General features: G+C 53.9%; 35 protein-coding genes, 1 tRNA gene and 1 other RNA gene (2 of these 37 cut by a window edge). 14 read left to right on the top strand and 23 right to left on the bottom strand.

Features of this window, described 5'->3' with window-relative positions; genetic code table 11:
• From radA to B2310_RS11275, 5 genes are all read right to left on the bottom strand, one after another.
• Nucleotides 1–94, bottom strand: partial view of a DNA repair protein RadA gene (gene radA / locus B2310_RS11295; protein ID WP_290723728.1) — the 5' end (the start) only. Its footprint begins 1,298 nt before the window's first position; only the first 94 of its 1,392 coding nucleotides appear in the window; it begins with the start codon at nt 92–94; the stop codon falls past the left edge of the window.
• A gap of 98 nt (nt 95–192) precedes the next feature.
• Complete coding sequence (locus B2310_RS11290) at nt 193–1,020, bottom strand: fibrobacter succinogenes major paralogous domain-containing protein (RefSeq protein WP_173382430.1); 828 nt, start codon at nt 1,018–1,020, stop codon at nt 193–195.
• 16 nt (nt 1,021–1,036) lie between these two features.
• A complete protein-coding gene (locus B2310_RS11285; RefSeq protein WP_290731607.1) occupies nt 1,037–1,942 on the bottom strand; it encodes an FISUMP domain-containing protein in 906 nt (301 codons plus the stop codon).
• Nucleotides 1,943–1,975: 33 nt separating this feature from the next.
• The gene (locus tag B2310_RS11280) at nt 1,976–2,539 is read right to left on the bottom strand and encodes a deoxycytidylate deaminase (RefSeq protein ID WP_290731604.1); all 564 of its coding nucleotides are present in this window, start codon (nt 2,537–2,539) and stop codon (nt 1,976–1,978) included.
• 97 nt (nt 2,540–2,636) lie between these two features.
• Entirely contained in the window at nt 2,637–3,374 is a 738-nt protein-coding gene (locus B2310_RS11275) for an SDR family NAD(P)-dependent oxidoreductase (protein WP_290731601.1), read from the bottom strand.
• Nucleotides 3,375–3,709: 335 nt separating this feature from the next.
• On the opposite strand from B2310_RS11275, the gene B2310_RS11270 reads away from it, so the two are divergent.
• From B2310_RS11270 to B2310_RS11245, 6 genes are all read left to right on the top strand, one after another.
• Nucleotides 3,710–4,531 carry a hypothetical protein gene (locus B2310_RS11270; RefSeq protein WP_290731598.1) on the top strand — a complete coding sequence of 274 codons (822 nt, stop codon included), beginning with the start codon at nt 3,710–3,712 and terminating at the stop codon, nt 4,529–4,531.
• Nucleotides 4,532–4,621: 90 nt separating this feature from the next.
• Complete coding sequence (locus tag B2310_RS11265; protein ID WP_173366226.1) at nt 4,622–5,074, top strand: zinc ribbon domain-containing protein; 453 nt, start codon at nt 4,622–4,624, stop codon at nt 5,072–5,074.
• A gap of 32 nt (nt 5,075–5,106) precedes the next feature.
• The gene (locus B2310_RS11260) at nt 5,107–8,010 is read left to right on the top strand and encodes a DNA topoisomerase (RefSeq protein WP_290731593.1); all 2,904 of its coding nucleotides are present in this window, start codon (nt 5,107–5,109) and stop codon (nt 8,008–8,010) included.
• A 69-nt stretch (nt 8,011–8,079) separates the two neighbouring features.
• Nucleotides 8,080–9,090: a YihY/virulence factor BrkB family protein gene (locus B2310_RS11255; RefSeq protein WP_173366228.1), complete on the top strand. Its 1,011-nt coding sequence runs from the start codon at nt 8,080–8,082 to the stop codon at nt 9,088–9,090.
• Complete coding sequence (locus B2310_RS11250; RefSeq protein ID WP_290731590.1) at nt 9,065–9,691, top strand: hypothetical protein; 627 nt, start codon at nt 9,065–9,067, stop codon at nt 9,689–9,691. Before B2310_RS11255 ends, B2310_RS11250 begins: the two co-directional genes overlap by 26 nt.
• A 61-nt stretch (nt 9,692–9,752) precedes the next feature.
• Nucleotides 9,753–12,065, top strand: a complete 2,313-nt coding sequence (locus tag B2310_RS11245; protein ID WP_290731587.1) for an ABC transporter — start codon at nt 9,753–9,755, stop codon at nt 12,063–12,065.
• Nucleotides 12,066–12,074: 9 nt separating this feature from the next.
• Here the strand turns inward: B2310_RS11245 and B2310_RS11240 are convergent, their stop codons facing one another.
• Both B2310_RS11240 and B2310_RS11235 read right to left on the bottom strand, forming a co-directional pair.
• Complete coding sequence (locus B2310_RS11240; protein ID WP_173382422.1) at nt 12,075–14,531, bottom strand: SpoIIE family protein phosphatase; 2,457 nt, start codon at nt 14,529–14,531, stop codon at nt 12,075–12,077.
• A gap of 51 nt (nt 14,532–14,582) precedes the next feature.
• Nucleotides 14,583–15,104, bottom strand: a complete 522-nt coding sequence (locus B2310_RS11235; protein ID WP_173382421.1) for a nitroreductase family protein — start codon at nt 15,102–15,104, stop codon at nt 14,583–14,585.
• 48 nt (nt 15,105–15,152) lie between these two features.
• On the opposite strand from B2310_RS11235, the gene metG reads away from it, so the two are divergent.
• Together metG and B2310_RS11225 are read left to right on the top strand one after the other, a co-directional pair.
• Nucleotides 15,153–17,222 (top strand): methionine--tRNA ligase, encoded by a 2,070-nt coding sequence (gene metG, locus B2310_RS11230; protein ID WP_290731584.1) that lies wholly within the window; start codon nt 15,153–15,155, stop codon nt 17,220–17,222.
• A 136-nt stretch (nt 17,223–17,358) separates the two neighbouring features.
• Nucleotides 17,359–18,129, top strand: a complete 771-nt coding sequence (locus B2310_RS11225; RefSeq protein ID WP_173366233.1) for a hypothetical protein — start codon at nt 17,359–17,361, stop codon at nt 18,127–18,129.
• Nucleotides 18,130–18,136: 7 nt separating this feature from the next.
• Here the strand turns inward: B2310_RS11225 and B2310_RS11220 are convergent, their stop codons facing one another.
• Complete coding sequence (locus B2310_RS11220) at nt 18,137–18,871, bottom strand: glutaminyl-peptide cyclotransferase (RefSeq protein WP_290723757.1); 735 nt, start codon at nt 18,869–18,871, stop codon at nt 18,137–18,139.
• 52 nt (nt 18,872–18,923) lie between these two features.
• Between B2310_RS11220 and B2310_RS11215 the strand changes: the two genes are divergently transcribed.
• From B2310_RS11215 to B2310_RS11205, 3 genes are read left to right on the top strand one after another with little or no spacing between them, the layout of a single operon-like run.
• Complete coding sequence (locus B2310_RS11215; RefSeq protein WP_290731581.1) at nt 18,924–19,490, top strand: DUF4416 family protein; 567 nt, start codon at nt 18,924–18,926, stop codon at nt 19,488–19,490.
• Nucleotides 19,491–19,535: 45 nt separating this feature from the next.
• The gene (locus B2310_RS11210; protein ID WP_290731579.1) at nt 19,536–19,907 is read left to right on the top strand and encodes a DMT family protein; all 372 of its coding nucleotides are present in this window, start codon (nt 19,536–19,538) and stop codon (nt 19,905–19,907) included.
• A 13-nt stretch (nt 19,908–19,920) separates the two neighbouring features.
• Nucleotides 19,921–20,676 carry a M23 family metallopeptidase gene (locus B2310_RS11205; RefSeq protein WP_290731575.1) on the top strand — a complete coding sequence of 252 codons (756 nt, stop codon included), beginning with the start codon at nt 19,921–19,923 and terminating at the stop codon, nt 20,674–20,676.
• A gap of 11 nt (nt 20,677–20,687) precedes the next feature.
• Here the strand turns inward: B2310_RS11205 and thiE are convergent, their stop codons facing one another.
• Nucleotides 20,688–21,320 (bottom strand): thiamine phosphate synthase, encoded by a 633-nt coding sequence (gene thiE / locus B2310_RS11200; protein ID WP_290723765.1) that lies wholly within the window; start codon nt 21,318–21,320, stop codon nt 20,688–20,690.
• Nucleotides 21,321–21,463: 143 nt separating this feature from the next.
• Here thiE and B2310_RS11195 point away from each other — a divergent pair, with 143 nt between their 5' ends.
• The gene (locus tag B2310_RS11195) at nt 21,464–22,288 is read left to right on the top strand and encodes a type II secretion system protein (protein ID WP_290731571.1); all 825 of its coding nucleotides are present in this window, start codon (nt 21,464–21,466) and stop codon (nt 22,286–22,288) included.
• Between the two features lie 3 nt (nt 22,289–22,291).
• Here B2310_RS11195 and thiH read toward each other — a convergent pair whose 3' ends face one another.
• The 14 genes from thiH to B2310_RS11125 form a co-directional block, all read right to left on the bottom strand.
• On the bottom strand, nt 22,292–23,560 hold the full coding sequence (gene thiH / locus B2310_RS11190) for a 2-iminoacetate synthase ThiH (protein ID WP_290731568.1): 1,269 nt from the start codon (nt 23,558–23,560) through the stop codon (nt 22,292–22,294).
• A 20-nt stretch (nt 23,561–23,580) separates the two neighbouring features.
• Nucleotides 23,581–24,090 carry a hypothetical protein gene (locus B2310_RS11185; protein ID WP_290731565.1) on the bottom strand — a complete coding sequence of 170 codons (510 nt, stop codon included), beginning with the start codon at nt 24,088–24,090 and terminating at the stop codon, nt 23,581–23,583.
• Between the two features lie 46 nt (nt 24,091–24,136).
• Nucleotides 24,137–26,749, bottom strand: coding sequence for a DNA mismatch repair protein MutS (mutS, locus tag B2310_RS11180; protein ID WP_290731562.1), 2,613 nt, complete (start codon nt 26,747–26,749; stop codon nt 24,137–24,139).
• Complete coding sequence (gene scpB / locus B2310_RS11175; RefSeq protein WP_073113677.1) at nt 26,749–27,456, bottom strand: SMC-Scp complex subunit ScpB; 708 nt, start codon at nt 27,454–27,456, stop codon at nt 26,749–26,751. The genes mutS and scpB overlap by 1 nt, the downstream gene beginning before the upstream one ends.
• A 464-nt stretch (nt 27,457–27,920) precedes the next feature.
• Nucleotides 27,921–29,090 (bottom strand): FISUMP domain-containing protein, encoded by a 1,170-nt coding sequence (locus B2310_RS11170; RefSeq protein WP_290731559.1) that lies wholly within the window; start codon nt 29,088–29,090, stop codon nt 27,921–27,923.
• A gap of 91 nt (nt 29,091–29,181) precedes the next feature.
• Nucleotides 29,182–30,552: an MBOAT family O-acyltransferase gene (locus tag B2310_RS11165; protein WP_290731556.1), complete on the bottom strand. Its 1,371-nt coding sequence runs from the start codon at nt 30,550–30,552 to the stop codon at nt 29,182–29,184.
• 51 nt (nt 30,553–30,603) lie between these two features.
• Nucleotides 30,604–31,005, bottom strand: coding sequence for a hypothetical protein (locus B2310_RS11160; RefSeq protein WP_290731553.1), 402 nt, complete (start codon nt 31,003–31,005; stop codon nt 30,604–30,606).
• A 143-nt stretch (nt 31,006–31,148) separates the two neighbouring features.
• Nucleotides 31,149–31,221: transfer RNA gene (locus B2310_RS11155), tRNA-Asn, on the bottom strand.
• A gap of 67 nt (nt 31,222–31,288) precedes the next feature.
• Nucleotides 31,289–32,128, bottom strand: coding sequence for a deoxyribonuclease IV (locus B2310_RS11150; RefSeq protein WP_290731550.1), 840 nt, complete (start codon nt 32,126–32,128; stop codon nt 31,289–31,291).
• The gene (locus tag B2310_RS11145) at nt 32,125–35,997 is read right to left on the bottom strand and encodes a hypothetical protein (protein WP_290731546.1); all 3,873 of its coding nucleotides are present in this window, start codon (nt 35,995–35,997) and stop codon (nt 32,125–32,127) included. Before B2310_RS11145 ends, B2310_RS11150 begins: the two co-directional genes overlap by 4 nt.
• Before the next feature lie 122 nt (nt 35,998–36,119).
• Nucleotides 36,120–39,167: a right-handed parallel beta-helix repeat-containing protein gene (locus B2310_RS11140; RefSeq protein WP_290731543.1), complete on the bottom strand. Its 3,048-nt coding sequence runs from the start codon at nt 39,165–39,167 to the stop codon at nt 36,120–36,122.
• Nucleotides 39,167–40,759: a FecR family protein gene (locus B2310_RS11135; RefSeq protein ID WP_290731540.1), complete on the bottom strand. Its 1,593-nt coding sequence runs from the start codon at nt 40,757–40,759 to the stop codon at nt 39,167–39,169. The genes B2310_RS11140 and B2310_RS11135 overlap by 1 nt, the downstream gene beginning before the upstream one ends.
• A 219-nt stretch (nt 40,760–40,978) precedes the next feature.
• A complete protein-coding gene (locus B2310_RS11130; RefSeq protein ID WP_290731537.1) occupies nt 40,979–49,474 on the bottom strand; it encodes a cadherin repeat domain-containing protein in 8,496 nt (2,831 codons plus the stop codon).
• Nucleotides 49,475–50,662: 1,188 nt separating this feature from the next.
• The gene (locus B2310_RS11125; protein WP_290731534.1) at nt 50,663–56,671 is read right to left on the bottom strand and encodes a cadherin domain-containing protein; all 6,009 of its coding nucleotides are present in this window, start codon (nt 56,669–56,671) and stop codon (nt 50,663–50,665) included.
• A 237-nt stretch (nt 56,672–56,908) separates the two neighbouring features.
• On the opposite strand from B2310_RS11125, the gene ffs reads away from it, so the two are divergent.
• An RNA gene (gene ffs / locus B2310_RS11120) (signal recognition particle sRNA small type) lies at nt 56,909–57,005 on the top strand.
• 71 nt (nt 57,006–57,076) lie between these two features.
• Nucleotides 57,077–57,671 carry the 5' portion of a histidine phosphatase family protein gene (locus B2310_RS11115; RefSeq protein ID WP_290731531.1) on the top strand. It continues 26 nt past the right edge of the window, so the window shows 595 of its 621 coding nt (coding positions 1–595); it begins with the start codon at nt 57,077–57,079; its stop codon lies beyond the right edge, outside the window.

Below are 57,671 nucleotides of genomic sequence, written 5' to 3'. Positions count from 1 at the left end.
AGAACGGGCACTTCCCGACCCACTTGGGCGTCGTGTTACCGCAGTCCGTGCAGAGGTATTCAATTTCTTTCTTCGACTTGTTTACTGCTACCATGTGCACTAATATAATAAATGCGAACGACAGAAAGTGTCATTCGCATAAATAATGCACAAAAAAGCAGTCTTTTTTTTAGGGACACCGAGTCCAACTTATCAGTAATCCTTGAGGCAACGGACAGAGAAAGCCTGATGCTTGCCCGTAGAGTATAAAACAATGCTTTCTCTCTCGCTCTTGTATTCCAAAGACAAGAAAAACGCGTTATAACTGGCCTTATTTTCTTTTTTGCCTATACCATAGGCTTCAGTCGAACTCCAGAACAACGCGCGGGTGTGCAAGAAATTATAGGTTCCATTAACAGCGAGACCTGCCGGCAAAGCCGTAAAAGAAAAATCATCCGTCCCGTTCGAATATTCCCAGTCATACGTAGACCTCAAAGCAACACCCACATTCACCTTGGATTTCAGTTCATTCCATTCATACTCACTGGGCAGATGCCACCCCTCCGGACAAATTCCCTGTATAGGGTAAACCGAGAAGCAGAGCGTGCCAACACCATTGCCGATAGATTCCGAAGTGTACACCCCTGCACTATCCATTGCTGCACTCCATATGTATAGCCTTCCGTATTTTTCACAATTTTCGGCGGAGTTATCATAGCAAAAACTGCTGGAATCCAGCGAATCTGTCGGTTGCAAATAACGAAGGTTGAGGTTTTCCGCCATCCATTCGCGATTGCCTATTTTCACCGTCTTGTAGACCTGGTCATCACGTTCATCCGTCATGCGCCCAAACGAAAGTTCAACATTGGATGCATTCTCTTTGGAAGACGAAGAAGATTTCGCCTTTTGCGAATTTGATGATTCCCAATCTTCGCCGTATGCAATGAAATTGCTCTCGTCATCGCCACACGCGGTAACGCATGCCATTCCCCAAGCAAAAGCTGTCAAACCTAGAATCTTACAAAACATAGAGCCTTTCATGTTACCCCCTAAGCCCCTAATAATCCTTTACGCAGCGTACACTGATATAAAGTTCATCATGGTACATCTCACTAGCAGCCCTATTGGTGCGCCCATTAATAAGTGCATAGAACACGTATTCAGATTGCCAATTAGAGGTAGTCGTATACCAGAAGAAATCAGATTCCCCTATATGTTCGAAACCTTCGTTAGATTGTGCGAACCCAGCGCAATAGGCACCAGAACCAATGGACGAAAAGCCGTAGGTATCATGTCCCGGCGAGATATAGGCATCGGTGCCCCTCCACCCCTTTGCCGACCTTAATTCAATCGCTAGGTCGTCCAATGACGCAAGTTCCTCTCCAGTCGGTATATGCCATCCGTCCGGGCAGATTCCCTGGTGTACCGCACCCCTTTCATAGAAGCAGGAATCCCCCCAGGCGCACCGGACTGAATTCATTGCCGCCCTGCGGTTGTAGAGGCGTCCATACACATCGCAATTAGCCTCCTCGTCGTTGAAACAGAGCGTTCCCTCCTCTAAGAGTGGGTATTCGACAGAATCGGCGAAGTTAAGGTTTTCTGCCATCCATGTCAGCCCGTCGATTTCAACAGTCCTATAGGTCTGGCCATCGCGCTTGTCTGTCATGGTGCCGTAGTCGATATCCGAATTGAACTGAATTCCCTTTTCTGTCAAGGGTGGCGATAAAGGATAAAGAGTCCGCGTAGTCGAAAGGTGAAACTCCGAAGAACTACTCTCCAAATTTCCGTCAACAGAACTCGATGACGAACTCTGCTTAATCGAACTGCTTGATTTGGCCGAAGAGCTCGAAGATTCCCCGCTCAGTCCGGCATCGTCGTTTTTCCTGACCGGGCTAAAATCGTCATCGGAGCCACAACCCACCATGAACAACAAGACAAGAGCCATAAGATATAGCATTTTCATCACCGTTCCTTCCTATTTTCCTTGCAAAAAATACTACTTCGCCGCGGGCTTGGAGACCACGGGGCGGATACGCTTGCCGCAGAGGGTCACCACGATGTGGGCCTGAGCGAACATGTAGTAGGCGGTATCGCGGCTGTTGTTGAGCGTCGACTTCGGGTCGTAATCGTCCTTGGTCACGAACACTTCGGCAACACCGGAAAGGCTAACGTCAAGCGCGCAGCGTTCGCACGGGAAACCGATAACATACAGCTTGGAGCCAGGGGGCACCTTCCCGCGGGCATAGTGCAGCGCGTTGATTTCGGCATGCACCATGAAGGGGTACTTGTTCGCCTCGAACTCGTGATGGCTCAAAAGTTCGCCCGTATCGGCATCGAGCAGGTCGTAGGCCAGCAGCTGCTTTTCGCGGGTGTAGGGCACAGTCTCGTCGTCGAAACCAGCCGGGGCACCGTTATAACCGGTACTGATGACGCGGCCCTCGGCACTCACGAGCACTGCCCCCATCTGGGTATTCTGGTCTTTACTGAGGCGCGCCTGGGCGCACATCATCTGGGTATATACTTCGTCACGAAGCTTGCTGCGGGATTCTGAGTTGTTCATGCCTAGAAATATAAATAGACAGGGAAAACAGGTCAACCGAACACGAAAAAAAGCCCGTCGACATAGCGACAGGCTCTCTCCAAAGCGGAATTCCTTATTAAGCCTCTACGGACTTGCCCTTCTCGACAGCGTCGGCGAGGGTCATTCCGGTGAATTCCTGGGCGCTGAACCAGCGGCCGCTCTTCTTGTCATCCAAGAGCACGGAGACCATGGAACCCGGAATAACGGTTTCGGGGGCGTTGGGGGCGTTCGGGCCGCCAAGGTCCGTACGGAGCCAGCCCGGGTCCATCACGTTCATCATCACGTCGGTGCCGTTCAGCTTGCAGGCGAAATCCTTCACGAACTTGGTGAGGGCGGCCTTCGCGCAGGCGTAGCCCATGAGTTCCGGCTCGTTCGCGATGCCGCTCGTGGTGAGCTGCATGCGGCCAAAACCGCGCTGGATCATGCCCGGCAAGAAATGGTAGGCAATCTTGATCGGGGCGAAGAAGTTCACGGCCATCGCGTGGTGGAAATCGTCCATCGTGTTGGTGAGGTAGTCGGTGAAGTAGTGGCTCATGAGGCCCGCGTTGTTGAACACGAGGTCCACCTGCACGCCCCAGCTGTCGATTTCTGCGAGGGCGGCATCGATTTCGGCTTCGCTCTCAAGGTTGCAGCCCACAGCACGCACCTCGACGCCGTACTTCTTGAGTTCTTCCATCACGGGTTCGGCATGCGCCTTGTCGCGGCCCTGCAAGATGATGTTTGCACCGAGTTTCGCCATTTCGATGGCGGTGAGACGGCCTACCCCACGGCAGCCGCCGGTAATCAAGGTCCACTTGCCCTTCACGTCAATCATTTTCAATCCCTTTGCGCATTTGCGCGGTTTTCTAAAAAATAGACTTTTAAGGCCTGAATCGGGGAGTTTTTGTGCGGAAAAACGTTTACAGGTGTAAAAAGACGCAGGAACAACGCCGGAATGTATAGAAAAAGCCCCTGCCGGGGTGACAGGGGCTAATTTCGTAGGCGCTTGACCCGAGGTCCTCACGCTTACAAATATAATTTTAGCATTTTTTTCGGCAAAGCGGTTGTAAAATCTTACTTTACACGAAAATTTGTTCTCACGGTGTTCCCCGCCGCATAAAAAAAGACCGAAGCAACGACTATCCGTTTTATTATCTTTGAAAATGCTGTATGAAAAAATTTTTTCTTTTTGCAATCATTGGCATTCTTGCGGGAGCGTGCTCGACACCAAAAGAACAGTCGAACGCTAGCGCCGACGGCATGTTCGAGGATTTCCCTGTTCCTTTTGAAGCAGACGATCCTTCCCTACTGAATTTGGCCGTCGCCGTCACCGACAGCTATTTCGTGATTGGAGCACGGCGCGGGTTCCAGCCGAACACCTATTACACCGTTTTGACGGAACTCATCAATCCCTCATCAGAAGATTATCAAAAGAGAAAACCGGAAGTCCTATACGTCGCCATCCAGAAGGAAGCGGAATACGACCCCGGTAAAAAGATATGGGCGCTACATTCCGATTCCAGCAAAGCCTACATCACCGATTCTACCGGAGCGTTCATCGCAATGACCGGCGACGGATTTTCGGGAGAGCGACCTCCGAATTCACTGGAAACTATCCGCAACCGGGACTTTCCACACGCAGAAATCAAGCCGTTGTCCCCGTTCAATTTAATCGCCAAGGACCTGGCTATGGTGCGTCAAGCTAGACGGTTCAACGATTTTCCCGATAGCGACTGGATTGTCCTGATACTGGAAAGCGGCAACAACAAGCGAATTCTACGCGAACTTCTCCCCCTTATGCGGGCAATCAATATTGTCGGTTTCAAGCATATCCAGGTCGGGAGGAATCTCGGCAACCTCGATACCGCAAGAAGCGTCATTGGAACTTTCCGCCTTTACGATTTCGAACCGAAACAGCTCCAACAGATATACGACGAGCTTTACCGCCCCCTGAACCTGAAGATGCCGAGACAAGTCCCATCAAAAGACTAGTTTATCTTTTACACAACGCAACAGCCTGTTTCTTGCATTTGCGCCAGGCCGTAGGTATATTTGACTCCGTAATCGAACAAAGGAGATTTCATGACGACCCAAGAGATTTTGAAGAACATCCGCGAAAAGCACAACCTCACGCAAGACCAGATGGCAGAACGCATTCACGTGACCAGGCAGGCCGTGAGCCGCTGGGAAACCGGCGAGACTCAGCCGAACACCGAAATGCTCAAGGTGCTTTCAAAGGAATTTAATGTTTCCATCAATACGCTGCTCGGCGCGCCGCGCCAGCTCTTTTGCCAATGTTGCGGCATGCCTCTCGGTGACGATGCGATGATCAGCCGCGAAGTCGACGGCAACTTCAACGAGGATTACTGCAAGTGGTGCTATGCCGACGGCAAGTTCGCCTACACCGACAAGAATACACTGCTGGACTTTTTGCTTTCGCACATGCCTAACCCAGAAAACATGCCGGAAGCAGAAAGACGCAAGTTCTTCGACTCGCACCTTTCGCAACTAAAACACTGGAAACAGCAGGCCTAGACGCACATCAATTTTATATCTTTTCGGCAACCATGATTCTTCTCGTCGCCGAAAAGCCCTCTGTCGCCAACCAGCACTACCGCCCGATGCTAGAACGCATCGAAGGCGAGAAGTTTACGCAGGGCGACGGATGCCTTATCGGCAAGAACCACTGCATCACCTGGTGCGTGGGCCACCTGATAACGCTCGCGCCGCTCGACGCCTACCCCGGTTACGAGGGAGGCTGGCGGCTTTCGAACCTGCCGCTTTTGCCGGAAAAGTTCCGCCTCATGGAAATCGAGAGCACCCGAAAGCAGCTCGCGGTGGTACGCCAGATGATGGAACAGGCCGACGTGCTCGTGAACGGCGCGGATGCCGGCCGCGAAGGAAACCTGATTTTCGATTTGGTGCTCGACTTTACGCCCGCATTCAAGCAGAAGACCATCAAGCGCCTGTGGGTAAACAGCTACGTGGCGAAGGATTTGGACAAGGCGTGGAAGAACCTGGAAGACGCCACGCAGCGCGTAAACCTGAGCTACGCCGCCCGCCTTAGGCAACGTGCCGACTGGATGGTAGGGCTCAACGCGACGCGCGCCTACACGCTCACCGCCGGGCGCGGGAAAATGATTTCGGTGGGGCGCGTGCAGACGCCGACCTTGAACCTGGTCGTGGAACGCGACACCATCGTGGAGCAGTTCAAGGAACTGTACTACTACAGCGTCGTCGGCACATGGAAAGGGTACCAGGCGCAATACGTCAAGCAGGAAACAAAAGAGGATGGAAGATCCCCGACCAAGCCGGGGATGACAAATGACGGTTTAAAAGTCGCGGTTTTCGAGAAGGAAGCGGAAGCGAACGCGGTCGTGGAGCGCTGCAAGCCGCCCGCACCGGCGACCATCGCGAAAATCGACACGCAGCAGAAGAAGCAGTTCCCGCAAAAGCCCTTCGACCTCACGGAACTGCAGAAAGAAGGCAACAAACGCTTCAAGTTCAGCGCCCAGCAGGTATTGGACTGCGCGCAGAACCTCTACGAAAAAAAGCTGCTCACCTACCCGCGTACCGACTCGCAATACCTGCCCGACACCATGAAGCAGGAGGCCTACGCGCTCGCCCAGAGGCTCGCCAGCCCCGAACAGAAGGGCGTAATGCGCAGCGAAAGCGAGAATTTCGTCTTCATCAACTCGAGCAAGGTCACCGACCACTTCGCCATCATCCCGACCGGCGAAACACCGAACGGGCTACCTGAAATGGAGCAGAAGATTTACGATTTGGCGAAGGAACGCTTTGTGCAGGCATGGCTCAAGCCGTACGTGTGGAGCGAGATGGACGTCATCCTGAGCGAAGCGTCAGCGGAGTCGAAGGATCCAGACCCGAAATCAAAAAATCTAGACCTGTTTAGACTGAAGCTGAAGCGGAACGAGGATTTGGGATTCCGCGCGCTGGTAAAAGAGACGAAAGACGAGAGACGAAAGACGAAAGGAAAGAAGGGCGATGCCGGCGCGGAGGCCGGAAAAGCTGACGGAGGCGCCGAGGGCAAGGGCGACAGCGACGAAATCACGAACCTGGTCGAAGCCTTCCCGGAATGGAACGTGGGCGACACCTCCCCCTTCGACAGCGTAGAACTGCAGAAGAAAAAGAAGAGCAAGCCCAAGTACTACACCGAGGCAACCCTCCTTGCCGCGATGAAGACTGCGGGAAAGCAAATCGAGAACGAGGAACTCGCCGAGGCCATGAAGGACCGCGGGCTCGGAACGCCGGCCACGCAGGCGGGCATCATCGAGACGCTCAAGAAGCGCGGGTTCATCGAGGCGCAGAAAAATTACCTGGTGAGTACCGCCCGAGGCCGCGAAGTCATCGCGCTCATGGACGAGAAGGTGAAATCGCCCGAGATGACGGGTGAATGGGAGTACAAGCTCTCCCAGGTCGAGAAAGGGCAGCTCACGCCCGTGGAATTCCGCGACGGCATCGTGAAGTACGTGAAGCAGCTCTTTGCAGACTTGCATGCCCGCTATGCCTGCCAGTTCGAGCGCGAGGCCGCGACCGAAAAGCTGAACTGCCCCAAGTGCGGCGGAGCGCTCGACACCGCCCCGTGGGGCTACGTGTGCCCCAATGCAGAATGCGGCTTCAGGTTCGGGCACACCGTGGCAGGCAAGATGCTCGCCCATTCCGAAGTCAAGGCGCTCCTCGCCGGCGAAACCGTCGGCCCGCTTTCCGGATTCAAGAGCAAGAAGGGCAGCGAATTCTCGGCAAAGCTCACGCTCGACAAAGACTTCAATATCAATTTCGCCTTCGAAAGCGACGGCAAGTTCCACGGGCAAAAGACGGATTACAAGTGCCCGCTGTGCGGAAACCCGCTCGAAGAGAACAAGAACGCGATATTCTGCACGGGAACTACACAATCCAAAGATCCCCGGCCGGAGCCGGGGATGACAAATGGAAAAGAGCCGGGGATGACAAACGACTGCAACTTCACGCTTTTCAAAACCATCGCAGGCCATACGCTTACCGCAAAGGAAATCGCGGCACTGTTCGGGAGCGGGCACACGCCGCTCATTCAAGGATTCAAGAGCAAGAAGGGCTCCGAATTCGCGGCCGCCCTCAAGTGGGGCGAAGGCGCCGACAAGGGCCGCGCCGTGTTCGAGTTCCAGCACAGGGACCTCCCCTGCCCCGTCTGCGGCGACAGCCTGCGCTTCCGCGGCAGCACTTCCCAGCAAAGCGGCCCGCAAGGCACAACCGAAAGCGGCGCCTACGTGTGCCCGCAATGTGGCTACGGCATCCCGCAGGTGTTCTACCAGCGCAAATTCAGCGACGAAGAAGTCGAAGGCCTACTCAAAAACAAGTTCACGCCCGTCCTCGAGCCGTTCAAGAAGAACGAGACCACCTTCCGCGCTGCACTCGAACTCCGCGATGGCGGCAAGCTCGCATTCAACAAATTAACCGTCGAAGTCATCAAATAAGCCCCTCTTGCCGGCCTTAAAAAGCATTTACACCCGTTTCAGCCATATTTATTCTATATTTGGACTCGTATGCCCAATTGGTGGAAGAATTTCTCCTGGGAATGGCTTTTCGACTCCATTGCCGAAAGGTCACCTTCGTTTGTGAAGGTCATTGTCGTTACGGGAAAATCATTCCTGTACTATCACGGAATGACCCGAGCGGCAAGTCTTACCTACACCACTCTCGTGGCGGTTGTCCCGCTTCTCATTTTGCTCACCTCAATAACGCTCGCGGTGGGGTTTGGCGGGTTCATGTCCGACTACCTGCCCATCATCATCGATGTTCTTAACCTGGACTGGCCTACCGAACAAATCATCGACATCGTGCAAAACGCCGAGCACATTCCTATCGGCAAACTCGGATTCATCGGTGCCCTTGGCCTTTTCGTCACCTTCATTCTCGCTTTCGGCAGTTTGGAAACAAACTTCAATGTCGTATGGGAAGTCAAGACCTCGAGAACGCTGTTTAGGCAGATCCAGGTCTACACGCCCTTCCTGCTCATATTCGCCGGTTTCATCGGAATGTTCGCAGGATTCGTGAACCATGTGCAAGACGTCCTCACCATGATAGTCGTCGACGGCTTCCACTTCTCGCCGGAACTGCTCAAGGTCCTCATTACCGCATTCTGGTATATCGCGTTTCATTTTGCGGCAATGCTCCTCATTTTCCTGATGCTCTACGCGCTCCCGGCCAGAAGCCTCAGACAAAGGGAAACCGGAGTCAAGCCGCCCTATCGCAAAAGCAAGCTCTTCGCCGTTTCGCTCATGGCAACCATCATTGCATGGATCGCCATCAACATTTACGTGAAGATTCTCATGCTCATCCAGACAGCGATGGTAACACGCATGTCCATTTTCTACGGCTCTCTCGCCTTTATCCCGTTGGTGCTGTTCCTCTTTTTCGGAGTCTGGTCCATTATCCTATGCGGCAACAGCCTCGTGTGGACCATCTGCTACTGGCCGGAATCTTCACAAAAGAAGTGGAACTGGACCGCAACCCTGGAGGATGTCCACAATGCAAAGTCAGACCAAGAAAAATAGGCTTTCCACGAAGGCCATCGCCATTTGCCTTCTGCTTTTCTTCTGCGTCGGCTCGAGCTACGCCGAACTGGCAGGCATGGGCGACACGCCCGTCACCGAGGAAAAATCCGAAGGCGGACTCAAGGCCCTTATCGGAGTAAGCGGCGGCAACGTGCTTGTGGCCGACGACGGAGCCATCTTCGCAAATCTCCGCATCGGTCTCGACATTGCGCCCATCTTCTCGACGGGCATGTGGGTCGACAGGCTCCTAAGCGATGTCCACAACCACAATGTCAAAGAAAAGCAGATGATCAAGTACATGTCGTTCGGCGGCTTCATCGAGCTTTTCCCGCTCCGATTCGACAAGATTGCAATTTCTGTCCCCATCAACGTGGGCGGCGGAGCCCTCTACGTGATGGAACCCGACGATGAAGCTTTCGAATCCGAAGACTACTTCTTCACGGCGGATATTTCGGCCCACTTCAACTACCGCATCACCAAGATGCTCGAAATTTCCATCGGCGGCGGATACCGCATGTTCGCAGGAATCGAAACGAACAACCTCGACAACATGGACCTCTGCACCCCGTTCGGCGAACTGCGATTCACGGTAAGGGAATAAGCTCTATTCCATGCCCGAATTTATTTCGATACGTGGCTGCAGACTGCACAATCTAAAAAATGTGGACGCCCAATTTCCATTGGGCAAGATTACCGTTGTCTGCGGTCCTTCGGGTTGCGGAAAATCGACACTCGTTCTCGACACCCTGCATGGAGAATCCAAGCGTCGCTATCTCGAGACTCTATCGCCTTTTGCCGCTGAACTTCTGGGCGGGAGGCGCATTATCCCCCTCGACAGTGCCGACGGCCTGCCAGCAAGTCTTGCCGTAGGACCAAGCCACGGGGAAGCCCCAGCCAAGGCATACGCGTTGAGCATCTCGGAATGCGACAACACCTTGCGGGCGCTTTTTGCCGCCTACGCAAGGCCCGCCTGCCCCGTATGCGGGAAACCCATGGAAAGCCAGAGTCGCGAGAACATCATCCGAGAAATCGCAGGATTACCGCAGGGGACCAAGCTGCAATTTTTGGCGAAAGTCGAATCCGCCTCCAACCTCGACAAGCTCTCGGCAGTATTCCTGGCCCAGGGCTTTACGCGAGCCATGGCCGATGGAGTCAGCTACTCGCTAGCCGACCTGACCGACAGCGAACGCAGGATTGTTCCCGAAGAATTTTTCATTGTCGTGGACCGCGTGATTGTTCGCGAAAACACCCGCACCCGCATCGCCGAAGCTGTAGACGGCGCACTGAAACTCACCCACGGCGGAATCACGCTTGACATCGATGGGACCCGCAAGGTTTACAGCACCGTGCCACGCTGCCCGGACCACGGAGAGCAGCTTTCAAGGCCACTTGCCGCAGAAGACCTCTCGCCCTACACCCGCGAGAGCGTTTGTCCTGAATGTGCAGGGACCGGCATCATCGAATCAGAAAACGGCGACGAGGGTTCCGAATGTCCTCGCTGCAAGGGACTCCGGCTGAACGGGAGCATCCTAAGCGCAACCGTCGAGGGCCAGGGAGATGGCGCTCCCAGCAAGAGTCCAACCACCTGGAAAAACGTTCTGGACACGCCGTTCGCAAAGCTCGAAAGCCTGCTGCACACCCTTTTCGACAAGCGCCTTACAGCAAAACAGCTTCCCGCATTCAACACTCTCGTCGACCGCATCCGAGCCATCAACGAACTGGGAATCGGCTACCTGACGGGAGGACGGAGCGCCACGACCCTTTCAGGGGGTGAAATCCAGCGCCTAAGGCTATCGAGCCTTTCCACCGGACTCCTGAACAACCTGCTCATCGTCCTTGACGAGCCCGCAAGCGGACTGCATGAGTGCGATGTCGACGCCCTCTGGAAAGTCCTCAAGAAGGTCCAATCCCGCGGAAACACCCTCGTGCTTATCGAGCACAATCCAGGCATCATCAGGCGTGCAGACTGGATTATCGAAATGGGACCCGGAGCGGGAGAAAAGGGCGGAGAAATCCTATTCCAGGGAAAAGCGAAAGAGGTGCTGCAGAACCCCAATTCGCCCACCGGCAACTGGTTAAGAGAACTCGGAATTCGGAAGCAGGCAAGCACAAGGGTCAAGCCCTCAAAGACGAACGCCATCGCAATCGAGAATTTCGCCATGTTCGACATGAAGCCTGTTTCGGCGTGGTTCCCGGTGCAAAAATTCAGCGTCATCACAGGCCAGAGCGGCAGCGGAAAGTCGACCCTTCTCTTCCGTAACCTCGCCTACCGCGGAACCCGAGGAGAATTCAGTCCTCTCGGCATCCAGGCGCTATCCATCCTATCGACAGGCGATTTCCACGGCAACCGCCGGAGCACCGTAGCCTCCGCAATCAACCTGAACATGATTCTTCGCGAACTGTTCGCGAAGCTTCCCGAAAGCAAAGTCCGGGGCTACACCGCATCCAAATTTGCGACCCATGCCCCCGGCGGCCGCTGCGAAAACTGCAAGGGCGAGGGAGTCATCCTCGACCCCGCAGGCTACGAAGAGTCCGAATGTCCTGTCTGCCTCGGCAAACGCTTTAAAGACGAAATCCTGGAAGTCCGGTTCAAGTCGCTCTCCATCGCCGACATCTACGATTTGGAAGTCGGCAGTGCATACAAGCTATTTTCCAACCTCAAGCCGTTTGCAGACAAACTCAAGCCACTCGTGGATACCGGGCTCGAATACCTGAAGCTTGGGCAAACGACAGCACACCTGTCCGGTGGCGAGCGCGCAAGGTTGCGACTGTCTATCGCGCTTGCACGCGCGAAGGCCCCCAACACGCTATTCCTCTTCGACGAACCCGCGCGAGGGCTCCATCAAAAGGATATCCAGCATCTGCTAAAACTCATCCACGGGCTTACCGATGCCGGCCACACCGTCATTGCAATCGAACACGCCCAGGATTTTGTGAACGCAGCAGACTACGTACTCGAACTCAGCCGAAAATAGCCGTTATTCTTAGCTGAGCCTCTTTGTAATCGCAAGTTCGTTCTGGTCGCCGTTTCTGCGGTAACTGACGCTATCCATCGTCTTCTTGACAATAAATATTCCAAGGCCACCGATTTCGCGTTCTTCGGCAGAAGACGTCACGTCCGGATCTGCCTGCTTGAGCGGGTCGAAAGCAGCCCCATTATCGATAAAGGTCAACCGCGCATCGAGTGTCGCCTTGCGGATTTCGACAATCAGCGTCACGCTTGTGGCTCCGGAGAACTTGACGATATTGCTGTAGATTTCATCGATTGCAATATTGATTTGCATCTGGGACTTCATCGACGCCTCCATCGGCGCCAGAATCCCCTCGACAAAGGCAGTAAGAATGTCCTGGTTTTCAGGAATGACGTCCACGATTTTTTCATAACGTTGCCAAGCATCCTGCATCTGCATTTTCTTCGCCCCATCCATCGGAGTGAGGATATTTTCAACAAACGATTTGAGGGCGCCCTGATTGTCCTTCGCGACATCTACGGTCTTTTCGTAACGTTCCCACACCGGTTCGTCATTGCCAATAAACTTCACGGTCAACATGGTAATATCGTCGAACTGCGGGGCGTCCTGCACAAAATCGTCAATACTCTTCTTGACAAAGGCGCATGTTTCGGCAGGTTTCAAATCACCGCCCCTTTCAAGCGTCTCAAGCAACCTCTTGTCGCCAAAAAGTTCATCCCGGGAATTAGTCGCTTCTGTTACGCCGTCGGTAAAAAGGAACAGCGAATCGCCAGTCTTGAGATCAAAAGACTGCGACTGGTAAAGCGTATCCTCCATTGCCGCCAGAACAAGTCCCGACTTGCTATTTACAAATTCGACAGTGCCATCGCTATGACGGACCGCAGGCGGGTTATGGCCAGCCGAGGCGAATTCCACATGGCCGGTGCGCAAGTCGATGATTCCGGCCCACACGGTCACGAACATGTTCAGCCTGTTGCGTTTCGCAAGCGCGAAGTTCGTGCTGTTAAACGCATTCACGACGGATTTCATGTTCTTGGTCATCGTCCGCAGGATAATTCGGGAAATCATCATGAACAGCGCGGCCGGGACACCCTTGCCCGAGACATCGCCCACCATGACGCACAAGTGATCGTTATCTATCTTGAAGAAATCATAAAAGTCGCCGCCCACTTCCTTCGCCGGAAGCAGGAACTGCGAAAGTTCGTGGCGGTCGTCATCGGAATTTTCTTCGCATTCTTCTCTCGGAAGCGTCGACAGCTGGATATTGCGGGCCAGGTCGAGTTCGCGCTCGATGCGCTTCATGTCCTTCTGCCTTTCGACATGATCCTTGAGCGAAGAAAGCATGTTCGAGAAAGCCCAGGCGAACTCCGCCACCTCGTCGTGCCCCTTCATCTGCGGAATCGCCACGTCGAAATCGCCATTGCCAAGTTTCTTTGCGGCAGCGGAAAGTTCCTTGAGCGGCTTCGCGACCCTGAACGAAATCAACAACATGATAACCAGCAAGACCGCATAGCCGCAGGCCGCAAGCACCACAAAAAGTCTAACCGAAGATTGTCTTTGTTCAAGGAATTTCTGCGCAGGCCAGACAACCATGAAAGTCCAGTTGTTGGATTTCATCGTCGTATAGTAAATGGCAGCCTCTTCGTCACCGACAACAGAACCAAGAATCAAGCCCTTGTCCTTTTTGCCTCGCCTGTCGAACGGCACCAAGTTCTTATTGTTAAATTCCTTGACCGCTATTTCCTTTTCCCCTCTCCCTTCTGCAATGTATTTAGGGAATGCAACCGGGACATTCTTTTCGGAGAGGACCATGGCAAAGCCAGAATTGGGAACCTGGGCCGCCGCCACCGTTTCCTTGAGGAATTCGATGGACATATCCACGGCCAGGACTCCAGCAAGCACTTCATTTCCCTTCTTATCCTTATGGAATATGGGAACCGTATAGACCGCAATGGGTTCATCCACAAATTCACCGATAAAGGGTTCCTGCCAGCGGCTAGAGTGGGCATCCCTTGTGCTTGCATACCATTCCTTATCCTGGTAGTTGGCGCCCGTAATCAACTTTGTTTCGTTGTCCACAAACCGCGCAAGCCGCATGAATTCGCCCTTGGGAGTCTCCGGCCCCATTCCCTGTTCGAACGCAACCACAACCGCCACAATATGGGGGACGAGATTGCGGGCAGTCGCAAGCGTATGCGTCAGGAACTCGTCGAGTTCGGCTTTTGTCATGCGACTATTGCTCAAAGTCGACGCGGCATCTTCGCCGACATGCTTTCCGGCATCGAATAGCTTGTCGATGTAGGTCACGTTCGCAAGGCTAATCTGCTCGCCATTCTCAATGGTCATCTCTTCTAGTTGCGAACTCATTTTCGAAGTCATGATTCCGAAAATCAGGCCGACAATGACCGTGACGGCAACAAGAATCATCAGTGATTGCTTGAAAGCAAGTCCGCGGAAGTTGAATCCCATATACTACCTCTTTTTTAAAAGCCTTTTCAGGCAGGTTCCCCGAATTAAAGTTTACACCTCGCTCATAAATTCTTCCATACTCTTGCGCACGGGGTGCCTGGGCGAAGGACCACCGTTCTCAGGGTCGGCGTAACCGATATCCAGAAGGCAGGCTAGCTTTAAGTTGTCCGGAAACTCGAACGCGCTTTCGATGTACGATGCGTTGAATCCGCGGGCCCAGAGCGTCGCAAGGCCGAGGTCGGTGGCCTGCATCATCATGGAGGTGGTGACGATGCTTGCATCCATCACGCCGCTGTTGAAGTTGTCGTTGTACTTTTCGGCGGTATAGCACTTGGGTTCGTCGTAGCAAACCATGAGCACCACGGGGGCGTTGTAGGCCATGCGGGTAATGCCGCGAATCTTTTCCAGAGCCTCGGGGGACTTGATGACCTTCACGGTTACAGGCTGAGCGTTAATTGCCGTCGGGCTCAGGCGGCCCGCCTCGAGCACCTGGGCAAGTTTTTCGGGTTCTACGGCCTGGGCGGTAAATGCTCGGCAACTGTAGCGATTCTTGGCCAAATCCATGAAAGACATAAATACCTCTTGTTTTTCCCTTAATATAATTTTTCTATCTTTGGGCACATGAAAAATTTTTACGTTACCACCCCGATTTATTACGTGAATGACGCCCCGCATATCGGGCACTCCTACACCACCGTCCTCGCGGACATCCTTACCCGCTTCCACAAGATTCTCGGCTACCAGACCTTCTTCTTGACCGGTACCGACGAACACGGCCAGAAGGTTCAGCGCGCCGCCGAAAAGCGCGGAGTGACCCCGCAGGAACACGTGGACGAATACTACCATCGCTTCGAAGACCTGTGGAAGAAGATGGGTATCGGCAACGACTTCTTTATCCGCACCACGATGCCCGAACACAAGGCCTTTGTGCAGGAATGCCTCCAGAAGCTCTGGGACAAGGGCGAAATCTACTCGAAGGAATACGAGGGCTGGTACTCCGTGGGCGAAGAACGCTTTTTTGGCGAAGACGAACTCGACGAGAACAAGTGCGACCCCATCAGCCACCGCCCGGTGGAATGGCTCAAGGAGAAGAACTACTTCTTCAAGATGGGTTCCTACCAGCAAAAGCTCATTGACTTTTTGGAAAGCCACAAGGACTGGATCGTGCCGGACTACCGCTGGAACGAAATCCGCGGGTTCCTGCGCCAGCCGCTGAACGACCTGTGCATCAGCCGCCCGAAGGCCCGCCTAAGCTGGGGCATTCCGCTGCCATTCGACACCGATTACGTGACCTACGTGTGGTTCGACGCCCTCCTGAACTACGTGAGCGCCTCCACCGCCTTCCACAAGACTTATGCCGACGGCACGCCGATTTGGCCTGCCACTTACCACCTCATCGGCAAGGACATTCTCACCACGCATAGCGTGTACTGGCCGACGATGCTCATGGCCCTCGACATTCCACTTCCGCAGCACATCCTCGCCCACGGCTGGTGGCTCGTGAACGGTGGCGAAAAGATGAGCAAGTCCGCAGGTAACGTGGTGAACCCGATGGACTATATGGAAAAATACGGCATCGACGCGTTCCGCTATTTTCTCGCCCGCGAAATGGTCGTCGGTCAGGATGCGAACTTCACGCACGACGCCTTTGTGCGCCGCATCAACAGTGACCTCGCGAACGACCTCGGTAACGTGCTGAACCGCGTGCACCGCCTGGTGCTCAACAATTTTGAAGGCAAGCTCCCTGCCGCCACCTCCATCGGTGACGCCGAAAAGGAAGTCATCGACCTCGCGAACAAGGTGATTGCCGAAATCAAGGAAGGCCTGCCGCAAGCCCGCCTCTCGCAGTCTATCGAGACCATCATGCAACTCGTGCGCAGCATCAACCGTTACCTCGAAGTCAAGGCCCCGTGGAAGCTTGCGAAAGACCCGGCCCTCAAGGACGAACTCGCGACTGTTCTCTACGTTTCTGCCGAAGCCGTGCGCCTCTCGCTTTGCCTGCTGTGGCCGGTAATCCCCGCCAAGGCAGAAGAAGGCCTCGCCATGATCGGCTGCAAGTTCCAGAGCGCAGACGACCTCGCCTGGGGAATCCTCAAGGGCGGCGAAACGTTCGGCGAAGGCAAGCCGCTCTTCCCGCGTATCGAAGAAGAAGTCAAGAAGCAGGAAGCTCAGAGCAAGCCCAAGCAGAACAAGCCGCTGATGGCTGCCGACGTGCCCGCCGCTATGGACATGCGCGTGGCCCAAATCAAGGAAGTGGCCGACCATCCGGACGCCACAAGCCTCTACGTGCTCAAGGTAGACGCCGGCGAAGGCGAACTCCGCACCATCTGCAGCGGCCTCAAGAACAGCTACAAGGCCGAGGAACTGAAGGACAGGAAGATTCTGTTGTTCGCAAACCTGAAGCCCAGCGCTCTCCGCGGTATCATGAGCCAGGGAATGCTCTTTGCAGGCGACCTCGACAACGAGGCCCACACTTGCAGACTCGTCTCCGTACCCGAAGACGCCAAGCCAGGTGACCGCGCCCTCTTCAAGGGTGTCGCTCCCAGCGAACCGCGTGAACTGAAGGTCAAGGACTTCGAGAAGATTGCGCTCTCCGTGAAGGGTGGCGCGGTGTTCTGCGACGCCCTCGCGCTCGAAGTGAACGGCAAGCCCGTGACCTGCGACGTGGCCGACGGCAACGGAGTACATTAAAAATTCTCCATATTTCTCACAAGGGTATTCCGACCTGGAATACCCTTGCGTGTATTTCATCACTACATTATTCCCATTTGTCAATTTTTCAGCACTGCATTATCCGTTTTGTTCAGGCTCGCAGTATATTTAAGGCATGAGATTCTTCTATCTGACAGTCCTCGCATTCCTTATCGCGCTCAGCGGATGCACCATGCACCCGCCTTCAGCGTCTGGATTCATGGAATCGCTTGAACTATCACGCGAAGGCGAAAACAACAGGGTCTACACCGCGCGCCTCGAAAAAATCAACTTCAGCATGCAAGGCAACGAATGGGAAATCCCGCTCGGCCTCGAAACGACCAAGGGCTACGCCAACGGTTTCGTGACAGGCTGGGGTCTCCTCCCCTCTCCCTACTTCATGTTTGGCCAAGGCAACAAGTATTTCGCCTGGCGCACTTGGGTCTCGGCCATCTGGCTCGGAATTACCGTCGCGCTGGTCTGCGAAACTGGAGCTTGCGACGACGATGGCGACAGCGACTCCTACAGCTACTACGACGACGAATATGACGACTACGACTATGTCGCAATCAATTCCCTTCTTGACGCATGGATGGAACTTTTTAGCGGCGGATTCTCGGTCATCGAGCAAATTCCCATCGGCGACTTTATCCGCATCGGTTTCGAGCAATACATATGCCGTAACTTCTGGCTCAACCTCGGCTGGATCGACGACCAGCTCGACTTCGGCAACGTAGAAGTCGGCGTCGGCAGCTACGTGAGCTTCAGGCTAGGAGCACACAGGATATCCCTGGATGCACGCTACGGCATCCTCGACTTCAACCCCAAGAAGCCACGTCTCTCGATCGGCCTCAGCTACAGCAATTCCATTCTCTTTGGTTCTGCCCCGGCGACAGCGCCAAGGTAAATCTCACCTACGGCTGGATTTTATAAATCTGCGGCCAGTATTTGCCCGTCACCCAAAGGAACTTACCGTCGAAGGCAATCCCGTTCAACACGTCAATGTTGCGGTGGTTCCGGTAGATTTCTTTCCACTTCTGCGTAAGGTCAAGGTATTTTTTGACCCTCCCGCTCGGCAAGTCGATTACTGCAATCAACCCCGTCTGCCAGACATTTGCGTACAAAGTATTCCCGACAATTTCAAGTTCGTTTAGATTTTTCACGGGACGCCCTTCGTCGGTTACGCGGATGACGCCCACCACGTTGAAACTCCCGAGCGCAATTTGCAGAAGCTCTTCGGAGCCGTTGCTCATGAGGAGCGCGTTTCGCCAATACGTGAGTCCCCAGCCCTCCGTCGGGATGCGGAATTCGCCCTTCGCTCGGAACGGCTTGCGGTTATAGATGAACGCCTTTTTCGCTTTCCAGGTGAGGTAGAAGATGTCTTCGCCTACAGCGATCGAGCCTTCCCCGAAATAGCGGTCCGCAATCCGCGCTGAATCGAGAATTTTACCGTCGAGAGTCCGGCGGTAAAGTCCGGATTGCCCATATTGCCCTGTTGTTTCGACAATTTCCTTTCCGTCAAAGAAAATTCCCTGCGTAAAGTGCGTCGGTTCGTGCGACACGGAATCAAGTATTGCGGGCACCTCGCGCAGCGTCTCGGCAAGGGCGACAGACATAAGGGCAAACACGGTCAACAAACAAAAGCGCATATCTAAAAAATACTAAAAGCCGCGCTTTTCGCCTTTTACTAAATTGTAATTTATGGGCGAACTCAGGACTCCAGCCAAGGTCAAGATTGTCGTAGGTATCCTCGCAAGGGACACCTCCGCCGTCGAATCCGTCCGGGAAACCCTGGTTAAGCGCTTCGGCACCGAGGACCTGAACCTCGAACCGTTCCCCTTCACGTTTACCAACTACTATGTCGACGAAATCGGATCCTCGCCCGTCCGTGCCTTCTTCAGCTATGAGCCCCTCGTGGAACGCGAGACCATCGTCGACATCAAGCTTTGGTCAAACGAGGTGGAACTCGAAATCGCAAGGCAAAACGGAACGCCAGGGCTAAGACCCGTAAACCTCGACCCGGGCTACATGACCCTCGGCCAGTTTTTCCTTGCAACGACCAAGGACCAGCGCCAGCGCGTCTACATGCAGCGAGGCATTTTCGTGGAACCCACGCTATACTTTCAGGACGGACATTTCCACGCCTTCGACTGGACATACCGCGACTACCAAAACGAAAAGTACATCCAATACCTGGAACAAGTCCGCGCCCGTCTCGCCTACCAGATGAGCACCGGAAAGCCCTACCGTTTGCGAGCGAATCACTAACCACCAACCACTGACTACTGTCTACTTCCTACTGTCTACTACATCATGAAAGCCGGCATTTTCACCATTCTTCTCCTTTGCTGTTCCAACGTATTCATGACTTTCGCCTGGTACGGGAACCTCAAGCTCAAGGAAATGCACATCAGCACCGACTGGCCGCTATTTCTCGTAATCGTGGCCTCTTGGGGAATCGCCTTCTTTGAATACTGCATCGCCGTTCCGGCAAACGTCATCGGTAGCCGCATCAATGGCGGTCCCTTCACCTTGATGCAGCTTAAAATCATCCAGGAAGCCATTTCGCTTACGGTATTCACCGTCATCGCGACAACAGTCTTCAACAACGAAGCTTTGCACTGGAACCACATCGTCGCTTTCGCGCTCATCATCGGCGCCGTATTTTTCGCATTCCTCAAGTAAAAGGTTCATGGGAATGAGACTCTTTATCCTGGCATTTCTCTGCATCGCGGCGGCCCACGCGGCCGAAACCGCCGATACGAGCGCAGTCCAGGAAAGCAGCGCTTCAACTACGAACAAGGTAGCAGCCGTCGCCGTCGACCGCGACTACCTCGACTTTTCGAACATGCTCATTCCCGTCACACACGAGGCTAGGCTCGGCTCCCCCTATGGAATCCGCAACCACCGTCTGCACCGGGGTGTCGATGTCAAGATTATCCGCGACGAGCCTATCGTCGCCGCACTGCCCGGCGTGGTCATCATGTCCAAGTACAACCCCGGCGGCTACGGCCACTACGTACTGGTCCAGCACGACAACGACATCCAGACCCTCTACGGGCACCTCTCCAAGCGCGAAGTCAAGGTCGGCGACAAGCTGCTTCCCGGCGACATCGTCGGATTGGGAGGCAACTCCGGACGCTCTTCCGGAGCGCACCTCCATTTCGAAATCAGGTACGGGAACTACAACATCGACCCCGAAACCGTCATCGACTTTCCGCACTGGTCCCTGACAGAAGACGCAAGCCATATTTCCAAGAGCGATGTCATCACCGCACACCGCAAGATGCAGTGGCGCCTGAAGAAAGAAGAATACGTTGTCAAGAAGGGCGACACCCTCGAAAGCATCGCCGCATGGTTCAACATCTCGGTAAAGGCGTTGTGCCGCATCAACAACATCTCGCCAGAATCGCCGCTCAGGATCGGACAACGGCTTCGCGGCAGCGGCCAGTAATACAGCCCAAGTTATGCGTTCAGGTCCAAAAAGGCCTGTTTAAGTTCTCGGGTCGCAAGTTCCGGGTCGGCAGCCTTCATGATTGCGGAAACGACACAAATGCCAGCAATGCCGGAACCCTTGAGAACAAAGATGTTATCCTTGTTGAGACCACCAATCGCGTTCACAGGAACCGGGACAGCCTTCACGATTTCTTTGAGAGTTTCGACAGGAGTAATCACCGTTTTCACATGCGTCGTGGTCGGGTAAATCGCACCGCAGCCCAGGTAATCTGCACCCTGCTCATAAGCCTCGAGCGCCTGCGGGATAGTCTTTGTCGTCGCCCCTATGATCTTGTCCGGCCCCATGATTTTCCGGGCGATACCTACAGGCATATCGCTCTGCCCCACATGAACTCCCTCGGCACCAATAGCGAGGGCCACATCAACGCGGTCATCGATAATCAGCGGAATCCCGTATCGGGCCGTAATCTCGTGCGTTGCCACCGCCAAGTCCATATACTCGCGGGTAGACTTGTCCTTTTCTCGCAACTGGACGATGGTCGCCCCGCCCTTGCAGGCGGCCTCAACAACTGGCAAAAAACGCTCTTCGGGAACGCTCGTGCTGTCGGTAATGAAGTAAAGGGTCGTATCGAGGGTCTTCATGCTCCTAAAAATAGCAAAAACAGGCCTTATATTGTGATTTTGCTTAAATTTCGCCCAAAAATCAAAAAAATTTTGTTTACAGGGCTCCGAAAAAGTTATTTTCTTAATGTAAATGATTCATTATTTGCAAGGGATGTAGCACGATGCACATGCAAGCGCAAAATAAGGGTCGCAGGGGCTTTACCCTGATCGAAGTCATGGTGGTGACCGTTGTCATGGGGATACTTGCTGCAGTGGCCGTACCGAGTATATTCGGGCTGGTCGAAAGATCAAAAGAAAAAATTGATTTGTTGAAACTGTTCTATCTGAGGGACGCGCTGAACAGGGCACTGATTGAAGATGAAGAAGCTTTGTTCAAAGGTGATTTTGCTTCCCAGAATCGCAGCAAGTTGAGTACTAAATTGGCTAGTTCAACCGGTGTAGACTTGTTCGTTATTGAAATGCATCCAAACCATCCCAACAATATACAGAGTGCCCACACCAGCATCAACAAAGGCTCAGAATTCAGCAAACTGGTCGGAAACAGTGGAATATGGTATGAAGCTCTGAATGAGGCTGGTTTTTATGGCGTCGCAGATATTCTCGATGCACGAAATAGTGGCAAAGACTTAAAAAAAGGTGGTGATACATATATCACGTACAAGTATAAAGACGTTAATGGTAAAGATCAATATCGGTCCTATCCCAAAGAACCTTTGTTCATCAGCAAGCTGTTGAATCACGGAAAAGAGGCTGGTCTGGATGCAATACAACACCAGGGCGGAAACAACACTAATTATCGTGTGACAGTGAGTTTCCAGTGGACAGGGATGGAGCCGACAAGTCGCTCCGTAGAGGTCGCCTTGCTTCCTGCTTCAATGAAAATGCGCGAATCAAAAACAAACCCAAAAGGCGGAGCTCTTCTCTCCGACCACGGTGTCTGCTTCTCGACCTATGGAGACATAGGCTGCGCGAATTTCAGTTACTAACCGCTACACGTACAAGTAATCGTTCAGCACGGGCTGCAAGCCTTCGCCCGAAATGTCGCCGTACATATCGTTGAAGCTGCGCGAGTCGTTGATTTCGAACTGTTCGTCGCCGCCTTCCCCGTCGTCGTGACCGCTGTACTTGCTTTCGTGGTCGCCGATGCCCGTAGATACGCCGGCAGAGACCTTCGTCGCGCAGATTTTCACGATGCCGTTGCGGAATTCCTTACTTTCGCGGCTCGAAACCGTAATGCCCACGTACGGCAAGAAGATACGGTAGGCGCAGAGCACCTGGCAGAGTTCCTTTTCGTGAACGTCGAGCGGGTCAATCTTGTCGTTATTGATAATCGGGCGCAGTCTCGGGCAACTCAAGCTCATCTCAGCATGCGGATACTTCTTTTGTAAGTAATACACATGGAGTGCCGATGCGAGCGCATCGCGGCGGAAGTCCGAAAGGCCAAGGAGTGCAGAGAATGCCACCCCGCGCATGCCCGCCATGAGGGCGCGTTCCTGGGAATCAAAACGGTAGGGGAATACGCGCTTATGGCCCATCAGGTGAAGTTGTTCGAAACGAACCTTGTCGTAAGTTTCCTGGAAAACCGTCACGTAGTCCACGCCGCATTCGTGCAGGTAGCGGTATTCGTCCGTATTCACCGGATAAACTTCAATGCCTACCATGCGGAAATACTTGCGGGCCAGCTTGCAGGCCTCGCCGATGTATTCCACACTGCTTTTCGCGCGGCTTTCGCCGGTGAGAATCAGGATTTCTTCCATGCCGCTGTCGGCGATGACCTTCATCTCGTGCTCGATCTGCTCCATGGAAAGTTGCATGCGCTTGATATGGTTGTAGCAGTTGAACCCGCAATAGACGCAGTAGTTCTCGCAGTAGTTCGCGATGTAGAGCGGCGTGAAGAAGTACACGTTGTTGCCGAAGTGCTTGCTGGTCTCGATTTTCGCCTTCGCGGCCATCTGCTCGAGATACGGGGCGGCCGCCGGAGAAAGGAGCGCCTTGAAGTCTTCCAGTGTGCAGCGTTCGTGTTCCAGAGCGCGCTTTACGTCCTTGCCGGTGTATTTAGAATAATCGAAATTTTCGGACTCGGAGAGAACCTTATCGGCAATGTCCGACTGGATCACTTCCATGCCGGGCAGATAATCCATTATATTAGTACGGGAACTCGGATCGTTTTCAAGGCGGTGCTTTTTTGCAAGAGCCCCTTCCGAGAGATTCCCGGAATCGAACAAGTAATTGTTGTCTTTTCTTTCTTGATTTTCCATTTCAAAACACCATCCGAAACCTATTTCAATTCCAGATTCTTCAGCCACTGGCGCATGGCAAATACCGACACGCTTTCTTTCCGGGACTGTTTCGCAATCCTGCTCCCGAAACTGGTCGCCATCTTTTCAGGGTCGAGCGGGATCCCTACCCTGCCCAGGTCGAGCCTGTCGGCATCGTAGCAGCAGTCTATGGTCGGGTCGCCGTTTTTCGGTTCGTGCGTGTGGAACTTGCAGGCATGGCAAAGCTTGTCGAAGCGCTCGTCTTCTATCTCAAAGAGCTTAGCCTCGCGGCATTCCTTCGCGAATTCGGCACCGCGTGCGCCGTGCTCAGGGTCGTGACCATCGTCAAAGCGCTTGCTGTCGTGGAATATGGCAAAGAGACGAACGACGTCGACATCCACGCCGGCAACGCGGCCAGCAAGCAGGAGCCCGTTGGCCTCCACCTGGTGCCAATGCTCGATGCCGTGAACGTCCGAAAGGTACGGACGGTTCGCGAAGGCATGTTCCATTATGGCAGCAAAGTCTATCATACAACATCGTCATCCCCGCGAAGGCGGGGATCTCCTTGCATAGCAGTTATTTCCCGTACGCTTCCTTCAGTTCCATCAAGCGCTGGAGCGCCTGCATCGGGGTCATTTCCTCGGGCTTGAGCCTGCGGATTTCGTCCTTCAACAGCTGCGTGTTCTCGTCGGGCGGTGCAAACATGTCCAGCTGCGGGTGTTCCTTCTGCTTCTTCTTCACGGCGCCATCACTCGGGTCAATCTTTTCCTTCTCAAGCCGGAGAAGTATCTTCCTCGCCCTGCGGACAACGTTGTTCGGGAGGCCCGCCATCTCGGCCACATGGATGCCGTAGCTCGAGTCGCAGGCGCCCGCGAGAATCTTGTGGAGGAACACCAGCTTGTCGCCCTTTTCCTGCACGGCCACCTGGAAGTTGCCCGCATGCTCGAGGCTTTCCACGAGCCCGGTGAGTTCGTGGTAGTGCGTCGCAAAGAGGGTCAGCGCCTGCCGTGCGGGCTCGTCGTGGAGGGTCTCCACAATCGCCCAGGCGATGGAAAGCCCGTCGAAAGTGCTCGTGCCGCGCCCGATTTCATCGAGCAGCACAAGGCTGTGCGGAGTCGCGTTCCGCAATATATTTGCGGTCTCTATCATCTCGACCATGAAGGTACTGAGCCCGCGACTCAGGCGGTCACTCGCCCCCACGCGGGTGAATATGCGGTCCACTACCCCAATGCGGGCAGATTCCGCCGGCACGAAGCAGCCGATTTGCGCCATCAATACGATGAGTCCGGTCTGGCGCAGGTAAGTCGACTTACCCGCCATGTTCGGGCCCGTGATGAGCATCAGGCGCGTGCCATCGGGCGAAAGCGAAACATCGTTCGGGATAAAGTCCAGGTCGGGGTTCACGGCGACAATCACCGGATGGAAACCGCCGCGGATTTCTATACCCGAGCCCTCGAAAACCTCGGGGCACGCGTAGTTGTACTTGCGGGCCGCCCGCGCGAAACTGTAGAGCGTATCGACCTTCGCCACCGCGTCGGCAATCTCCTGGAGTTCGGCACGCCAGCCGTCCACGCGGTCGCGCAGGCTACAGAATATGCGGTATTCCAGCTCGTGGATGTTCACCTCGGCGTTGCTGATGATGGATTCGCATTCCTTCATCTCGGGCGTAATGTAGCGTTCGCCGTTCACCGTCGTCTGCTTGCGGATATATTCCTCGGGGATGGGGCTTGTCGCCTTCGCCATCTGCGCCTTGGTAATCTCGATGTAGTAGCCGAACACGCGGTTGTAACCGACCTTCAGGCTCGGGATTCCGAGGCGTTCGCGCTCGCGGCCTTCCAGCGAGGCAATCCATTCGCGCTTTTCCTTGATGTCGGCGTTCATTGCGTCGAGTTCGGCATTCGCGCCAGGGCGTATCATACCGCCCTCGCGCACCGTGAGAGGCAAGTCCTCGTTGAATTGCGCCAACAGTTCCTCGCCGCGGCCGCGCGCGTGTTCGAGCGTCTCGCGCAGGCCTTCAAAAATCGGGGCCCGCAGACCCTCGAGCACGTCGGCCACCTTAGATGCCTGCGAAAGCGAACGGCCCATGCCCGCGAGGTCGCGCGCGTTGGCACGCCCACTCCCCACACGCCCCATCAGGCGTTCCATGTCGAGGATGCTCGTGAGCGATTCCTTCAGTTCGTCAAGCGCCACCGGGTTCTGTACCAGTTCGGCGACAGCCTCCTCGCGTTCCTGGATGCGCGAAACAGAAATCAGCGGGTGGCTCACCCAGTCCTTGAGCGTGCGCCCGCCCATCGCAGTCACCGTGTGGTCCAGCACCGAACAGAGCGTGCTCGAGTAGTCGTCCGCATTCAGCGGGCGCGTAAGTTCCAGGTTCCTGAGCGTACTCGGGTCGAGCGTCATGTAGTCGTCGAGATTCAAGATCTCGAGCGTCGTAAAGTGCGAAAGTTCGGACTTCTTCTGGTCCATCAGGTAGGCCATCAGGGCACCCGCGACTTCCGTCTCGCATTCGCGGCCATCGAGCCCGAGGCCCACCAGCGATTCCACCTTGAAGTGGCTAAACAGAACGTCGCGGCTCTGCTCCTCCCCGAACATGAATTCGGGAATCTGTGTCACCAGCACGTTATCCGCCTTGACCATGTCCATGATGCTCGAGGGAATCACCGCCCCCTCGGGTATCACGATTTCCTTGGGCATGCGGCGGCTGAACTCGCACTCGAAAGCCTGCACGCTGCTCCTGCATACGGCGAGGTAGCCCGTCGTCACGTCGGCGACGGCAAACGCGGCATCGTTACCCGCGGGCACGTAGGCAAACAGGTAGTTTGCCTCCTTCGCGTTCAGGTTCGACTCGTCCATCGCGGTGCCGGCACTGATAATCTCCACGATATCGCGCTTCACGATACCCTTCGCGAGCTTCGGGTCTTCCACCTGCTCGCAAATCGCGATGCGGTAGCCCGCCGCCACCATCTTCGGCACGTAGCGGTCTGCGGCATGATGCGGGAACCCGCACAAGGGAGTCGCACCCGAGGCGCCGTTGTTGCGGCTCGTGAGCGTAAGTCCTAAAATTTTCGATGCCACCACGGCGTCGTCCTCGAACAGTTCGAAGAAGTCGCCCATGCGGAAAAATAAAATGCAGCCAGGGTTCTGTTTCTTGATCTCGTAATACTGCTGCATCAACGGGGTGACAGCCATTACAGGTCTCCCATCGAAAGTTCAATCTGTTCCGGGTTATCTTCCGGAGGCACAGGTTCCGTAGGTTCGGATTCCTGCTTGGCGTACTGCGGCACGAGCGTGCCCGCTTCCAGGAGTTCGCTGAACTCGCGCAGGCGCGGCAGGTCCTCGGGAATGCGGTTGATGCCGAAATACTTCATGAATTCCTGGGTCGTCACGTACGTATAGGGGTTGCCGACAGTCTCGGCGCGCGCGCCCAATGCAATAAAGCCCTTGTCGAGCAGGTTCCTGATAGGGCCATCTACAGAAGACACTCCGCGCACCTGCTCGATGGCGGCCTTCGTGATGGGCTGCTGGTAGGCAATCACCGCGAGGGTCTCGAGTGCGGCCTGGCTCAGGCGGCGCGCATTCGCCTCGGGGAACAGCTTGCGCACCCACGGGTAGTACTTCGCACGCGTGCGGAAACGGTAGCCGCCCGCCTGCTCCACAATCTCGAACGGGGAATTAATCTTGTTCAGCGAATCGTTTGCAGCAATGAGCGCATCCGACACGGTACGGGCATCCAGAAAGTCGCCCAGAATCTCGCGCAACTTCTTGAGCGTCACAATGTCGGGCGAAGCGAACACGATAGCCTGTATAATGCGGGCAAGGTCCTCGCTGCTTTCCACTTTCGGAAGTTCTTCTTCGACTTCCTCGGCCTCTTCTACATTCTGCGGGTTTTCACTCATATAAGGCAAGATAGTAAAAAACACGCCGGATTTTCATTTTTTTGGGCGTTCCCAGCCCCAATTGCCATTCTGGACCCCAATGTCATCCCCGCGAAGGCGGGCGGACAGCACTTAGCACTTTAGTGCTTAGTGCGCATGGCCACCAAGGTGGGGATCTCCCATTCCATACCTTCATCTGTCACCCTGGAGGAGTGAAACGACGATAGGGTCCATAAACGCTTTTCATAATATAGTTTGCTTCGAGGGGCATTTCGCACGCAAACACATTCACTTCGTTCGAGTGTTTGCTTAGCAAAACGCCCTCTCTCCGCAAAGAAACACGAGTGTGTCTCCGGAGCAAGACTGTTTATCGCAGGAACGTTTCGAAGCGGGTACTGCGAAAGCCTCGTGGCTGTTAGACACTTCGGCCTTCGCGAATTGCGGGTCCGCATTAAACTGCAGGAAGATGCCCTTAAAATTTGTGGTTATTCTTCTAGCTTAACACAGCGAACGGAGAAACCGTTTGTCTTAAGCTGAGAGAAAACCTCTGAAGCTTCAGTTTCCGTATTGTTCGCTCCCATTGCAAGGGCATATCCTTCAACATACCCTTCACGACCTTCCTCCGGATAGAACCAAGCTGTGGATGATTTTAATCCTTGAAGTCTGCGATCCCATACGTACCCGGCGCCGACGAGGGAATAGCCGGTGGAATTGAACCCGTTAAACCCATACGAGGATCGAACCCCCGCAATTCCATGCGTATTGCCGTCGGCATGAAGCACTATGTAAAAATCTTCCTGGGTCAAGAGCCGCCATCCATCCGGGCAAATTCCCTGATGGTTCGGCTGAATCAAGTCGGCGCAACTCTTAGTGTTGCAATCGTTAGGCAGTTGCATCATCTCGGCCCACTGGTAGAGCCCCCCGTAACGGTCGCAATTTGTGGTGTCCCTATCGTAACAGTAACGTTCAATCGTCGTATCGTCAGCCTGATCCTTTACATATGTAATCATTTTGCCGACATTGAGGTTTTCAGCCATTACAGTCACGGAATCCACCTCTTTCTTAGAGTTCTTGCCCCTTATCGTAATGTAGTAGTAGCTGCGGCCATTACGTTCGTCGACAAAGGTCTTGTACTCGTCCCTCATTGCCCCCAAGGTCACCGTATGGTCAAATGGCACATATTCACTACTGCTAGACGCAACATCCTTACTGGAAGACGAAACAACAGAACTACTAGATTTTACACTCGATGACGACGATTTTACGGAACTACTACTAGAGGCTATATTCGAAGAAGACGACCTTTCAGAACTACTACTCTGTATTTTGCTTGATGACGATTTGTCTTTTTCCTCACTAGAAGAAAACTTCACAGAACTGCTTGAATTGTCATTGCGAGGAGTCGAAGACGACGAAGCAATCTCCTTGCTCGAACTGCTGCTTGTTTCTTTCTTGCTAGAGGAGGACTGGAGATCCCCGCTCGAAGCGGGGATGACAGACGATGACGATGTCGTTTCGTCGCAGTCCTCGCATACGGACGAAGAAGAATCCTCGTCCCGCGGGGCGAAACTGCTATCATCGTCCCCGCATGCCGTCAAGGAGAGTCCCGCAACAGCAAGAAACATCGCAAAAGAAACGAGAAAAGAACGCCTCATTTATCCTCCAAATGCAGTCTTATCCCAAAATACCAATGAAAATATAACATAACACGGGGCAACACCCTAGACAGTTGCTGGCCGCGAAGTGTTAAAATTGGAAATACAGGAACGGGTTGTAGCTCTGGGTAAAGAGCGCAAGTGTCGCGAGCACAAAGAGCCCGAGCGCGACTGCGGCCTTCCAGGGTTTCACCTCGTTGCACCAGTCGAAACTGCGGAATTTCCAGAACGAAAGCAGGGCTGCCACCGCCATGAACACGATGCACGTGGGCGTGAAGATTTCGGCCGTAAGGATGGCGTCGGCGCCGCTCACCGGCATAAGCCCGAGCATCGATTTCCACATGCGCCACGCCTCGCCAATGCTATCGGCACGGAACAGCACCCAGCCGAACAGCACGAGCACCTGCGTAATCAGGATTTGCACCACGCGGGGCGCCTTGTAGTAAAGCGCGTTCTTGTTGTTCGCACGTTCCACAATCATGAAGAAGGCATGGTACAGGCCCCAGCAAACGAACGTCCAGTTCGCGCCGTGCCACACGCCGCTCAGGAACATGACCATGAACAAATTAAAATACAGGCGCTTCTTGCCCACGCGGTTTCCACCGAGAGCGATGTAGAGGTAATCGCGGAACCAACTCGTGAGCGAAATATGCCAGCGCTTCCAGAATTCGGTAATGCTCCCCGAGCGGTACGGGCCGTTGAAGTTGCGTGGGAAATGGAACCCGAGCATCAGGCCGAGGCCAATCGCCATGTTGCTGTACGCCGAAAAATCGAAGTAAATCTGGAACATGTACGCAAGGCTACCCCACCACGTATTGAGCACGCCCGGAGCGTCTGCCGCAAACACGCGATCGGCGATGATGCCCACCTGGTTCGCGAGGAAAATCTTCTCCGCAAAGCCGAAACTGAAGAACATGATGCCGCGGACGAAATTCTCGAGCGTATGCGTGCGTGTCGCAAGTTCCTCGGCCACCGTATTGTAACGCACAATCGGGCCCGCCACGAGCTGCGGAAACAGCGCCACGTAACAGGCGAACGTCACGAAGTCCTTGACCGGAGGGGCGGTGCCGCGCCACACGTCAATTGCGTAGCTCATGGACTGGAACGTATAGAACGAAATGCCCACCGGCAAAAGCACCGTCATCACCGAGAACGGCTCGCAGCCAAGCTTTGCCACCACATCGTTGATGACGCCCATGCCGAACATATAGTACTTGAAGAACCCGAGCGCGCCGAGGTTCACTACAATCGCCGCAAGGAGCGCCAAATTGCGTTGCCGCTTGCTAGCGCCAGGCGCAGAGATGAACCGCCCGCTCACGTAAACCACGAGCGTCGAGCCGAACATCAGGAATACGAGCCACGGTTCGAGCCAGCCGTAAAAGATGTAACTGAAAATCGTGATGAAGAAGTTCAGGCCGGAATGCTTGACACCGGCGCGGAACAGCACAAAGTACCCGACCAAAAAAGTCGGCAAAAAGTAGAACAAGAAAATCTGGGAAGAGAAGACCACAGCCTATTCGTTCACTTCAATCGCGAGATAGCGCGGGGATTCGTCATCAAAATACTCGTCTTCCACGGCTCCGTCCCAGTTGCCCTCGAGCGGCACAATCTTAAGCGTATGCTTGGCTTTCGCCTTGAACTCGCTCACGTTGCCCTTGCTCTTGTCGGCCATCTTGTCCTTGACCTTGCCGCGAGCGATAAGCGGGTTGTACACGCCCACCAGGATTTCCTTCGCGTCAAGCTTGCCAGAGACGACCTTCTGCACCTTGTACTTGAACACGTACACGTAGCTGTAGAGGTCGTTGCTCGGCATCTTGCCCGGGATTTCGGTCAGGCGGGCTTCGACAGTGACGGGGTCAGCCGCGAGCGTGAAAGCCGCAGCAGCGAGAATAGCGATAAAAAACTTCTTGAACATAGGATGAAATATACAAAAAGGAGATCCCCACCTTGGTGGCCATGCGCACTAAACAACAAGTTGTTAAGTGCTGTCCGCCCGCCTACGCGGGGATGACAAGAAAAGAAAACAAAGAACCCCGCTCTTTCGAACGGGGTTCTAAGCTGCTTCACTTGGACTCGAACCAAGGACAACGCGATTAACAGTCGCGGGCTCTACCAACTGAGCTATGAAGCATCGTCTGTTAGACGCCCCCAAATATAGATAAACAACGTCCTTTGTCAAGGGGATTTTGCGGAAAAAATCATAAATTTTTGCGTTTTTTTCGCATAAGGTCGATTTCGGCGGCATAACCGGGGAGTTCGTTCGGGGTTTCGAGGTAGAACGGCAGGTCGCGGAGCGCCGGATGGCTCACCACGCGCACAAGCGCCTCGAGCCCGATAAAGCCCGCGCCGATAACCTCATGACGGTCCTTGTGGCTCGCGAGCGGGTTCTTGCTGTCGTTCAGGTGCACCGCGTGCAGGCGCTTCAGCCCGATAACCTTGTCGAACTGTTCCAGCACCCAGTCCAGGCGGTTCACGATGTCGTAGCCGCCGTCGTGCACGTGGCAGGTATCGAGACAAATCCCGAGCTTGTCCGAAAGTTCCACCCGGTCGATAATCGCGCGCAATTCCTCGAAGGTACGGCCGACCTCGCTCCCCTTCCCCGCCATGGTCTCGAGGAGCACAAGCGTCTTCAGGTCCGGTCGCAGAATCGCGTTCAGGTGTTCCGCAATCAGTTCTATGCCCCTTTCGGCCCCCTGCTTCACGTGGCTCCCAGGGTGGAAGTTGTACATCGCGCCCGGAAAGTGGTCCATACGCCACAGGTCATCCTTCATCACGTCGCGGGCATAGTCGCGCAACCCCGGGTCCACCGCACACGGGTTCAGCGTGTAGGGTGCATGCGCAAGCGCGGGCCCGAACTTGTTTTCGCGCATCAGGTCCACAAGCGCCGCCGCGTCTTGCTTATCGAAAGGCTTCGCGGCACCGCCGCGCGGGTTACGGGTAAAGAACTGGAATACGTTGGCCCCTATGGAGAGGGCATCCTCGCCCATCGCCTTGAAGCCTGCAGCACTAGAAAGATGACAACCGATATAGAACGTCACAAACGAATCCTCATGGAGCGGGTTTCGCTTCCGGCCTTGACCATCAGCACGAACACGCCGCCACGACCGAAAACGGAAAGGGAGAGGCTGTTCATGCCCGGCTGCACCTTGCCAAACGCACGCGACAGCATACGGCCCTGCAAGTCGAGTAGGCGAACCTCGGACCTAGACCCGGCAAGTGTTCCCGGAGCTTCGAAAGCGACGTCCAGACTACCAGCAGACCGCACGAAGCGGATTTTCCCGATAGAGCTTGCGGCAACGGCGGGCAACGCCGACTTCGGGACAACACGGAATTCGGCTTTAGCCACCCTGGAAGAAAGTTCCAGCTTCACCGGATGGCCCGCTGCGCACACGCGCTCCATGCCATCAACAACAAGTACCGCGCTATAGCCCATCGCTTCAAGTTCTGCCAGGCCTTCCACGCCGAGCAACGCCGATTGCGGTTTCGCCGACGAAACCGCGAGCGTCCAAGAGACGCTCCCGCCGGCAGGCATGGCCGATGCAGCCCGAACACTCTTCGCAAGTGCACGCGTGCTGTCATTCCCACCCGAAATAGAAAGGTTAACCCCCGGCGCCATCCCTGCCGGCGGCTCGGCGACATCCACGCTACGGCTACCGACCCCGACAACATTCCAGGCATCCTCGCTGCCGTCCTCGCCCTTCAGCGTCAAGCGCACGCTCCACGAACCGCGAGCCGCCTTCCGGAGCGACTTTTCGAGCGAGACAACCGCCACATGCTCGACATGTCCGTAAGTCGCCACGGGCTCCTTGCCGAATACCGGCTCCGTCGACACCGCCCGGACGCTTTCGCTATCGCTATGGACCCAGAACGCGCCAAACGGAGGCAACACGGAAACAGGGTCATAGTCACGCTTATCCGCATTCCACACCCACAGGGGGCTTTCCGCGCCCTCCGCATTCTCAAAATCGGAAGCATCGCCGGTCGAAAGCGCCCACGGATAAGGGTTCGCGACCATGTTCCAGCCGTAGAATTCATGTTCCAACTTCCAACGCAGGGAATCCGCAACGGAATCCGGAGCCTTCATCGGAAGCTCGAGTTCCGACTTCGAATAGGCCCAGAAGCCATCGACCGCCTCCACGGCATCATCCAGCGCATACGGCACATACTGCCAGTAATCGCAGACCTTCGCGCGCTCGTCCCAACGGTAGGCCGTCAGGCCGGCCACACCCTTCACGGAGTCCTTCTCGACAGAACCGAGCGCCACCATCGTCCAGGAATTCGCCATCAGGGTTACGCCGCCCGCAACATTCCATTCCGTCGTCTCGAAGGTGTTCGTATCGAGCGTGACAACCGCCCTGTAGTTCCCCTTCGGAATATCCCGGAAGACGAAAATGTCGAGGGAATCTTCCGGAGTCCTCACGACAAGCGTATCGACAACGGCGGAATCCGCCCCATTGACAAGCGAAAGCTTCATCACGACAGGCGACGGAGTCTCGTTGCGGATGCGGATATCGACCTTCGCAATATTGCCCGATGCGTAGACCTCGATGGATTCGCAGCGCACAACCTGGATCAATGTATCAAGCGCATCGGTTTCTTCGGGAACCACTTCAACTGTGTCGACGCCACCGTCATACGCATCAAACTTCGGGAGCGACACAAGCCACGGAAGGCCATCGTTCTTGTTTTCGTCCCAATCCCAAGCAGGGGCTTCACGTTCTTCGGCCCCATTCAGCACATCCCTGAAAATAGCAGAATCCATTACGACCAGGACCTTCTCTCCGCGATATTGCAGGATAAACTCATCCGAAGGCTCCGTAGCAACCACCTCGATCAGTTTCTGCTTTACCTGTGACGCTTCCCGCGCACGCCCCGTAAAATCGACCGCATAGACCGCGTTGACATAGGCACGCTTGTTTGCCGCAGCCGTCACGCCGAAAATCAAGGGCTGACGCTGGCACTTGAAACCATCCAGGTCGAAACCGCCACGATAATAGGCGTCCTGCATCAGGAAATCCGCATTCTTCACCGTGCTGTCGTCACGGCCGAGAATCCCCGCCAGGTTCATGTATTCCTGCCCCGTCGTGAGCAGCGTATCGCGAAGCACCATGGCTCCTCTAGCGAACACCTCCCGAATCTTGACAGAAGGAACCCTGCCAACATTTCCAACCAGGCCCCCGATGGCAAAAGATCCCGTATCAGCCGGCTGGAAGCGGACATCCATCAACGTATCGCGCTTGCCGACCGCATACGAGCGCTCAATAACGAGGGAATCCGCAGTATCCGTTTCCCCGAGCAGGCCGCCTAAAGAAAGACGCCCGGGAACATTCGTCGCCATCACCCTACCCGCGAAGAAAGAGGAATCCACCAGCAGGAATCCCTTGGAAGCAAACCCCACGAGGCCTCCCGCCTTCCACGCCGTCACCGTATCGATAGACGACCTCTGCACCGCAAGTTGCAGGCTCCCGGAATACGACGAAGACCTCACGGCCAATTTCGCATTCTCGGAAAAACCGACCAGACCTCCCAAATACAAGGGGGACCGGGCATCATAAAGCTGGTTATGCATCTGCATCCCGATTTTTCCCGACGCCTGCACATTCCTGATTCCGACCGCCTGGGCATCCATGCGGCCGACGAGGCTTCCCGCCGCACCGCTGAAAGTGAAGCCGCGCATTTCCGGAGCGGATTTGACATTTTCGATAACGGCAGAGAAATATCCCGATTCGCTGTGGATGTCGCCGACGAATCCGCCCGCATAGATGCGCTGCACGTGGTTCGCAAATCCGAAGTCCATCTTTCCGTCATACCCGACATTCATAACCGATACCAGCGGACGCGCCTTCTCGTCGTCGACAAAGGCGTTGCCCAGGATACCGCCCACGTCCAGGAACGGAACAAGCAGGCTATCGGTGCCTATATCCACATTGACCGAGCCGCCGTTTACCCAGAAGGTATCGGAATTGACAGCCTTCCATTGCCCGACAAGGCCGCCCACATAAAATACGGTTGCAAAGAAATGGTCCGTATCGAACAGTGTCGAAGAAGACGCCTTGATGCGTCCGTTCACTACCGCATCCGCGGCAAGGAATCCGCCGGACGCAATCTTCCCCGCGACACCTCCTATATTCACGGCTTCCGTATTCGCATCGAAATCCCCGGCGATAGAAATATCCACATTAAGCGTATCCATGACAAACTGGGTCATGTTGTTCGCCATGCCGACAACGCCACCGAACAGAGCCGTATTGGCATCCACCTCGCCGTCAATGCGCCCCTGCTCCATCGAAAGCGAAATGCTCGAGAGCATCACCGTAAGCGAATCCTGCACATAGCCGAGGAGACCGCCCACCGCCTTCTTCGAGCTGCTGTTCACAACAAAATCGCGAACCACGACATTGGAAAGGACCGCCTTACCCCTCTCGGGTCCCTCTTCGGGCGGCGAAACGATACCGACAAGGCCTCCCGCAAACGACGACGCGGAATCGACATTCACCCGGACATTCTCGAACAGCACGTTTTCGAGACGCAGGTTTCCATCGACGCGGCCGGCAAGCAAGCCAAAATACTTTGCGCCCTTGGCATCCGCACGGATATTCCTGAACCTCAAGTTTCGCACAACCAGCTCATGTTCAGCCACATTGAACATGCCGTAGGAATCGGCCATCGCCGTATTTTCCATGCAGATATTGGATATCGTGTGCACCTCGTCGCCCTTAAGGATAAAGGAGCCCGCAAAGTTGACCGCATCGAACGCAGGGACGCACCCCGAATCCGGAGCGGACTCGTCAAATTCGATATCCGAAGTGACGGTTACCTGAAGCGTGTCGTATTCTGCACACAGCACTTTACATTCCAGAATCTCCAGATTAAGCATCCACCAATCATCCGCGGAAGCAACATTCATGTCGCACCGTTTCCCAGATTCGGAACAAACCGTCGCAGCACACCATCCGTTAACGGCAAAAAACGAAAGTATCAGAAACAACAAAAAACGATTCATACCACACATCTCATTGCGCAAAAAAATCAGAACGCATAATTCACCGTCGCCGTGCCGTAGAGGTCAAAGTATTCATCCGAAAGCAGGTCCGGGCGATGGCTGTAGAGCGCCCCGATTGTCCACGAGGATGTCAAGTTCTTCAAGTGCGTAAACCCGAGCGTCAGGGAACCGCCCACATCCATTTCTACTTCGCGCACATGGGCAGAACCCTCGTCGCGGTTCAGGAACTCCTGGCGGAACAAGCCCGTCAGCGACAGGTCCATAAACTTATCCACAATCGGCATCTGCAGGCTTTCCGCGATGCGCCATTCGAAATCGTCCATATTGTCGCGTTCATAGACCTTATAGCGCGGCACCACCGAGAGGCGGTTGCGCACCTTGCCCACAGCAGTCAGGAGCGAAACAGGATAGCTCTGTTCAAAATAGTCGCCACCATGGAAGTAATAGCCGAGAATTCCGAAAGTCTCGTCGCTAAAATTGAAATCGGAGATTAGTTTATCCTGTTCGAATCCAGAATAATCCCGCCGAATGCACCACACTCCACCGACATTCAAGGTGTTGTAGGGTAGCGAGAGGCTAAGGCCCAAGTTAAACGTGTGCTTCGCGATGTTCTCTTCGAACTGCGTCGCCAGGTAAGGCTTTTGGACAAGTGCATAGTATTTCACCCACCGTGCGGAATCCACCTTCAGCGTATCGTCGCCATCGACGACATCAATGGTCGCCCCGCCGCGTTTCGCGAACCACGGGTCGGAGTAGATTCCCGATGCCGCAGAATAATTCGCATAGAGCCTCTGGTCCGTACTTCTCGTCCTGTAGTTGAAGGCATAGCCCGCAACGATTTTCAACCGGCCCGCCACATCAAAATTATTCGCGATTTTCGCGGTATGATCGTAAAGCGTTCGGCTATCATCCTGCTCATGCTTTTTAAGCCAGTCGTCGTCCGCGCCAGGCAAGAGGCCAAGAGCACTCCCTTCCGCAAAGCCGAACACGTTGTAATCTTCCCCATGCGCCGCATTTTCAATTTCAAGCTTGTACTCGGCATTCAGTTTCCAGAAATCCATCACTTTCTGGTTCAACGACACAAACCACTCGCGGGAGTTCTGCAGCAAGTCGGGAGAGCCCGCACTAAAGTAATCTGGGCCAACGAACCGCATGTGGGCATCGACAACCGTATTTTTGAACGCCCAGTGCATGGACGCGAGCCACGCAAAATTCTCGCCGTTCCAATTCTTGATATCGGCATGCGAATCCTCGTCGTCCTTGTAACCAGACAACACGCGTTTCGCGCGTTCCAGGTACGCCTTGAGAGCAGAACGCATCTCCGCCTCGGTCATCATCGCGTTTTCGCCAAAGATTTCTTCCAGTTCGCCACGCGAAAGCAGTTCCACAAGCGTCTGGTTGTTCATGAGCCTGCGGAGCTTCGCATAGTTCGACACGTCAAGCCCGGCATCGGAAAACACCTTGTTCACAGCGCGCTGCATCAGGACTCCCGACGTGTCGGCACCGCCAACTGCAAACTGCGCATTCAGCGTCAAGTCGCCCGGGAACATCTTCCATTCCGCATCGGCAAAGAAGGCCCTCGACGATGTCGCCGGCACCGCCGTATTCACGTTAGCGCTGGAACCGTCTCGCAGAAGCGGATCTTCGAGTTCATCCTTGTTCCCGATAAAGCCAAACGTCGCATTGAACCTCCGATTCAGATTCCAACGGACTTTCCCGCCCACAATGAGCTGCTGCGGCTCCGCCTCGCCATCCTCGATGTAGTCCTTGTAGACATCCTTGTTGCGCTCGCCCACGAGTTTCGGAGCGCGCGTCTCGCCACCAAAAGCGCTCAGCATGAACATCGGAATCCCGGCAGAATTGCGCAACAGGTTGAAGTCATAGCTCGCACCCAGCAGGTCGATTCCCGCAAGGTAGGTTTCCCCGCCCAGGAGGTACATGTCGCCAAGCGCAATCCGCTGCAGGCTGTCCCGGTAAACGGCAAGGACATTCTCGGGGTTGAAATAGTTCCAGCGGTCCATCGAAAGGTTCGCAGACATCTCAAACAGCTTTCCGTCCGTCGATCGCACCTGCATATAGGCATTTGCGTTTGCAAAGAGCCCCGGCACCTGGAAGAGGTTCGGATATTCGTCGCCGTTCTCATCTTTCTCCGTCCAAACCGCATGATAGCCTAGCGTCATTGCAACGTTTCCGCTCATCGCCCATTGGACTGGGGCTGCCGATTCCGCATGGTGGCTCTTCGAATAGGCTTCCGCTTCTGGATTCTCGGGTGCATCGGGAAGATTCTTCATCACCATTGCGAAATCCTGGGAAAAGTCGCTGTCGTTACCGCTTACCGCATTCTTGAGCTCATCCGAAGGACTGTCGCTCTGCACAAGACCGACCTGGTTTCCCTCGATACTGAGCCTGCTAAAATTCAGGCTGTTCCAGTCCTGCGACACCAGGCCGACCTCGTTACCGCTGATGTTCGACTGGTCGAATTTGAGTTTCGCGCCTTCCTGCAAGACTGCACCAAACTTGTTTCCAAACAGCGAAGCTCCTTCGATTTCGGCCTTCACCCCCGAAGCAAGCCAAAGCGCAACGCCCGCATTGTAATTGAAAGCGCCACCGTTCACCTGCACGGAAGCATCCTTCGCAAAAAAACCGACCCGCCCCGCATTCAAGATATCCACTTCGCTCATGGAAACCGAGCCGCGCTCCACCGCAAGTCCGATTTCCGCACCGTCGATTTGCAGGTACGAAAGGTTCGCCTTGTGATTGCCCGCCACCGAGATTCCGTTCCAGGAGCCACCGTCGACACCGCGGAACACGACCGGGCTATCGGCTTTGCCCATCACCGAAAGCGAACCGCCACGCACATCGAGCCCAGCCCCCTGCCTGAATTCAATCACAGCGCCCGCCTCGACAACAAGGCCCTTGCCCTCGCCCACGACTATCGTCTCGCTTACCGTATAGGGCGACTTGTCCACCGTCAGGAATCCGGAGGTTTCCCCCTTCAACTCCGAAGGCGCAGCAACCGCAAAGACGGATGCCGCAAAGGCAACAACTCTAACAAACCAACTTCCGAACGACATTAGCGAACCTCGAACCGCTTAACCGCCTTGGCCTTGAATCCGCTCTTATGAATCACTTCGATATCGAACTTGTTCTTTGCTCCACGGACAAGCTCGACGGGAATGTCGTAATCCAGCGACTGGATTTGCGACAGGGTCTCCTGCAAGATGACCTTGCCGTTCTGGCGCACCGTTACCCTGTAAAGGAACTGCGGGTCGTTCTCCGGGTTCTTGATCTTGAACTGGAGCGTCTTGCCGATGCGGTCCGCGATTCCCATCGGAGGAGGCGGCACCAGCAGATTCTCGTTCGGTTCTCCGAACACTTCGACAACAAAACGTTGCACCGGATAGCAACCCATCGATTTCTTTGCCGTAGCGACATTCTTCGCAAGGTCCGTCGCCGTGTAGACGTATTCGTGAACGCCAGGGACAAGCTTGACAGTCCTCTGGCCATTCTTGGACACAGTCTCTTCCGAAGTCGCAGAGCCGTCCACCGAGAGCGCAAGGAGGGCCTCATCGCCCTGCATTCCGCCAACCGAGAGCTGCGCCTTGCACGCAACGGAATCATACGAGACGAACTGAATCTGCGGAGCCACCTGGTTCACGCCCGCACACGAAGCATTCACGCCGACCGCGACCTTCTTAGTATCCTTGGCCTTCGCCGATGTAAACACGACCTGCGCCTCGGTCTCCGTCCAGAGTCCATTCGCATCGTTCACGGGAATATTCTGCACAAATGCATGCGGAGCGCCATCCGCCACCGCCACAAGATTAGACGACGTAAAGGTCTTGCCAAGTTTAACCACGAGCTTCGCGTTCGGATCGGCCGTGCGGTAGTTTCCGCTGACGGTAAGGCCAGCCTCGCACACTTCTGCACTCTCCGCATCCAGCGTGAATCCGTTCTCGGGCAAACTTTCCACCGCGGCCTTCCTCATCTCTTCCTGCACAGAAGCATCCGCTGCCTTCACATCCTTCACCATCTCGTCGAGCGCCTTGCCCGACTTCATGATTGCCACGAGGCGGCGCGCCAGTTTCGGGTTACCCGAAGAAGCTAGCTTGAGCGTCACGAGCGAATCCTTTCCGAAAATCGTCTCGCCCGCACCGATAGAAGATGCCGGACCGTCCTCGCCCGTTTGCACATCCAGCTTACCCGTCGAAAGACTCGCAAAAAAATTCTCGCCGCCACCCACGAAGCCATCCGTTCCACGGATGGATGCCGTGTGAACCCCCGTCTTGAAGCGGAACTTGGACTGTTTCTTCTGCTTCTTGATGGCGAACTTGACGAAGCCGTCTTCCACGTTCAGACGCGTATCGAAGGAGCCCTTGCCGTCGGGTTCCAAGAGGCGTTCAATTTCGACTTCCGCATTCTCCGCTATAGACACGGTACTCCCGTCCGGAAGCCCGAAGATAATTTCGGACTCGGCTCCCGTGCGGAGACGGTCAGTCTGGAAAATGGAAGCCCCCACGACAAGCGGAGACCACTTGACTTGCTTTGCCTTCTGCCTCTCGCATTCGCCAAGGGCGGCGCGCACCTTGCCCGCAACAGATGCAGAGAAGGCCAGAGAGGGGATTAGAAAGAGGACCGGAAGCAGGCGGAACGGAGAAGTTTTCATAAGACTCCTTTTGGGGCGTTCGACTTGTTAAAAATAAACCTTTTTTTGCAAAAAAGCACATGCCGCATTTTACAAAGAAGTCTTTTGCAACCCTTTTTTGACACCCCATCCTGCCATCGCCAAAGCGTATTTGGAACACCATGCAGTTGACACTTTCCATAAAAATAAATAACCCCTTGAGTATCAAGGGGTTACAAAAATTTCATCGCCAGGGGCGCGCTATTTCTGGTCCGGGCGCTTGTAGCCGAAGCTCTTCAGCAGGTCTTCCTTGACAGAGCGGGTCGCACCCTTCTTGTTGGAAGCCTTGTCCGGTTCATACTTGCCACTGCCCCTCGTCGTTTCAGTGAACGGCGGCACGGAGCAACGTAGCGTGGACTTCAGCTCGACTTCCGTCTTGTAGACATATGCACCCGTCGCATACAGACGACCCGATTCCGTGCGGACATTGCCGTCACGATCCGGCTTCATTTCGAAGTACATCGTGAGGAGGCCCGCATCGTTCACGTAGTCGGGGTTGTCCAGATCCTGCGTGAAGGAGTAGTAATCCACAAACTGGCCGAGGCTAGTGTAAATCCAGATCTTCACGTACATCTTCGTCCTGAAGAGGTTCGCGCGGCTGATATCGGATCCCACGTTCTCGGCGAATTCAGCGTCGCAATACTGGTCCATGTATTCATCGACCGTAATCTTCACGCTGTTTGCGGCATCGACGCCTTCCAGCGGAACCAGGCCATCCTTGCCGACAAGGTCGTCAAGCGTAGCAAGGCCGCCAATCGCGTTCACGGTCGGCACCTTGGTATCAATGCCAAGAGTCGGGCCCAAGTGTCCAGCAAGTCCCGGGTAAGGTTCGTCGCCACTGCCGGGCTTAGATTCGAAATCTCCGCCCACCTGGGTTTCCACTTCCTTATCCGTCTTCGTATTGTAAATGGTAACGGCGAACGTCTCGCCTTCCTCAGGCTCGTTGGACGCATAGTACTCTTCCGTCTTCTCGCGGGTCACCACTGTCACCGGCTGTTCCACAGCGATGTCCACGTCCTTCGCGTTCTTCATGATAACGATAATCGTATCGGACGCCTGGTTGCCGGCCTTGTCGCGGTAGAAGCGCACGATGGCGTTCGCGCCCTTCTCCAGGGCCTGCGTAATGAGGGTGTCCTGCACTTCGCCATTCACCATCCACTTCACGTCCACAAAGTTCGTGTACACCACTTCGCCATCGACAGGCGCAACAATTTCCACGACCGGCGAAACCTGGTCAACCACGATAAACAGGGAGCGGGTCGCAGAGTTGCCGTACTTGTTCGTGTAGGTATAGCTCACTTCGTAGCCGAGGTTGCCATCCTCGTTCTTCACGAGGTTGCCTTCGGCATCGACACCATAGGCAACCGTCATGATATTGCCGTTCGCATCCACGTAATCGTAGGTGACCGTAAAGACAACCGGATTCTCGGACTTGCCATCCTTAGAGTCCTTATTATCCTTGCCTCCCTTTCCAGATTCCTTGCCGCCATCCTTGGAATCCTTGCCGGATTCCTGCTTGGCGTAGCCGCCCGTAGTCTGGACAACCTCGCCCGTCACGGCATCGGCCAAGTACGAGATGCGGACTTCGCGCCCTTCCACCTCGGTCGTGTAGGTGACAGTCATCGTCTTGATTCCGTCGGCATTCTCGATAATGTTGCCCTCGGAATCCGTGTAGTAGGTGACCGTCACATCCTTGCCGTTGACCTTTTCCGTGTAGGTCACGGCGGTAGAATTGCCGTTGACCGGGGTATAGGTCACATCCGTCGCATGTTCGTTCAGGGTCACACAGGCATCCACAAGTCCACCAAGTGTTTTCTTGAACGTGTTGGACGGAATGTCGACAGCCTCGAGTTCAACCTTCACCGTGAACGATTCGCTCGTGTGGGTAACCGTATCCGTCACCGTCACGAGAATATCGTTCTTCGGATTGTTCACGTAGAACGTGGTATCCTTGGCAGCAGCCTCTTCCACGATGGTGAAGATGTTGGTCTTCGCGTTCGCATCCGAAGCCTTCGAGACCGTCACGACCGGGGTTGCCGTGCTGAAGTATATGACCAAGGTATCCACGCCCGGGAAGTCCTTCGTCGGATCCTGGAAGGTGCGGACAATGATATTCTCGCCTTCGTGGAGCTCGAGATCGCAATCCGGTCCCATGAGCTTGCCGTCAGCCTTCCATTCGATGCACACGTCCGGAGTGTTCACGTAAAGCGTATCGGGGTTGATGACGACCGTATCGCGGGTTTCAGCACGGGTGATTTCCACTTCGGAACTTTCGACTACGTTGCCGACCTTGATGGTCACGGTGGCCGTATCCCTGAATTCGCCGTCGAACACCTCGACAACAAGAGTGTATTCGCTCTTCTCTTCGTAATCGAGAGAATCAATCAGCGTCACGACTCCCGTCGTGGAATCGACTTTGAATACGGACGAATCACCACCGACAACCGTGTAGACGAGTTCGCTATACTTGGGATCGTCATCCGGATCAGTCGCCTTGACCGTGTCGACAGGAGTTCCGATCGGCGTGTCTTCGCTAACCGTAATGGTTTCGTCGTCAATCGTCGGCGCTTCGTTCACGTCGGTAATCTTCACGACAATCGTCTTGGTTTCGGAAGCATCCTTCGTGTCGGTCACCTTCACCTTGATCGGGAGTTCCTTGTTCTTTTCGTAGTCAAGTTCCTTGCAGTTGTCGGTCTTCACCGTAACGACACCGCTCTCCGAGACATCGAAGCAGCCGCTCTTGTCTTCGACGAGCGTGAAAGTCAGCACGGTATCATAGAGGTCAAGGTCCTTAGCCTCGATAGTATCGATGACAGTGCCCTTCTCGACGTTCTCTTCGACGACCACGGAATCCGTCACGATCCACGGATCTTCGTAGACATCAAGCAGCGTGATGTGGATAGTGTCGGTTTCGACAAGTTCCGGCATCAGCGTATCCATCAGCGAAATGTAGATGGTGTACTCCGTCGGGTCTGTTTCGAAGTTGAACGTCTTGTTCGCAACCAGGTCGCCATTCGGCAACAGCGTGAACAGCGTATCGGCTCCATCGGCACCGCCCGTCAGCTCGAACTTGTCGTGGATGTAGTTTTCAGGCTTGCTGATTCCCGAAATGGCCATCGTGTCGACATCTTCGCCATGTTCCACATGTCCCACGACAACGCCGGGCTCGTTATGTTCCTTGAATTCGAACGGCCAGGATTCGAAGGTTGGCGGTTCGTTGATGTCAATCACCTCGATAACGCGCTTGAGCGTATCGGCAAGGCCATTCACGTCTGTCACGACAATCGAAACTTCATGCTTCGGATTGATTGTCTCGTAATCGAGCTTGGCGCTATCCTTCACCGTGACGACAACCTTGGTCTTCGCACCCGTGGTATCCAGCGCGATCGAGAACAGGGAATCGGCACCCGAATTCTTGTCATCCAAAAGTGTCGGAATAAGATGCGTCACTTCGCCGAAATCTTCATCAGCAACGACATAGCTCACAACAACGGTTCCTGTCGGCACGTTCTCTTCGACACCCACGGTAAGGGTCTTCTTACCCTCCGGATCGACACCGCGGCCCGTCGTGTCACAGTTCGCAATGCACTTATCGTCGGAATCGTCATCGCCGTCATCATCGTCATCCACGATAATCTTCGGATTTTCGCCCTCGTTGGAAAGCTTGATCGTGACCGATGCCGTAGCGGATTTCTCACCATCGGAAACCTTCACATGGAATGTGAACACGGAATCCTTTTCATAGTTCAGCCTGTCGCTATCGGCAACCTTGATGACATTGGAATCCAAATAGAACGGGACGTCATTCTCGAGAATCGTGTACGTGAGTGTGCTGAACGCCTTGTTCAGCACGTCAGGATCCGTAGCGTCGAGTTCGCCCACCACAGAATTGTTCGGGAGGTTTTCGGCGATGGTCTTGGTGAAGTCCTTAACCACAGGAGCCTCGTTCACATCCTGCACCTTGATGATACGCACGATGGAATCCTGGAGGCCGTCCGGGTCCGTAATGAAGACCGTCACTTCATGTTCGAGCTTGACCTTCTCGTAATCGAGCTTCGAGCCATCCTTCACATACACGACCACTTTCGTCTTGCCGCCTTCCGTCTTCATGCCAACCTTGAAGAGGGAATCGACACCCGTATTGTTGTCGTCCTTCAGACTCGGCGTCAGGTTGCCCACGTCGCCAACGTCCTCGTCCGCAACCACATAGGCAAACACGACCACGTTGGTTGCGCTATTTTCATCGATGCCCACCGTAAGGGTCTTCTTGGAAACCGGGTCGTGTCCGCGGCCAGTCGTATCGCAGTTCGCGATGCAATCCTCGTCGGTATCATCGTCACCGTCATCATCGTCATCGACGACAATCTTCGGAGTCTCGTTCACATCCTTAAGGTTGATGGTGACAAGGGCTGTATCGACCAAGCACATCTCGGTGTAGTTGCCCGTCGAGGGATTCTTCTCGCAGTTCTTCACTTCCACGTTAAAGACAAACGTCGGAGTCGTCTCGAAGTCGAGCTTCGTAGAATCGCCTACCCTAACCTTGTTCGAATCCATGTAGAACGGCATGTTTTCGGTAATGATCGCGTAATCCAGATGGCCGAAATCAGCCACATGCTTCGTATCGGGATCCGTCGCGGAAAGTTCTGTCACGACGGCATCCTTCGCAAGATTTTCGGGCTGCTCCGCGGTCTTGTTCGCAATCGTCGGGGCTTCGTTCACGTCCTTGATATTGATAGTACGGATGAGCGTATCCGTCGCACCGCCGGCATCCTTGACCGTCAGGATAACCGTATACACGGAATCCACAGCTTCGTAGTTGAGCTTGGTACTATCCTTCACCACGACGGTCACTTCCGAATGAGCGTCGTTCAGCTTCACGTCAAAGAGCGTAGCCGCAATGCCGCCGGGCACAGAATCGGTGAGGGCCACAGTCAACTTGCCGGCATCGTTCGCATCCACGTCCGTAATCGCAAACGTATGGATTTCAGTACCGGTCTTCGAATTTTCGGCAATCTCGAACGGGCCGTTGCACTTGGTGTCACCCACAATGCACTTGATTTCCGGAACTTCGTTCACGTTCGTAAGGGTAATCGTCACGGTAGCGGTATCGGCAAGGCAGCGTTCAGTGTACTTGCCCGTAGAGGCGTTCTTCTCGCAGTTTTCCACTTTCACATTGAAGGTGAACACCGGAGTTGTCTCGAAGTCAATCTTTGTCGAATCGTCAACCCTGACCTTGTTCGAATCCATATAGAACGGCATGTTTTCGGTAATGATGGAGTAATCCAAGTGACCAAAATCAGCCACATGCTTCGTATCGGGATCCGTCGCAGAAAGTTCCGCCACAACGGCGTCCTTCGCAAGATTTTCGGGCTGATCCAAACTCTTGTCGGCAATCGTCGGCTTTTCGTTCACATCCTTGACATTAATCGTGCGGATGAGCGTATCGGTCTTGCCACCAACATCCTTGACCGTCAGGACAACCACGTACACGGAATCCACCGCTTCGTAGTTGAGCTTGGAACTATCCTTCACCACGATGGTCACTTCCGAATGAGCGTCGTTCAGTTTCACGTCAAAGAGCGTCGCCGCGGTACCACCGGGCACAGAATCGGTGAGGGCTACAGTCAACTTGCCCGCATCGTTCGCATCCACGTCCGTAATCGCAAATGCGTGGATTTCAGTGCCGGTCTTCGAATTTTCGGCGATTTCGAACGGGCCATTGCACTTGGTATCACCCACGATGCACTTGATTTCCGGATCCTCGTTCACGTTCTGAAGCGTGACCTTCACGTCGGCCGTATCGGCAAGGCAGCGTTCAGTGTAATTGCCCGTAGAGGCATTCTTCTCGCAGTTCTTCACCACCACACGGAAGGTGTATTCCGGAGTCGTTTCAAAGTCAAGCAGGCTAGCATCGCCCACCTTCACCTTGTTCGAATCCATGTAGAACGGGACATTCTCAATGATGGAGAAAGCCAGATGGCGGAACTCGACATTCTTCGTATCGGGTTCATCGACCGTCATTTCGCCCACGACTTCATCGTTTTCGATATTTTCATCCGGGGTGAAGTTCCTGTTGGCAATGACCGGAGCTTCGTTCACGTCAAGCACCGTAATCTTCTTGTCGAGCGTTACGGAATTGCAACCGGCAACGCCGTTCTGATCCTTCAGGGTCAGAGCAACAAAGAATACAGAATCGCCATTTGCATCCAGTATCGCTTCGAAATCCGGAGAATTCTTAACGCGAATCACGGCGTATGTCTTGCTGTCGCTCTGTTCAATTTTTGCTTCAAACAGGTTGTCGGCAGAAATTGCATTTTCTTCCATATCCGAAAGGACAACCTTCAGAGCTGTCGCAAAATTGGCATCGACAGCATCGACATCCATGATTTCGTAGCGAGCGATTTCCGTTGTCGCAAGCGTGTTTTCGGGCACGTCATAGTTGTCCTTGTCGTCGTCGATAATAATGGGCGGTTCGTTCTCGTCGGTAAGTGTAACCGTCACCGTAGCCGTATCGGCAAATACACCATCGGTCACTCTCACATGGAGCGTAATCTTGTGGTCCGGAAGAGTCGTTTCGTAATCAAGGACGGCACCTTCGAGAACCCTAATTGTACCGGTAGCATCGATCTCGAACTGGGTCGACGTTTCCACAAAGCTATAGTAGAGGGTTCCGTAAGCGACATTTGCCGTATCCGGATCAGAAGCAACGACTTTGCCGACAAGCGTTCCTGCCGCAGAATTTTCGGCAATCGTGAAGTCGCCATCCTCGGCAGTCGGCTTTTCATTCTCGTCAGTCACGAAAATCGTCGTGAAAGCAGTATCAGTAAGGCTTCCTTCGGCGGCACCACGGTCCGTAAGCAGGAGCCTTACATCGAAGAGAACCTCATTTTCGCCATTTGCCAGCAGGGCTTCGTAATCAAGCTTTGCGCTGTCCTTTACGGTAATGACAATCCTCAGAGAATGGTCCGTCGTATCCTCCACCACAGTGGCTTCGAAAAGGTCTTCTGCAGTCACGCCTTCAGACTCGATAAGGTTTTCGAGTTTGGCCGTCAAAGTTGTCCTTCCGTCGTCATTATCCTGGTCCGTAACCTTGATTGACGCAAACACGACTCCATTCCCCGTATTTTCGACAACGTTATATTCGTTTTCGGGTTCCTCGATGTGCGGAGGCTCATTCAGGTCGTTGATTATGATGACCACTTCAACCGTCTGCGGCAAGAAGCCATCCGTCACGGTCACATGAATTGTCCAGCTGGGCTTCGTTTCGAAGTCGAGCACACTATCGGCAGAAACCGTAATGACGCCTTGGTTGTCGATAGCGAACGGCACATCCGTCTCGACAATGCTATACTTAAGCACGCCAAAAACAAGACTCTTGATATCCGGATCCATCGCAACAACCTGGCCGACCTCAGTTCCAGCAAGAACGTTTTCATCCACAGTGAAAGACGTATCGCGAACAACCGGAGCTTCGTTCTGGTCGACAATCTGGAGCACGACAACGGCATAGGCAGAATCCTTGCCCACACCGCTGGTCGTAGCAGCATTGTCGACGACCTTCACCTTGATGGCAAGCACGCTGTCGGCCGATTCGTAATTCAAAACAGCGTCATTCTTTACAGAGACAACGCCCGTTGCGGGATCCATCTCGTAGAGCGACGTAATCTTATTGTAGTTGGCCTCGGTGAATGTTTCATCAAAGGCGTTATCGAAAGAATATGCCAAGGCGTCACCTTCGATATCTGCACCGACGATGGAACCAGACTTCACCTCGCGGTCAACTTCGCCAACCTTAATTGTATCGGCAGTTATCGTCGGCTTGTCGTTCACCGGATTTACCTTAACCGTAACGGTGTAAGGCTTTTCAGACACGACATTATCCGCATCCTTCATTTTGAAAGTAAAGGAGGTATAAGCCGGAGAAACTCCATATTCATCCTTTGCAGCAATGAATTGCAGATCTATGTTTGTCGTTTCATTAATCGGAATAAACTTATTCAAGTCAGAGCTTGTAAGCGTGTCGCCATTACTCAGCAAGAACCCCTTTTCGGGAAGCGACATAATCACGACACCCTGTTCGACCTTATCAAAGGCAGATTCATACTTGAACATGGAAGAATCAAATGTAAAGACTTCATCTTCCGTTGCAATGATTTCAAAATTTTCGCTAGTAGGTTCAATATTCGCATCGACGATAATCAAGTCGAAATAACCATCCAACTTATTGCCCGGCAACACGGCGCCAGAAATATTCGTGATTTTCAAGCGAAGAGTTTCATTCGGCCTTTCAACCTCTTCGTCCTTAGCGACATTAATCCACACGCTAACATCAGGAGCATCTGCAGGAGTTTTTGCATCTTTAAGGATTGTCACCTTGCCCATGTTCTGTCCACATATGGGGAACAGGTATTTCTTTCCATCAGTAGAATGAGAATAAGCCCTTCCATCAATAGTGTCTAAGAAGAAGTCAGTCGATCCCGCCGACGAATTTTGCAAATCAAAGCAGTAGTCAATGAACACATCTGCCGGAGCGGGGGTATCGAGCGCAATGGGAACCTTTACCAGCAAATCGTTTTCAGGGAATTCAAGCGGAGTATCGGCCTGAGGCTTCAAGTCCAAGACCGGCGGATCGATCGGAACAAAAACAAAGCTTCGGCCATCAAATTCGTTACCAACCACCAGTTCATTAGCAATCAACTGTCCAGCAAAGTTAATGTTACTCTGCAAGAAAATCCTTCCGGTAGAAACATATGTTCCCAGAAGGGTACTGTTGTCCGTATTTTTAATGTTTATGTCATGATCTGTATAGAACAGCAGATTACCCACATACTTTTCAGCAGGAACTTCAACAACAGAACCATCTTCTTGCGGAGTCCTATAAACGATTTGAATAACAGTATGGTTTCCCAACTGTATCTGATGTACAAAGATACGTGTCACACGACCACCTGCAGGCATACTCACTGTAATTTTAGCACCATCTGTACCGCCAATACCCGTAAGGATACTATCCATGTACATGTCATAAGGAGCCTTGCTCCCATCTACGGGATCAGGCACAACGATTCTTTGTTCACCGTTATTCGCACTAATTTTAATATCAGCCACAGTCGGAGAAGCGGGCCACTCAAGAAGAGGTATGCTTACAGCCGTATTAGGAGACGGTTGATCAGGACAGTTACTAATTGGTTGTGCCTGGAATCCAGCCGTTCCACCACCAGTAACCGATGTGTTGTCCAAGCATATCGGAGCAGCATAATAACAGGTATTACAGTTTGTACCCGTCTCGAAAGAACCTCCACGAATAGGTCCCGTAGTGAACTTATATCCATCTCCGGTAGTTATTTTCCCGGCAACGACAATGGGACCACCTAACTGAGTTCCAACCGACGCTCCCTGCCCATCCGGTTGTTCAGCTCTAAAATAACCATTGGATCCGGTCCAGCCCGATTCATCGTGAATGATAACGCGGTTTCCGGTCTTTACAAAATCGTTCCCGAACAGTTTATACTTGACGAGATAATTCCAGTATTCCTGCTGCAGGTTTGCCGCAATAGGGTTCCCTTGGGCATCAACGAAGTAAAGCGGAGCCACATCCATTGCAAATGAAGCGCCTATTCCAATTAGGAATATTACAAGGCCAAAAATTTTCTTCTTCATGTTATCCACCACAGGATAGGGTTTAGACCAAATCCCCACACACAAGTAAAAATACTAAAAAAATCTTACATTCAAAGACCAGCAAGGGGGAAATCGGAACAAATCGGGCCGTTTTTCGACCACCTGGAATATCTCGTGAGCCAAATCACATATATTTGTAAAATTTCAAAAACAAAAAGAAAAGGCCCGGGAAAACACCCAGGCTTTTCATTTTTCTTGGCAACGCTAGTCCTGTTTCGGGCGCTTGTAGCCGAAGCTCTTCAGCAGATCTTCCTTGACGGAGCGGACAGAGCCCTTCACGTTCGAATCCTTGTCCGGGCTATACACGCCGCTTCCCTTCTTCGACTCGACCATCGGGGGCAGCGAACAGCGCAGCATGCTCTTCAGTTCGACCTCCGTCTTGAAGACGTAGGCGCCAGTCGCGTAGAGCCGTCCCGACTTCGAGCGGACGTCGCCGTTGCGGTCCGGCTTCATTTCGAAGTAAAGCGTGAGGAGTCCCGCATCGTTCACGTATTCCGGATCGTTCAGGTCCTGCGTAAACGAGTAGTAGTCCACAAACTGGCCAAGGCTCGTGTAAATCCAGATATTCACGTACATCTTGGTCTTGAAGAGGTTCGCCTTGCTGAAGTCCTTGCCAGCGCTCTCGGCAAACTCCGCATCGCAGTACTGCTCCACGTACTCGTCGACGGAGATCTTCTCGCTGGTCTTGGAATCGACACCCTGCAGCGGGACCATGCCGTCCTTCGAGACGATATCGTCAAGAGTCGCAAGTCCGCCCGTCGCTGTCGCTATAGGCACCTTCGCATCGATTCCGAGAGTCGGTCCCAGGTGACCGGAGAGTCCCGGATACGGCACATCCCCGCTCCCGTCCTTCGTCTTGAAGCTTCCGCCCACCTGGGTTTCCACTTCCTTGTCCGCCTTTGTATTGTAGATGGAGATGGCGAATGTTTCACCCTCTTCGGGTACGTTCTTTGCATAGTATTCATCCGTCTTCTCACGAGTCACGACCGTCACAGGCTGCTCGACCGCGATATCCACGTCCTTCGCATTCTTCATGATGACGATAATCGTGTCGGAAGCCTCGTTCCCCGCCTTGTCGCGGTAGAAGCGCACGATGGCGTTTGCACCCTTCTCGAGGCCCTGAGTAATGAGTGTATCTTGCACGATAGCGCCACGGCCGTCGCCCATATCTACGGTCCACTTCACTTCCACGAAATTCGAGTACACGAGGTCCCCATCGGCAGGCGAGAGGATTTCCACAACGGGAGCCACCTCGTCGAGCACGATGAAGAGCGAACGAGTCGCCGAATTGCCGTACTTGTTCGTATAGGTGTAGCTCACCTCGTAGCCGATGTTGCCATCGCCGTTGCGGACTATGTCGCCCTTTTCATCCACGCCGTAAGAAACCGCAACGACGTTGCCGCTGGCGTCCACGTAGTCGTACGTCACCGTAAAGACAGCCGCATCCAAGGACTTTTCATCCTTCGTACCCTTGCCATCCTTGCCGGACTTTCCGGACTGACCGTCCTTGCCCGTTTCGGAAGTTTCCAGGGCCGCGCTCGCAAAGCTTCCCGCAGAGTGGAAGACCTCGCCCGTAACCGCATCGGCTTCGTAAGAAATGCGCACCTCGTGGCCGTTCACTTCGGTCGTATAGGTGACAGTCATGACCTTAGCCCCGTTCCCGTTCTCGAGAATATTTCCCTTCAGGTCGGTCTTGTAGCTTACGACAACTTCCTTGCCGTTCACCACTTCCATGTACGATACGACGACCGTATCCCCGTTTACCGGCGAGTAGGTCACTCCGGAAGCAGGATTCTCGTTCAAGGTGAGCCCCGCATCCACGATACCCGATAGGGTCCCGCTAAACGTCTTTTCAGGCACCTTCATCGTGTCGAGTTCCACCTTCACCGTAAAGGATTCCTTCGAACCGGTCACCGTATCCGTCACGGTCACCCTGATGTCATTTTTCGGGTCGTTTACATAGAAGGTCGGGTCGTTAGCCGCCGGTTCCTCGATAACCGTGAATATGCTCGCCCATGCGGCCTCATCCACAGCCTTCGTCACCGTCACGACCGGAGTAGCCGTGCTCATGTAAACCACCAGCGTATCTGCTCCCGGGACATCCTTAGTCGGATCCTGGAACGTGCGGATGATGATGTTCTCGCCCTCGTGGATATCGAGGTCGCAGTCAGGGCCCATGAGCTTGCCGTCGGCCTTCCATTCGATACAAAGGTCCGTGGTGTTCACGTAAAGCGTGTCGGGATTCAAGACGACCGTATCGCGCGTCTCGGCACGGGTAATCTGAACTTCGGACTTCTCGACGACATTCGTCACCTTCACCGTCACGAGCGCCGTATCCGAAAGCAGCCCATCGGTCACGCGCACCTTGATGGTAAGTATGGAATCCGTCTCGTAGTCGAGTTCCTTCTTGAGCACGACAGTGCCATCCTCCTTCACATCGAACACGCCGCTCTCTTCCACCAGTTCGTAGGTCAGCGTGCTGAACGCCTTCGCCGTATCGGGATCGGACGCAACAATCTTGCCAATGTCGCTACCGACAGCGGCGTCTTCCTTCACCGCGATGGTCTGGTCAGGCACATCCGGAGTTTCGTTCACGTCGTTCACCTTGATGGTCACGGTAGCCGTATCGGTATAGCCGAACTTGTCGGTCACGACCACGGTCACCGTGTATTCGTTCTTGGTTTCGTAATCGATGGTACTGTCAGCCTTCACCGTAATCTCGCCTGTCGCGGAATCAATAACAAAGGTGTCGGTCGGATCCTTGATGCTGTAGGTAAGCACATCGTCTTCATCCACGTCAGATGCGGTCACAAAGCCAACGCTCGTTCCTGCGGGCACATTCTCGTCGACCGACAACGTGGGAGTCTTGTCATCGAACTTCGGCGGTTCCGGCGTATCGTTGAGGTTCACCGTAATGGTAGCGGTATCGGAAAGGCCGTCCTGGTCGGTAACAACCACATGGAACGTGAACACGGAATCCGTCTCGTAATCGAGCTTGCCGGGTTCTTTAACCCGAATGATGTTGGAATCGAGTTCAAACGGCACATCTGTCTCTACAATCTCGTAAGTGAGTACACGGAACTGCGCCGCAGTGTCGAGATCAGACGCGATGACAGCCCCCGCGGAATCGCCCTTCCTGGGATTTTCGTCAATCGCGAACACAGCATCCTCAATAGAGGGAGCCTCGTTCACGTCGTTCACCTTGATGGTCACGGTAGCCGTATCGGTAAGGCCATCCTTGTCAGTCACCACCACCTTCACCGTGTACGTGGACTTGGTTTCAAAGTCGATGGTGCTATCGGCAATAACCTTGATTTCGCCCGTAGAAGGAACAATCTTGAACGTACCGGTCCCATCGATAATGGAATACGTCAGATTTTCCGTGCCATCCACATCGTCCGCAGTCACAGTGCCTACGCTCGTATTTGCCGGAGCGTTCTCGTCCACCGTAAGCACAGGGATGTTGTCCCCAAAGTGAGGAGGTTCGTTCACGTCGGTAAGCTTCACCGTCACGAGGGCCGTATCGGTATACTCGCCATCATAAACAACCACATGGAACGCGAGCACGGAATCCGTCTCGTAATTCAGCTTGCTCGGATCCTTTACCTTGACGATGTTCGAATCCATCACGAACGGCACGCCGCTTTCCACAATCGTATAGGCAAGCTTCGTGAATGCCGCCGCCGTATCGAGTTCCGTAGCGACAACCGGACCGACAACCGTACCGGAATCGCAAATTTCAGGAACTTCGAGGTTTGTATTCGCAACAGACGGAGCCTCGTTCTTGTCGAGCACGCGAATCGTCACAGCGACATTGTACGAAAGCGTATCGGCAAGCTTCGTCGTCGAAGCCATGTCACGCACATGCACCGTCACCGTGTATGTCGATTTAGTCTCGTGATCCAAAACGGCCTTCTTGACAGAAATCTCGCCCGTAGAGGAGTTTATCTGGAAAATATCGGTAGCACCGCCCACCAGGGTATAGACAAACGCATTGTCATCCACATCCTTCACGACGAGCGACCCAGTCGCTTTTGCACCGACTGCAGAATTTTCAACAATGGTAAATTCGCTCGCCGTAGCACTCGGCTTATCGTTTACTGCAGCAAGATTTACCGTCATGATAGCGGCACCCGAGGTGGAGTTCATCTCGTCACGAACCTTGAACTGGAAGGTGGTGGCAGGAGTCCCGAAATCATCCTTCTTGCCCGTGTACTTGAGGTCGCCGATGGAATCCACCGGAATAAACTGGCCCGCAGTAACGTTGCCGCCCTTGTAAGTCAAAGTACCCTTGTTCGGGAGCGTGGCCACAACCACGCCCGTTTCCGCATAGCCCTTACTCGAAGAGTACGAGAAGTCGCTCGTCTTGAAGGTGTACGCCACATCTTCGGTACCCGTCACGCTAGAAGCACCAGCAACCGGCGGGTTATTCGCATCTACAATGGTCAACGTAAAGTGACCCTCACGTTCATTGCCTTCCAACACAGCACCTGCAAGGTTGAATATCTTCATGTGCAGGTATTCTTCACTTTCTCCGATGCCATCGATAAACACGTTCAGGTACGCCTTGTTCTCATCGTAGGGAGTGAGGCGATGTGCAGGGATAACCACATAGCCGGAGTCATGATGGACAACATGGCTTACATACACACTATCTATTATAGGCATAGAGGTATCGTCATTTTCATGGACGTAGTTCCACGTGGTATCACTCCATTCGCATACCGGGAACGGAGCCTTTGCCGTCCTCTGGAAATCCTCCAGCGTTGCCGTCGAGAGATTCAAATCGAAGCAGTAGTTGAAATCGACAGACGTGTTCGTTACGGTATCGAGAGATATCGGAATTTCCGCATCGTCGTTGTTTTCGGGGAAGGCTCCGTTCTGGAGCACTTCCGGGTCAATTTTCAGTATGGGTGGGTCAAACGGCACATAGCGGAAATCGCCCACGATATCGGATTCGAACCACAGATTATTTGCCACAAGTTGGCCAGCGAGTGTAAAGTGGTTTTCAATGGTGAACTTACCTGTCGTCATGAAGGTTCCCTGGTAACTCGGCTTGACCATAGATTTCCAGTGAACATCCTTATTTGTATAGAACATCAGGTTACCAGCATATTTCGCATTACTTATGTAGTTACTATCGACAAGAGCGCTCACATCCCACTCTTTGGTGGTCGTATTGTAAACGGCGTTCCTATCGACATAGACAACCTGAATCACCGCGCTGTTTGCACTCGGCTGAATATTGAAACCATCGCGCACAAAGATTCTTGTAAGGCGACCACCATGCGGCATTACAACGTACAAGTACTTGTGTGCGCTGTTGTGCATATAGATATTTTCAATATACAGGTCATACGTGCCATATTCGTTAATATAAGCGCTTTCCGGCGGAACATGGATATAGGCAACTTCGTCAATACCATTGGACATATTGATACCTGGAGCCCATTCTGCAGGTTCAGGCCAAAGAGGCACACGCAAGTGAGTATCTACCGGAGGGACCTCCACCGGGCAAGACTGGTACGTGCCCACCGCAAACGGATAGGCCACGTATTTGTAGTATTCCGTAACAGGGACAAGGTCACCCGTTTCAGGATTCTCAACATTATAAGTGTAAGTAGAATCGGCAGTCGCAGCATCCGCAGCAACCACACCCGACGTTCCATAGACACCGCCCTTGACCATTGCAGCCCAATTGGTCAGTGTATTATCGTAAGCCTGCGAAGAACGTGTTCTGATAGAGCCCTGCACGCAATAAGGTCCTTCATAGATGGCTCCAGAAACCGGACCAGAATTTGCCGCCCAATCTGCAATTGCAAAATCACCAAGAACCCTTACCGGGCCTCCACTCAGGGTATCATTATTGGGAGTCGTGCCATCATCCGAGAGATGCAACCCCTTTCCCGAAAGAAGCGGCCCGCCCACATGATGAGCTCCGTTGAAAAAGGAAATATCGCCCGTTGCAGTGCCGTTATAGCCATTTTTATCCGCAATATGCACCGTATGCTTATTGAACGTCAATCCTTCAGAGCCCCATAGCTTGTATTTCATCAAGCCGTCCCAATATTCCTGCTGGGCATCAGCATTCTCACCAGCCGATGTTCCGAGGCTTTCAAAGTAAAGCGGAGCAACCTTGGCAGCAAAAGCAACACCAAATAGGCTGGACAAAAGCACAGCCAAGCAAACCGTTTTTTTCAATCCTTCAAACATGATCGCCTCCTGAAAAACAGGACTTTCAAAAAATGTTCTATATAGGCACGAAATGAAACGGAATTTTTACATCCCACAAAAGTAATATATACAAAATTTTACAGAATGGAACGTTTCGTCCTTTTTTTGTGCGCAAAATCTCATTTTTTCAACAATTTTTCAACAAAATGGCGAATTTCGCTCAAAAAAGGCATTCAAATTTCTTGTTCTTTGCAGAAAATTTTCTATATTTGAGGTTCCTAGGCCCTGCGCAATGACTATTTGCGGGCAACTCGCCAGGGCGAAAGCAGCAACGGACTTGTGAATTTTTATGTGCTCAGGTCGCCTAGGATTTCTTTTTGCAACCCTCGGGTTGCACTTTTTTTAACTAAAGATCCCCGCCTGCGCGGGGATGACATAACAGCAATGATTCTCTGGACCGTTCGCCATACCAAGCCCTACAACCCGAATGACGTCTGCTACGGACGACTCGACTTCGACGTATCCCCCTCTTTCGAAGACGAGGCAAAAAGCGCCCTCGAAGACTTCCTGAAGGCCGGCCCGCACCCGACGCGACTCTTCAGCAGCCCGCTCCTGCGGTGCATGCGACTCGCCGAGAAGGTTTCGGGGGCCACCGGGCTTGACATCGAAAAAGACGACAGGCTCATGGAGATAAACTTCGGCACGTGGGAAGGCCAGAAGCTCACCGCCGTCCCCCGCAACGAGATGGCCGCCTGGAAAAGCGACTGGCGCGGGTACAGGTTCCCCACGGGCGAAAGTTTCCACGACGTGGACAAACGCGTAGAGGCACTTCTTGACACGCTCGACGACAACGGCGAATATCTGTGGGTAAGCCACGCGGGCGTAATCGCTGCCCTCCAGCACTTCGCGTGCGGACTGCCGGACGAGGTCTTTGTCGAAGGGATGTTCAGCTACGCGATGGTCACGCGATTCGAGTTCACGCGCAACAGCGAAGGGCACTTCCGCGGGAAATTCACGACCGTGCATGAAGGCATCAAGA

The sequence above is a fragment of the Fibrobacter sp. UBA3629 genome (assembly GCF_002374005.1).
Taxonomy (GTDB): domain Bacteria; phylum Fibrobacterota; class Fibrobacteria; order Fibrobacterales; family Fibrobacteraceae; genus Fibrobacter.
This window is presented reverse-complemented; position numbering and strand designations above follow the sequence as displayed.

What these genes read in the sequence shown, in the direction of transcription:
- B2310_RS11290 (WP_173382430.1), bottom strand. Translation starts at nt 1,020, where the DNA reads ATGAAAGGCTCTATGTTTTGTAAGATTCTAGGTTTGACAGCTTTTGCT.
- B2310_RS11285 (WP_290731607.1), bottom strand. Translation starts at nt 1,942, where the DNA reads ATGAAAATGCTATATCTTATGGCTCTTGTCTTGTTGTTCATGGTGGGT.
- B2310_RS11280 (WP_290731604.1), bottom strand. Translation starts at nt 2,539, where the DNA reads ATGAACAACTCAGAATCCCGCAGCAAGCTTCGTGACGAAGTATATACC.
- B2310_RS11275 (WP_290731601.1), bottom strand. Translation starts at nt 3,374, where the DNA reads ATGATTGACGTGAAGGGCAAGTGGACCTTGATTACCGGCGGCTGCCGT.
- B2310_RS11270 (WP_290731598.1), top strand. Translation starts at nt 3,710, where the DNA reads ATGAAAAAATTTTTTCTTTTTGCAATCATTGGCATTCTTGCGGGAGCG.
- B2310_RS11265 (WP_173366226.1), top strand. Translation starts at nt 4,622, where the DNA reads ATGACGACCCAAGAGATTTTGAAGAACATCCGCGAAAAGCACAACCTC.
- B2310_RS11260 (WP_290731593.1), top strand. Translation starts at nt 5,107, where the DNA reads ATGATTCTTCTCGTCGCCGAAAAGCCCTCTGTCGCCAACCAGCACTAC.
- B2310_RS11255 (WP_173366228.1), top strand. Translation starts at nt 8,080, where the DNA reads ATGCCCAATTGGTGGAAGAATTTCTCCTGGGAATGGCTTTTCGACTCC.
- B2310_RS11250 (WP_290731590.1), top strand. Translation starts at nt 9,065, where the DNA reads ATGCAAAGTCAGACCAAGAAAAATAGGCTTTCCACGAAGGCCATCGCC.
- B2310_RS11240 (WP_173382422.1), bottom strand. Translation starts at nt 14,531, where the DNA reads ATGGGATTCAACTTCCGCGGACTTGCTTTCAAGCAATCACTGATGATT.
- B2310_RS11235 (WP_173382421.1), bottom strand. Translation starts at nt 15,104, where the DNA reads ATGTCTTTCATGGATTTGGCCAAGAATCGCTACAGTTGCCGAGCATTT.
- metG (WP_290731584.1), top strand. Translation starts at nt 15,153, where the DNA reads ATGAAAAATTTTTACGTTACCACCCCGATTTATTACGTGAATGACGCC.
- B2310_RS11225 (WP_173366233.1), top strand. Translation starts at nt 17,359, where the DNA reads ATGAGATTCTTCTATCTGACAGTCCTCGCATTCCTTATCGCGCTCAGC.
- B2310_RS11220 (WP_290723757.1), bottom strand. Translation starts at nt 18,871, where the DNA reads ATGCGCTTTTGTTTGTTGACCGTGTTTGCCCTTATGTCTGTCGCCCTT.
- B2310_RS11215 (WP_290731581.1), top strand. Translation starts at nt 18,924, where the DNA reads ATGGGCGAACTCAGGACTCCAGCCAAGGTCAAGATTGTCGTAGGTATC.
- B2310_RS11210 (WP_290731579.1), top strand. Translation starts at nt 19,536, where the DNA reads ATGAAAGCCGGCATTTTCACCATTCTTCTCCTTTGCTGTTCCAACGTA.
- B2310_RS11205 (WP_290731575.1), top strand. Translation starts at nt 19,921, where the DNA reads ATGAGACTCTTTATCCTGGCATTTCTCTGCATCGCGGCGGCCCACGCG.
- thiE (WP_290723765.1), bottom strand. Translation starts at nt 21,320, where the DNA reads ATGAAGACCCTCGATACGACCCTTTACTTCATTACCGACAGCACGAGC.
- B2310_RS11195 (WP_290731571.1), top strand. Translation starts at nt 21,464, where the DNA reads ATGCACATGCAAGCGCAAAATAAGGGTCGCAGGGGCTTTACCCTGATC.
- thiH (WP_290731568.1), bottom strand. Translation starts at nt 23,560, where the DNA reads ATGGAAAATCAAGAAAGAAAAGACAACAATTACTTGTTCGATTCCGGG.
- B2310_RS11185 (WP_290731565.1), bottom strand. Translation starts at nt 24,090, where the DNA reads ATGATAGACTTTGCTGCCATAATGGAACATGCCTTCGCGAACCGTCCG.
- mutS (WP_290731562.1), bottom strand. Translation starts at nt 26,749, where the DNA reads ATGGCTGTCACCCCGTTGATGCAGCAGTATTACGAGATCAAGAAACAG.
- scpB (WP_073113677.1), bottom strand. Translation starts at nt 27,456, where the DNA reads ATGAGTGAAAACCCGCAGAATGTAGAAGAGGCCGAGGAAGTCGAAGAA.
- B2310_RS11170 (WP_290731559.1), bottom strand. Translation starts at nt 29,090, where the DNA reads ATGAGGCGTTCTTTTCTCGTTTCTTTTGCGATGTTTCTTGCTGTTGCG.
- B2310_RS11160 (WP_290731553.1), bottom strand. Translation starts at nt 31,005, where the DNA reads ATGTTCAAGAAGTTTTTTATCGCTATTCTCGCTGCTGCGGCTTTCACG.
- B2310_RS11145 (WP_290731546.1), bottom strand. Translation starts at nt 35,997, where the DNA reads ATGAATGTTGCTTCCGCGGATGATTGGTGGATGCTTAATCTGGAGATT.
- B2310_RS11140 (WP_290731543.1), bottom strand. Translation starts at nt 39,167, where the DNA reads ATGTCGTTCGGAAGTTGGTTTGTTAGAGTTGTTGCCTTTGCGGCATCC.
- B2310_RS11135 (WP_290731540.1), bottom strand. Translation starts at nt 40,759, where the DNA reads ATGAAAACTTCTCCGTTCCGCCTGCTTCCGGTCCTCTTTCTAATCCCC.
- B2310_RS11125 (WP_290731534.1), bottom strand. Translation starts at nt 56,671, where the DNA reads ATGTTTGAAGGATTGAAAAAAACGGTTTGCTTGGCTGTGCTTTTGTCC.